Below are 56,981 nucleotides of genomic sequence, written 5' to 3' on the forward strand. Positions count from 1 at the left end.
CCGCCAGGCGGATATGCGCTACCTGCGCCAGCGCCACGTGGGCGCCGTTGGCGGCGTTCAGCACCAGATCGCCGATGGCTTGCGGATCATTGCGCGTCGGGCCGCTGAAGCGCGCCGCCACGTCGTAGCTGCGGTCGTCCACGTAGACCTGCGCGACCGGGCTGCCGCCGATGCCGGTCTGGATCAGCGCCATCACGTCGGACACATTGATGCCGAGACGGGCCGCCGCGGCGCGGTCAACGTCGATACGTACCTGCGGCAGCGGCGGTTCCTGATCGATGATCACGTCCTCCGCGCCAGGCACGCTGCGCAGCAGTTTTTCGACCGAACTGGCCAGCTTGCGGGTGGCGTGGAAATCGTCGCCATACACCTTGACCACCAGATCGCTGTGCGCGCCGGCCAGCTTGTCCAGTACGCCGTCGATCATCGGCTGCGAGAAGCCCACGTCAGTGCGCGGCAGCTGCTTGTAGCGCGCCGCCAGCTTGTCGATCAAGTCCTGTTTGCTCATGCCGGACGGCCATTTGTCATACGGCTGCAAAGTCACCGCGCATTCGATGTGCGATGGCGTGAAAGGATCGGTGCCTTCGTCATTGCGGCCCAGCTGCGTGACCACGTGCGCGACTTGCGGTTCCTGCAAGGTCGCCTCGCGCAGCGCGTCCGCCATCTGCGTCGCCTTGGTCAGCGAAATGCCCGGCGGTAGCGTGACTTGCAGCCAGATCGAGCCTTCGTCCAGCGTCGGCAAAAAGTCGCGGCCGATGGCGCCGCCGACCACGATCACCGCCACCAGCGTGGCGGCAGCCACGGCCAGCACCAGCTTCGACTTGCCGACCAGCCTTTGCAGCAGCGCTTCGTAGCGCGGCATCAGCCATTCCAGCACCGGATTGTGGAAGATCTTGCGCGGCTTGCGAAAAGCCCAGTAGGCCAGGCCGGGTATCAGCATCATGGTCATCAGCAGCGCGCCGAGCAGCGCGAAGCCGACCGCAAACGCCATCGGCGAGAACAGCTTGTATTCGATGCGCTGGAAGGCAAACAGCGGCAGGTAGGCGATCATGATGACCAGCATGCCGAAGCAGGTCGGACGCATCACTTGCAGCGTGGCCTTCATGGCGTCTTTGGCCGACAGCAGACCGTCCGGCTGCTTCTCGCGCTGGAGCAGGATGGCTTCCAGCACGAAGATGGCGCCGTCGACGATGATGCCGAAGTCGATCGCACCGAGCGACAGCAGGTTGGCTGGAATCTTAAAGTGGTGCATCAGGATGAAGGCCGCCATCAGCGACACGGGAATCGCCGATGCCGCAATCAGCGCCGCGCGCGGGCTGCCGAGGAACAGCACCATCACCAGCGTCACCAGCACCACGCCTTCGATCAGCGTCTTGCCAACCGTGTGCACGGTGGCGTCCACCAGCGTGCTGCGGTCCATGTAGGGGACGACCTTGACGTCTTTCGGCAGCAGGTGGTCGTTCAGGTCCTGCACTGCCTCGTGCACGCCGGCGATCACGCGCGACGGATTCTCGTTCTTCAGCAGCAGCACGATGCCGGAAACGGTGTCCGACACCTTGTCCTTGCCCAGCACGCCGTGACGCTCCTGGTTACCGAGCGTGACGTTGCCGAGGTCTTTGACCAGCACCGGCACGCCGTTCTTCTGCGTGACCACCACGTTGCCCAGATCGTCCAGGCTGTGAATCAGGCCGACGCCGCGCACCACCAGCCCTTGCTGGCCGCGCGTCAGGATGCTGCCGCCGGCGTTGGCGTTATTGGCCGCAATCGCCTGCGTGATCTGCGCCAGCGACAGGTTGTACTTGGACAGCTTGGCGGGATCGAACTCCAGCAGGAACTGCGTGGTCAGGCCGCCGAAATTGCCGACATCGACCACGCCGCTGGCCTGCTTCAGGCGCGGGATCACCACCCAGCGCTGCAATTCGGACAGCGCGCGCAGGTCCTGGCTCTTCGATTCCAGCGTGTAGCGGTAGATTTCGCCGATGGGCGAGGTCAGGGCGTCGAGCGACGGCTGCGCACCATACGGCAGCGACACGCCGGCAATGCGCTCCTGCAGGCGCTGGCGCGACCAGTAGTCTTCCGCGCCGTCCTGGAACACGACGGTGATCAGCGACAGGCCGAAGGTGGACTTCGAGCGCATCACATGCATGCCGGGCGTGCCCATGATTTCCCGTTCCAGCGGAATGGTGATCTGCTGTTCGACCTCCTCGGCGGCCAGGCCGTTGACCTGCGTGACCACCTGCGAGGTGACATCGGCGATATCGGGATAGGCTTCCAGCGGCAGCTGGCTCCAGCAGTAGCCACCGTACAGCGCCACCAGCAGGAAAATCAGCGAGACGATGCCGCGCCGGTTGAAGCACAGAGTGACGAGACGTTCAATCATTGAGCAGCACTCCATCCTTGGTGACGATGCGCTCGCCGGACTTCAGGCCGGACAGCACTTCCACTTGCTCACCGATCTGCGCGCCCAGTTTCAGTTCGCGCGGCTCGAACTGCCATGGCTTGACTTCGACAAAGGCGCGGCTGGCGAAGCCGCTCTGGATCACCGCCGTCATCGGCACCAGCATGCCGTTGTGCGGACGCGCCAGCAGCGTGGCTTCGGCGAACATGCCGGGTTTGAGGTGGCCGTCATGGTTGTCGAAGGGCAGGCGGACTTTGATGGTGCGCGTGTCGGCATCGAGCATCTCGCCGATGTAGCGTACCTGGCCGGTGACCGGCGCCGGCCAGGCGTCCAGCTTGACGCTGGCCTGCTGGCCGACGTACAGCTGCGCCAGGTCTTTTTCCTGCGCGTTGGCGCTGATGAAAACTTTGGACAGGTCGGCGATGGTCATCAGGGAAGCGGTGGCGTCGTTCCAGTACCCGCCGGCGGCGGCCGACAGTTCGACCACGCGGCCGGCAATCGGCGAGCGCACGGTGATGCGGCCGGCACTGGCATTGCCGCCGCCGTGTGCGCCCAGCTGCGCCAGCCGGGCGGCGGCGCGGGCGGCTTCGGCGGCTGCACTGTCGAAATCACCCTGGGCCTGCTCGACGTCGCGCTTGGCGGCGATATCGCCTTGTGCCAGCTCGTGCTGGCGCGCCAGGTTGCGCTGTGCCAGCGACAGCGCCGATTGCGCCTTGGCGTTGTCGGCGCCAGCCTGCGCCATGTCCGGCGCGTCAATGGTGAACAGCACTTCACCGGCCTTGACCTCGTCGCCCAGCTGTTTGTTGAGGCTGACGATGCGGCCGGCCAGCGGCGGCGTGACTTTCACCAGGCGAGCCGGATCGGCTTCCACCAGTGCCGGCAGCGTGATTGGCGCGGCGATGCTTTGCTCGGTGATGGCGGCGATCACCAGTGAACGTCTCAACGGTGATTTGTCCGGAATGCGCAGCAGGTCGCCCTCATGCACCAGCGATGGTACATCCTCGACGGCCGTCTCCTGCTTGGCGGTCGAGCCGTACAGGCGCAGCGCGGCCAGGCCCAGCAGGCCGAGCAAAATCAGTTTCGTCAGGGTGGCTCGTTTCATGGTGGTTCTCCGGAACGCCGGGCAAAGCGCGGCCTGCCTCCCTCGGTGGGGATGCGGTCATGGTTGGAAAGGCTGGAAAGTGACGCCATGGTACGGAAATTTGCTGCACTGCATCCTGAATTCTTCTTCAGGAAAGGCTGCCCGTGCCGCTGCTATACTCTGGCCGTCTAGGCGAGGGCATACATGCAGATACTGTTGGTGGAAGACGATCACAAGGCAGCGCGGCTGCTGGCGCGCGGTCTGGAGGAAGAAGGCTACACGGTCACGGTCGCCCATGCGGCGCAGGACGTGGAGGCCGCCGACCTGGCGCGCGCCGATCTGGCCATCCTCGACTGGATGTTGCCGGGCAAGGATGGCGTCACGCTGTGCGGCGAGTGGCGGCGTCGCGGCCTGCAAACGCCGGTGCTGATGCTGACCGCGCGCGATGCCGTGGCCGACCGCATCACCGGCCTGAACACCGGCGCCGACGATTATCTGACCAAGCCGTTTGAATTCGACGAACTGCTGGCGCGCGTGCGGGCGCTGCTGCGGCGCTCGGTGCGCACGCAGCCGGTGCTGCTGCAAGTGGCCGATCTGTGTATCGATCCGCAGACGCATGCAGTCCATCGCGGTGGCGCCAGCCTGGATCTGACACCGAAGGAATACGCGATTCTTGATTTCCTCGTGCAGCACGTGGGCGAGGTGGTCAGCCGTTTGCAGCTGGCGGAACACGTCTGGCACGCCGACCTGATCGCCATCGACAACCTGATCGACGTCCACATGAAAAACCTGCGCCGCAAGGTTGATGCGCCGGGCAACGAACCGTTGATCGCCACCGTGCGCGGACGCGGCTTCCGCCTGGCGGCTCCGGGAGAGTCGGATGCTTAGCCTGCGCCGCCGGCTGGTACTGATTCACTTGATGGCCACCGTGGCCACCGTCGGCGCGATAGCGGCGGCAGGCTGGTGGCAGTTGTCGCGCTCGGTACGCGGGCAGCTCGATTCGGCGCTGCTGGCGCTGGCCGATACGGAAGTCGGCATGCTGACCGACACGCGCGGTACGGCCATCCGCGTGCACGAAGCGCCGGCCGGCAGCGCGCCGCTGTCGCTGACGCGGCTGGACCGGCTGGTGCAGATCATCGACGGCCAGGGCAGGGTGCTGGCGCGCAGCGCCAATCTCGGCAACGATGTGCTGCCGTTCCCGCCGCGTCTGCTGGAACAACTGGCGGCCGGCGAAACCGCCTTCGCCACCTTGCCCGACGCGCGCGAAGAACCGCTGCGCATGGTATCGGTGCCGGCGCTGGTCGACGGCCAGCGCTACGCCGTGCAGGTGGCCGGTTCGCTGGACGATGCGGACCAGATCCTGCAATCGGCGGCGATCCTGTTCACGGTGATGGCGACCGCCTTGCTGGCGCTGGTCGGCTGGGCCGGCGACCGCTTGTCGCGCAAAACCTTTGTGGCGATGGAGAACATCGTCGACCAGGCGCGCAAGATCGGCGACAGCAGCCTGGACCAGCGTTTGCCGCATCCCGGTGGCGACGACGAAATCGGCCATCTGGCTGACACGCTGAACGCCATGCTGGATCGGATCGAACAGGCATTCGAGGCGCAGCGGCGCTTTACGGCGGACGCCTCGCACGAACTGCGCTCGCCGTTGTCGCGGCTGCGCACGGAAATTGAAATCACGCTGCGCCGGCCGCGCTCGAACGAAGAATATGTCGTCGCGCTGCGCTCCTGCCTGGCGGAAGTCGGCGGGCTGACCATGCTGGTGGAAGAGCTGCTGATGCTGGCGCGCCTGGACGCCGGCCAGCAGCTGGCGCAGGTGGAACTGGCGTCGCTGTCCGCGCTGGCGCAGGAAACCATCCAGCGACTGACCGCACCGGCCGCCGAACGCCGCATCGACATCCTCCTGCACGACGGGCTGGCGGAAGCGGTGCAGGTGGACCGTGCGCCGGTCAGCCTGGTACTGCGCAACCTGCTCGAAAACGCGCTGAAATTCTCGCCGGCCGACGGCCACGTCACCGTCCGCATCCAGCGCGGCGCGCACGGCGTGACCTTGTCGGTGGAAGATCAGGGCTTGGGGATTGCGGAAAGCGAGCTGCCGTTCCTGTTCGAACGCTTCTTCCGCGGCAGCGGCGCCCGCGCCGGCGAAGTAGACGGCGTCGGCCTCGGCCTGGCCCTGTCGCAAGCGATCATGCAAGCCTATGGCGGCCGCATCGAAGCTGAAAACGTCACAACAGGTGGAGCGCGTTTCACCCTTTTTGTGCCGGGGACTGCTTGATAAGGCGGGAATCGACGCATATCACTATCAAAAGCGGATTGCAAAAAACTCTGATTAGCGAGCTGACAGCTAGCATCTGGATTGAATGCTGGTTGAGTGAATTGTGAGTGCAAAGGTCCGCACCCCATAGCTGCCCTTGGGCTTCAATTTAGAAATTGGGGTAATGTCGACGGATCTTTCGGAATGTAAGAACGGCTGAATATTAAATTGTTATTTATATTACGGGTAAGTTGACCGCTAAGTGTTCTCGTCCTTACCCGTACCTCCAGTCTATGCTGATCGGTCCAACGCATCTCCGGAATACTTTCTGGATATTCATCATTCTCAATCTCGAAACCAGGAATAAACCACCCGCCTTCAACGGAGGAACCGGCAGAGTCGAAACGAATAGAGTAGGTAATGGATTCGCCTATATTACAATCTCTTTTTAAAAGAGTTGCCTTATACATTTTGTCAACCGAAAATTCTTGCTTTATTATGCTTGATGTACAGCCGCCTTCTCTATTCAATGCAAACCAAAACACTGCAACGAATACGACTGGAATCGCAATCGCAGAAATAACTATAAATTTTCCGATTGGCGTATTTATCATTAGGTCAGTAGTAAAAATAAGAAAATAGCAGGTTTAATAGCCGCATCTAACTCCCTAAAAAAAATTCAATCTGCTTTTTGCCGAGGCCGGTGGATTGAAAAGTTCAGTTTTTATTTTACCTCTTGGACTTGGACTGGCCCTACGTCCATTCCGTTATAAGAAATACCGTTGCGTCCAGCTAGCGTATAAAATTCTTGATTGCGAGCATCGAGCGAAGCAGGTGTATGCGTCTCAACTTTTTCTACTTGCAGTCTAGGTTTCCCCTGCGGCATCGTAATCCCAACAACTCGATACCCCTTGCTTTCGAGCTCGGAGGCAATTTGGTCGAGTTTTTCGCTAGTTGGGGCCGAAAAATAGTAGCCCCAAAGTAAAGGACCGTCCACATTCCAAGGTGCATTTGCACGCATGGCTGAAAACATCGAATCGATCTGCGCACGGGCGATATGCGGACGCTCTTGCGCATGCACAGGCTTCCAGGCAAAACTAGTCACAATGGAAAAAGCCGTAGCTACAACAGCCAAGAAAAATTTTGAAGAACTTAGTCTCATAGTTTGGTTTATCTCTAGAGTTTGCTATTGGCCGGTTACTGCTCTGACAGAGCAGAAAATTGACAGCTTGCGTTACCTCATCCGCAAGTGTCAGCATTTGAAAAATTGTTGGACGTCGTCCAACCTCGTTTACCTGCTTTATTCTCCACTTGCTTCCACCAAGTCATTATCGCGTCTTTTCCATCGACACCTGGCATCGCAGCAAGCTCGATGCTGCTTGTGTACACTTTGCCCCGATACCAAAAAAGGTAGGAGCCTTCCCCCAATGGCGAAAGCATGTAAACGATATCCCCCGCTTTAAACGTAAGCTGAGGCTTCTCGCTGCCTTTGACATAGCCGTCTTGAACTGCCTTATTGATTCGAACGATACCCGCTTTTTCTGTGACAACGACACCCGTGAGGGCGCGAAGCTTCTCTTGTCCGTGCAGGTTGAATACAACAGGTGACTTATCGCTGCGACTCTCATGCACGGGAATATCAGCGCTGGCGGTCCAGTCTCTGTACTCGCAGCACTCGAAAGGACAGACTCCCCAGTTCTCATAATTCGCCGGCGGCTGTTCCTGTGCTTTTGCAGTAGGACACCCACATATGAGAAAGCCAAAGCAGATTGCGAGGAATTTGTTCATACAGATTCCTTATTTTTCCAATCGTCCGTTTTTGGCCGATTTCGGCCGGTTATGAATTTCATTCTGGCTTAGAGAAGCCTATCGATGTGCCCAGGATTAAGGCACCAAAACCATTAGTGTTATTACCGTTGACGTAGCCTGATGTGGAAGCACTTGTGAACTCCGCAGCATTGCGCGTTCGGATCGACGAAATGTACATGACAGGGTCATGAAATCCTCCGTCGATACTCTCTACCAAAATTTCGACGTCGTCATCGTATTTAGATAGCAGTTTGAGAAGGTCCGTTTTTCTCATGATTTAAATCCAAAGATCACCTCATGGCAGCACTTAGCCGAAGCTAGCCGGCACTCAGCATATCATTTTGCATGTGAGGAAAATGCACTGATTATCACAATAGTCCACCTAGGCGAATTCGTCGCTTGTACAATTAGTCCATCTCAACACATGTAAAGGGCTGTGCAATGTCTTCGTACCAAGACTATCAAAAGCAAATCGCAGAACTTCAGGCGAAAGCTGAAGCCGCTCGTCATGCGGAGGTCGCCGAGGCGAAAGCTAAGATCAAGGCAATCATGAGCGAATATGGATTGACCGTAGCTGACCTTGGCACTGCGTCCAAGCAAGCGCCTAAGACTCCTCGCAAACTCGTAGAGATCAAGTACAAGGATGAGGCAACTGGCGACACTTGGACTGGCCGCGGTCGCGCACCAAAGTGGCTCGAAGGTAAAGATAGGAATCAATACCTGATTCGATGAACCGTCGATGGTGCGCTTTCTGCATCAGTTTGCTCAGCCATTTCGAGCGCATCATCAACTTCTATTCCAAGGTATCGGACCGTACTTTCTAGGCGCGTATATCCAAGTAAGAGCTGAACTGCGCGCAGGTTCTTCGTCCGACGATAAATAAGCGTAGGCTTAGTACGACGCAGAGTATGCGTGCTATATGCTGTAGGATCGAGGCCGATTTCTTCGAACCACTGATGTACGATGCGGGCGTACTGCCTGTTTGAAATATGTGGTGAATCTCCGATCCGGCTTGGGAACAGATAGTCGTTTTGTCTCAGGCCTGCAGAGCTGATCCATTCAACCAGACTTTTCCGCGTGCCTGCAGTGAGCCCAAACTGCACCGGGTGCTTTGTCTTTTGTTGCATCACAGTGGCGCGACTAGCCACATGGTTGCCGTGGCAAACGTCTTGCACCCGCAGTTGCACCAGATCGCAACCACGCAATTTGCTGTCGATGGCCAGGTTAAAGAGCGCTAGGTCTCGCCGGCGCTCGTAGATTTCAAGTCTGACCCTAATAGCCCATATCTCACTAATACGCAGCGGAGCCTTTTGGCCAATTAGCTTCCCCTTGTTCCATGGAGCGCGGTGCTCCGGGGTAGAAGTATGTGTGTTCATGATAGACCTCCCTTGTTTGGACCTCTACTATGCGCGGCTTCAAGGCGAAGTGCTTTGTAATGTGGGAATGTGTGATATTTTCATTTCGGCAAGCTGGTATTCTATAGCTGACGCGCAACATGCAGGGCCGCAACCGGCCAGTAGCAGCCGGTCAAAGACTGAGAAAGTGAAAATGATTTTATCGAACACAGTGGTTGTCACTGCCACAGATGATGTCAGCTCCGAGGCTGTTCAAAAGGACAGCCACCATCATTTGACGTCTGAAGTGGATGTCAAAAACGGTGACATCTATTTGAGATTTTCTAGTCGCCTGGCGATGTATGATTTTGCGAAATCCTTGTTGCAAGAGGCTGTATTCGGTCAAAGTGGGCAGCAAGAATTTCTGCCACTGATTTCCGACGGAGATGCGCTGGTCTCAAACGGAGTCAGGATGACCGAAGGTAGCTCAAGAGTTTTCGTCTTCTATCGGGGCGAATAGCTTTTCGATGGCTGACTACGGCCAAAAGCTGACGTTCCGCAACCAGTGATTATTCGATGAAAACGGATGGAGCTATCTAGAGTGCACCTAGAATTGATTCGCGACCTTTCTCGCGCTTTCCCTATAGTTGCTGAACCTGAATCTGTACTCAGTGCGAGGGTATGGCATTGCAAATATAAGAGCCTCTTTCCTCTGGCCGAATTGAGCAACTTGGAAGAGTTGGTAATCGCTGGCTTTCCTGATGATTCGTTCGAATTTTTCTCTAAGCTTGAAAAACTGCGCGTCCTGCACGTACTTCATATGCCGCAGATTTTCGATATCCGTCCACTAGCCAAACTAGTGCATCTTAAGTCGTTATCGTTGGCGACGCTGCCCAGTTGGGACGCGTCAAGGAAGACAACCACCATTCAGTCGCTTGAACCACTGACGGCGATCCCAGAGCTAGCCTATCTGGAACTTTTGGGCATCTGTTCGCTAGACCAATCACTCGCACCGCTCGAGCGATGCAAGAATCTCCGAACGGCTCGTATTTCAAATTACCCTAAGGCAGAAATCGAGCGGTTCTTTTCTGGAGCGAAAGTCATCAATAAGTTCAACCCCGAACCTTCGTTTTGCTAATCGGCACAGTACTATGGAGGGTGTCATCTCGATGTGGGAATTCGTAAGTTTTACAGATAAGCAAGCTGCTATCCTGAACGCAGTCGGCCGGGTTCGGCCAGCAGCAGACATAGGCATCACACAACTGACTTAGGTAGACATGCCAACTGGACACCATGATATTTGCCAGCGCTTCGACGTAGAGTGCTTGCCACCGGAGCTTGACCAGAAAGTAGGAATTGCGCTTAACTCGCTTGGCAATGTGCCGCTGCATGCGGTCCGCCTACGCCCTGAAAATGGTACATGTGGCTGGTATATTTACGGTGGCGAGTATTCAGACGATGCAGACTTTTACCAACCGCTTCATGTAGCCCACTTGGGAGAGTATTGTCCGAGCATTCTCCCGTACTTGGCATTGCCTCCTGGATGGCGCGTCTTGCTCGCACCAGGCTATGGGGATGTATGGTTTGACGGCGAATTGCTGAAACACGGATGACGACTCATCGCGGCCAGGAACGGACATAAGCTTTGAAGAAAAGGAACCTCAGTGAAATCAATTGCGGCATGTTTAATTTTTATACTCTTGGGCCTTGCAATGACAATGGACGCCTTTGCGGATATGCCTCCGATGGTGCGGACCAAGAATGAGAGGAAGTTTAAATTTGGTGACATCACTATCGTGCAGTCGTTCAACTCGATGAGAGACCCCATGTCGCCAGAGTTCAAGGTACAGGTCTACGATAAAAAACGACTTCTACTTCAATTAAGCGATGCTGCCTTTGACTCGTTTTATCCTTCGCCAAATGGCGAGGCATTTGTGGGGCTGTCCAATGCAGGGTGGCCGGGTACTGCTGCGATAATTTTTGATAGACGTGGCCGAGTTTTACTTCTGGTGGAGCATGGTCTTGCAGAGTTTGATTACTGTAGCCAAACGTCTACTTTTATCAAGGAATGGTACGACGGTAAAGACCCACAAGTGAAATTTCCCATTTTCGACACTAGAAAAACTCCAATACCTGGAATTACTCTAAAGGACTGCCACGGGCAGACCGTTGATTTATTGGACACTATCTCTAAAGCAAGTGCCAATGCTCGTATAACGCTTCGCCATGAGATTAATATTCGATATGGGGATCGTGAAAAGTGAGAGCAATCGATAGTGAATGCGAATGTCTGCAACGGGGCGAAGGGGGGCCATTGCGCTCGCGCATTTCACTAACCAACACCCAAGTTAAGGGCGAGCTGTCAGTCCGCCAGCATGCGCTGTTGAGGTCGTGGTGGCGAATTATGAGGTTGGCGCTGAGCAAAAAAATGCCCGCGCGAGGCGGGCACTGCGTGGGCGCGGCGGGCTGCTTAGCCTGCTTTTTCGTCCGGGAAGGCGTTGGTGGTTTTCGAGCCCCAGACGGCGTAGAACAGTACGTACAGTTCGCATGCGGCGGTCAGCAGGAACGACAGTTGCAGGCCGACAGTGTCGGCCAGCCAGCCTTGCACCACCACCAGCGCGCCGCCGGCGATCGCCATGATCAGCAGACCGGCGCCTTCTTCGGTCATCGGGCCCAGGCCCTTGATGCCCAGCGTGAAGATGGTCGGGAACATCACCGAGTGGAACAGGCCGACCGAAATCAGCGCCCACATGGCGAGGCTGCCGGTGCCCAGCGCGGCGATCATCATGACGATGAAGGCGCCAATCGAGCAGAAGGCCAGCACACGCTCGGCGGTGGTTTTGTTCATCGCCCAGGCGCCGATGAAGCGGCCGACCAGCATGCCGCCCCACAGCAGGAACAGGTAGTGCGCGCCTTGCTCGTGGCTCAGGCCGCCAATTTCCGGCTGGCCGGTGAAGTTGATGAACAGGTTGGCCACGCCGATTTCTGCGATCAGGTAGATGAAGATGGCCGGGATGCCGAACACCAGGTTGCGGTGCTTCCACAGCGACAGTTTTTCGCGCTCGGCGTCCGACACGCGGCTGGTGGCGCCGTGGTGCATCTTCGGCATCGGGAAGCGGGAGATGATCAGCGCCAGAATCACCAGCACGCCAGCCACGATCAGGTAAGGCAACTGCACGGCCTGCGCGTCGGCCAGTTTTTCAGCCTGGGTCAGCACGTGGCCGGCTTCGGCGGTGCCGGAAGCGGAACGGCCCAGAATCAGGTAGGCGCCGAACAGCGGCGCCAGCGTCGCACCCAGCGAATTGAACGCCTGCACCAGATTCAGACGCGAGGAGGCGGTTTCCGGCGAGCCGAGCACGGCAACGTAGGGATTGGCCGACACTTGCAGCAAGGTGATGCCGCAGGCAATCACGAACAGCGCGCACAGGGTGACGCCGTAGGACGGCAGGCGTGCAGCCGGGATCATCAGCAGGGCGCCGACCGACATCATGCCCAGGCCGATCACCATCGATTTCTGGTAGCCCACCCGCTCGATCAGCCGCGCCGACGGAATCGAGGCGAAGAAATAGGCGATGAACCAGACCGATTCGATCAGCGTGGTCTGGGTGTAGTTCAGGTCGAACACGCTGCGCAGGTGCGGCAGCAGCGTGTTGTTGATCACGGTGATGAAGCCCCAGGTGAAGAACAGGCTGGTCAGCAGTGACAAAACGGCGCGGGAACTGGTCGCGTTCGGCTGCGTCGCAACGGAACTGGTGGCGGTGGAAAGTGGAGCGGGCATGAGTGTCTCTAGAAGTTTTCTTAACCTTCTATGCTATAGCAGCGCACGTATGATCTCCAATGCCAAAAAAACCAAGATCAATAACTTTTGCATATAGCTGGCAACACGATAGTAAATCTATGCAAATTTCCCCACAATGAAGTCGACAAAGGTCCGTACCCGCAGCGACAGGTGGCGCGCGTGCGGATACAGCAGGATAAATGGCCGTGAGGTGCCGCCATGCTGGGGCAGCAGCTCGACCAGCGCGCCGCTGGCCAGATCCTGTTCGACGATGAAGCGGTAGGTCTGAACCACGCCGGCGCCGCTGCGGGCCAGAGTGACGATGCCCAGCACGTCTTCCGAGCAACATAATCCGCCTTCAGTGACCACATCGATGGCGACGCCGTCCTGCATGAATGGCCAGGGAATGCGCTTGCCGGTGCTCGGCAGGTCGAACTGGATGCATTCGTGCCGGCTCAGGTCGTCCAGCGAGGCCGGCGTGCCGGCGCGTTTCAGGTAGGCGGGGGAGGCCACCAGCACCAGTTCGGCATCCTCCAGCTTGCGGGCGATCAGGTTGGAATCGGCCGGCGCGCGGCCACGGATCGCCAGGTCGTAGCCTTCGTCGGCAAAGTCGATATTGCGATTGCTGACGTGGATGTCGATGGTCACTTCCGGGTAAGTGCGGCGGAATTCGCCCAGCAGCGGCAGCAGGCGGTAATGCGCATAGGGCGTCGGCGCGCTGATGCGCAGCGGGCCGGACGGCTGGACCTGGGCGCCGGTGATCTGCCGTTCGGCTTCGGTCAGCTGCGATAGCGCCTGCCGGCATTGTTCGAAATAGACGCGGCCGCCGTCGGTCAGGCGGATCTGGCGCGTGGTTCGCACGAACAATCGCACACCCAGTCGTTCCTCCAGCCGCGAGACGGAGCGGCTGACGGCGGCCGGCGTGACGCCGGCTGCGGTGGCGGCTGCCGTGAAGCTGGACAGCTCGGCGGCCAGACAGAACAGTTCTATGCTGCCCAACAGCACATCATCGAATTGGCGTTTCATGGCGGTTGATTGATTACATGAGGTATCAATTGTCTTGCTTTTCAAGGTCTTTATCAAGGTTTGGCGCAAGAATATAGTTTGCTCACACCAACCCTGAAAGGAAATCATCATGAGCAAGACAGTCATCGTTACCGGCGCATCGAGCGGCATCGGCTTTGCCGTTGCACAGGCTTATCTGCAACGCGGCTACAACGTGGTGGGCAATGCGCGCACCATCGAACGCCTGAAGGAAGCGGCGGACAAGCTGGGCAATCCGTCCAACTTCGTGCTGGTGCCAGGCGATATCGCCAAGCCGGCCACCGCCAAGGCGCTGTTCGATCGCGCCGTGGAAGCATTCGGCAAGGTCGACATCCTCATCAACAACGCCGGCATTTTCATCGCCAAGCCGGTCACCGACTACACCGAGCAAGACCTGGACGACCAACTGAACACCAACCTGAAAGGCGTGTTCTATCCGACGCAGCAGGCGGCCGCGCACATGAGCGCCAACAAGTCCGGCCACATCGTCAACATCACCGCCAGCATTGCGATGCAGCCGAACGTGAAGGTGTCGGCGCTGCTGCCGGTGCTGATCAAGGGTGGCCTGAACAACGCCACGCGGGCGCTGGCGATCGAGCTGGCGGCATCCAACGTCAAGGTCAATGCGGTGGCGCCGGGCATCATCGCCACGCCGATGCACAGCACCGATGAAGCCACGCAATCGTTCTTCCGCACGCTGGCGCCAACCGGCACCACCGGCGTGACGCAGGATGTGGTCGACGCCGTGCTGTACCTGACCGAATCCAACTTCACCACTGGCACTATTCTGCCGGTCGATGGCGGCGGCAGCGCCGGCACCTGGTAAATCAAGCGAGGATCACCATGCCATACGTAAATATCCGCGTCACCAATGAGGGCGTGACGGCCGCGCAGAAGCAGGAGCTGATCGAAGGCGCGACCGATCTGCTGCAACGCGTGCTGAACAAAAATCCAGCCACCACCTTCGTCATCATCGATGAAGTGGAGACGGATAACTGGGGCGTCAACCGCCAGAACATCACGTCGGTGCGCAAGCAGGAGCGCAAATGAAGTTGCTGTATGTGGGCGATCCCATGTGCTCGTGGTGCTATGGCTTCGGCAAGGAAATGACCGAGCTGATGGCCATGCACCCGGAGCTGGATCTGGAGATCATCGTCGGCGGTGTACGCGCTGGCGCCACCGATGTGCTCGACCAGACGGGCAAGGAATTCCGACTGGGGCATTGGGCGCGTGTGGAGGCGCAGAGCGGCCTGCCGTTTAACCGGGCTGCGCTGATGGCGCGCGAGAACTTCGTCTACGACACCGAGCCTGTGTGCCGCGCGGTGGTGGCGGCGCGCAAGCTGGCGCCGCAGGCTGATCTGCTGAGCGTGTTCCGCGCCTTGCAGCACGCTTTCTATGTCGATGGGCTGGATACCACCGATGGCCGGGTACTGGCTGGCGTGCTGGCCGTGCACTTGCAGATGGATACGGAAACGGTACTGCGCATGTGGCAGGACGCCGACACCATCGTGCAGACCAAGGCGGATTTTGTCCGCGCCCGCGCGTTGGGCGTGCGCAGCTTCCCGGCCTTGCTGCTCGAAACTGGTGACGGCGTTGTCGAAGTCAGCGGCGGCTACGCACAGGTGGAGCAGTTACATCAGCGGCTGCTTCAGGTAAAGGCGGCCTGACTTATGCGGTGAGCGGCTGTGCGCTGTCAAGCGTGCGGCCGCGTCCCTGCGCCTTGGCCTGGTACAAGGCGACGTCGGCGCGTTGCAGCATCATTTCGATGGTGTCGGCATCGTGGCTGCGCATGGCGATGCCGCCGCTGTACGACAGTCCGAAGCCCAGCTCCTGGACCGAGTGCTGAATCAGCCATTGGCGCAGGCGTTCGTCGTAAGCCGTCACCGCGTCGAGGTCGGCACAGTTGAGCAACACACAAAATTCCTCGCCGCCGTAACGGCAGAACAGGTCGCCGACGCGGCTGACTGCGCGCAAGCCACTGACGAACATTTGCAGCGCGTGGTCGCCAACGCCGTGGCCGTGGGTATCGTTAATTTGCTTGAAATGGTCCAGGTCAAGCAGCAACACACCTAACGGCTGTCGGTAGCGCACGCTGTTGGCCAAGTCGATGCCGGACTGAAGCAGCCAGGCGCGGCGGTTCAAGGCGCCGGTGAGACCGTCCAGCGTGGCCAGCCGTTCCAGTTCGCGGGCTGCCTCGTCGCGGTGTGCCAGCAGGATGGTCACTACGGATAACACCATCATCGCGTTGGACGACAAGGCAAACACCTGATTGATCACGTGCGGCGCATAGAAATTCGGAAACTCGGCGGTGTAGAACGCGCCGAGCACGGCGCGACAGACCATCACCACCATCTGGATCGACAGGCAGATCACCAGCAGCCAACGCCAGCGCCCAACGGTGACTTGTGGCGCGCGGCACAGGCTCACGATCACTGTGGCGATCTGCAAGGCCAGCAGGCCGTTGGCCCAGCCGGTGCGGAACGCGTAGTCGGAAAAACCGATGCAGTAGCCGATGGTCATCACCACGGCGATGGCGGCCGGCGCGCGCGCGTTCGGTTTGCGGCCGTACCACAGTTCGAAGGCAATGGCATTACCTACCATGCCGCTGGAAACGCTGGCCATGGCGAGCGTCGACAGCAGGTGGTCGGCCCAGTCGCCGCGTGGAAAGGTGCTCGACGACAGCAGGAAAATCCAGCCCGCCGTTTGCAGCACGATCCCGGCTTGCGCATAGCGCGCGGCGCGGTTGACCCGGCCCATAAAATACGGCAGCGCCACCGCCATGATCGACAGATTGATCGTCATGGCGATGAACAGGGAAGAGATGTCGATTCTAAACACTTACTACGCTTTCAAAATAATTCCTGAGTTGCGTATTATCTCAACTATTTGGAATCATCTGAATTTTGTGCCGGTAGTTATCAACGCGGATAGACGATGAACTGATCCAGCTTGCCGTCCGGCGTGAAGTAAGTTGATACCCGGATTGTCCTGCCTGCGGTCTTTACGCGAAACAGGCGGGCGGTGAGACCGCCGCGACTGTTTGCGCGCAGCTCGACGATGCTTTGCACCTCGCCCAAGGGCTTGAGCGAGGTGGCGAAGTCTTCAATGACCTGTGCGCTGAAATAGGCGTTCAGGCCTTCGCTCATCATGCTGCGGTCGGGTGTACCGGCTTGCAGTTGGACAAACAAGGTGCGTGTTTTGTTCAGCGCGACTGGCGCGGCCGGGTCGGCGGCTGGCGCGAATAGCAGCGCTTCGATCTCGCCGGTGACTTGATCGCTGGTACTGCCGCCGCCGTTGGTGAGCACGACAATGGCTGTGTCGTCATTCGGGAACAAGGTGTTTTGCGAACGGAAGCCGGTGACTTCGCCGCCGTGATCCCAGCGCAAGCGTCCTTCCGGCGTCGTGCGCACAAACAGTCCGAGGCCGTAATTGGTGCCGGTGCCGCTGCTCAGCAGATTTTCCGTCGCCATCGTTTTGCGCGATTTGGCCTTGAGGATGGTGTCGTGCATCAGCGCGATGTCCCAGCGGGCCAGATCGCTGGCGGTCATCGCCAGGTTGCCGGCGGCCCAGACCCAATACTGGCCTTCCGCGCCGGCTGGGCGCAATGGACCAAGCGCCGCTGCTTCATAGCCTTGCGGGTCGTCGGCGCTCCACGCAGTGGCGCTGGTATCGACCACGGAGCGCATGTCCAGTCTGTCGGTGATCCGGCTGCGGATGAAGGCGTCCAGCGATTTACCGCTGACCTTTTCGACAATGCGGCCGGCGATGGCGTAGCCGGTATTGCTGTATTCCCATTTAGAACCGGGTTCGAAGCTGAGCGGCTGTTTGCCCCAGTTGGCGAGGATGGCGTCAACCGTGGTCGGCTTTGCCATGAACGGCGCCAGGTAATCAAGCGGGTAATAGTCCTGATAGCCGGCGGTGTGTGCCAGCACTTGGCGCACCGTGATGTCGTTCGCCCGCGTCAGGTCGGGCAGGAAGCGCGCTATCTTGTCGTCGAGCGACAGTTTGCCGTCTTCCACCAGCAGCAGCATTGCCGCCGCCACGAATTGCTTGGTGTTCGAGCCGATCTTGTAGCGCATCTGCGGCGTGGCCTTGCGCGCGGGATCGATGCTTGCCAGGCCGTACGCCTGTGCGTAGGCTAGCTTGCCGTCCTTGACAATGGCGATCGATGCGCTCGGCGCCGCGTTGTCCTGCAGCGCCTTCGTGACGATGGCGTCGATCGCGCGTAGGGTGTCCGGCGCAAGTTGGGCTGATGCAGCTAGCGGCAGGGTGGCGACAAGCGCGAGAGTGTAGCGGATTGCGTTAACACTGATTTTCATTGATTACCCGTGAGGTTGTGTGCCATGAAGGTGCCCACGCGCTGTTCGTATTCGGTAGTTGCATAGGCGTGCAGGTCGACGTGCGCGGCGCCGGGGACGATCCATAATTCCTTCGGCTCAGCGCTGGCCGCGAACAGGCGCTGCGTTTCCGCCAGCGTGGTGTGCTGGTCGGCGCTGCCGGAGATGATCATTACTGGCGCATTCAGGGAGTGCAGATGATCGATAGGGCATAGCTGGTCTTTGCTGATGCCCAGGCGTAGCGGCAACTGCACAAGCAGCAGCTCGGACATCGGCGCGCCGAGCATGCCGATGCGCATTCTCAGGCGATTCGCCACCGCTTCTGTGATGGTGGGATACATCGATTCCAACACCACGGCATCCACGTGGCCGCAATCGCGGCACAGCACCATGGAGGCGGCGCCGAGCGATACGCCAATCACGCCGATGCGCTGTCCGGGCGCGCGGCGGCGCAGTTCGGCCAAGGCTTCGCGCACGCCGTCACCCTCGCGCAGGCCGAAGGTGACGGCGCTGGCGGTGCTGGCGCCCTGGCCCGGCAGATCGATCAGCAGCACGGAATAACCCTGCTGATGGAAGAAGCGGGCGCGCTGCGCCATCTGCCGCCGGTCGGCGCGTATGCCATGCAGCAGCAGGATCGCGCCGCGTCCCTGGCCGGCCAGATAACTGCCGGCGACCAGTTGGTCTGGCGCGGAGCGTAGCGTGATGGCCTCCGCATTCAAGTCGTCCATCGGCACTGGTCGCGGTTGGACCCCAATCAGCGATGAACCGATCAGCCAAAGCGCTGCAACGCCCACGACGAAGATCAGCGCCGCGTAGCTGATCATGCGGGAAGATTTGGTCATTCAGCAGCCTTTGGGATAAAACAGTCCGACGTGCGCGCCGTCCTTGCCGCGCGTTGGGACGTAGCCGGTTTTGGGCAGTTGTGGCTGCGGCTTTCTAGGTCGGCGGCCGTTGCGCAATTCCAGATTCCAGCTTGCCGGCGGGGCGCATTCCTCGGGCAGCTTCAGCGGTGCGCAGCCGTTCAGGGTGGCGGTGATTTGCCCGATGAGCTTGCTGTCGGGGCGGTTGGCCATGGGCAGGATGGAGCTCAGCAACGCAACACGGCGTAACCCGATCATGTTAAATCCATAAGAACGGAAAGCGCCAGTGTAGCACCGGCTGACGGATGTGCCAGCCGGTGCGGGAGGTCAGGCGAGGGCGCGGGCCAGCAGCGTGTGGATCTCGGCGGCGATTTCGTCGACGTGGGTTTCGACGGCGAAGTGGCCGGTGTCGAGCATTTTCACGACGGCGTTTGGATTGTCGCGTTTGAACGCTTCAGCGCCGGCCGGGATGAAGAACACGTCGTTCTTGCCCCAGATGACCAGGGTTGGCAGCTTGGTGTCGCGGAAAAATTTCTGGAACGACGGATATTGCGTCAGGTTGTTGGCGTAGTCCAGGATCAGGTCCAGCTGGATATCCTTGTTGCCCGGACGTTCCAGCAGCGCTGCGTCCAGATGATATGACTCGGGCGCCACGCTATCCGGATTGGCCACGCCGTTCACGTATTGCCATTTGGTTGCGTCCAGCGTCAGGAAATCGCGCATGGCGTTGCGGTTTTCCTGTGTCGGCTCGGCCCAGTATTTGCGGGTTTGCGCCCAGGCGTCGCCCAAGCCTTCCAGATAGGCATTGCCGTTTTGCGAGATCAGCGCCGTCACGCGTTCAGGATGAGCGGCGGCCAGGCGCAGGCCGGTTGGCGCGCCGTAGTCGAAGATGTACAGCGCATATTTGCTCAGTTTGAGCTTCTGCACAAAGGCTTCCAGGGTCGCGGTCAGGTTGTCGAAGGTGTAGACATAGTTGCGTTCGGCCGGCACGGTGGTGAAGCCGAAGCCTGGCAGGTCCGGCGCGATCACGCGGTATTTGGTGGCCAACAGCGGAATCAGGTTGCGGTACATATGCGAGGAAGAGGGAAAGCCGTGCAGCAGCAGAAGCACCGGCGCGTCGGCAGGGCCGGCTTCGCGATAGAACACGTTGACGCCGTCGGCTTCAACGGTGTGGAAAGAGGCACGGGTGAGGTTGGTTGGCTGCGACATGGTTTTCTCCTGGAAGTTGTTGTAACCGTTAAAAACGTAATTAAGTGGTTTCATCGTAAGTGTGGCAATGTAACTTGTCAAGTGTATTTTTAGTGGTTACAATGAAATCCATGAACACTCCAACTTTCTACGGCGATCATCCCGCCCTTGATCTGATGAACACGGTGATGGTGCAGGACGGCGCCGCCATCGACACCTGGCAGTCCGATGCAGACGTGCTGCGCTGGCTGCAAGCCCAGCAACTGGCGCCGGCCAAGGCCCACGCGCCATCCGGGCTGCTGGAAGCCGGCCGCGCGCTGCGCGAGGTGGTGCGCACGCTGGTGCTGGACAAAAAGGCGGGGAAGCCGCTACAGGTGAAAGCGCTGAACGCGGCAATGGCGCACGCGCAGCGCCATATGGTGCTGGCGGAGGAGGATGGTTTGCAGCTGCGTCCGCACTATGCGACCGCAACGCCGCAGGCGCTGCTGGCGCCGTTGGCCGAAGCCGCCGCCAGCCTGCTGGTGACGGTCGACTTCACGCTGGTGCGCAAGTGCGAAGACAGCGAATGCGTGCTGTGGTTCCATGACCAGACCAAGTCGCATCGCCGCCGCTGGTGCAGCATGGCGCAGTGCGGGAACCGCAACAAGGTTGCGTCGTTCCGGCAGCGCCAACAGAAAGAAGCTTAGGAAGAGGACTTGGCCGCAGCCGCTTCCGCCGCGCGCTTGCGCAGCGTGGTGACGGCGGTGCCGCCGACGCCCCAGTTGTCGGTTTCCACTTCGTCGATGATGACGAAGGTGGTGGCCGGATTCTTGTTCAGCACCTTTTGCAGCAGGTCGGTCACGCCCTGAATCAGTTCCTGCTTTTGCTCGGCGGTCGCGCCTTCATTGGTGATGCGGATGTTGACGAATGGCATAGCTATACTCCCTGGTTAAAAATCAGTTGACCGGCTTGGCGGCGGCCGGCGCGGCATGCGCCGCAATCCCGTACACAGCCAGCAGCGCGCCGCCCAGCAGCAGGGCTGTCGAGACGGCCATCGCGGCCTGGATACCCGCTAGGATAGCAGCCGCGGCCGGCGCCGCCACCAGCGCGCCATACACCGCCACGCCCATGGCGCCGCCGACCTGGCGCGCCGTGTTCAATACCGCCGACGCAGTGCCGGCCTGATGGCGCTCGACCGAGGCCAGAATCGCGGTGGTCATGGCCGGCACCGCCAGCCCCATGCCGGCCGGAATCAGCGTCAGGCCCGGCAGCATGGCCCAGAAACTGGCCGTTTCCGAAATGCCGAACAGGCCCAGCAGCGCATAACCGGTGCCGCCGATCAGGCCGCCGATAATCATCGGCAGGCGCGAGCCGACCCGCGCCTGCAGCCAGCCGCTGGTGATATTCGCAAACAGGAAGGTTCCGGTCAGCGGCAGGAAGATCAGCCCGGCATGCAGCACCGAAAAGCCGCGCACCTGTTGCAGGTAGAAACTCAGCACGAAGATCACGCCGTAGTAGGCGAAGTTGACGAACACGCCAAACAGCACGGCCGGCGTAAAGCCCGTCAGTTTGAACAATTGCAGCGGCAGCATGGGCGCGGCGCTGCGGCGTTCAACGCGCAGGAACAGCGCGGCGGCAATCACCGCCACGGCGAAAGCGGCCAGCACGGCGGCATGGGTCCAGCCCAGCGCATGGACTTCGATCACGGCGCCGATAAAGGCCGTCAAGGCAGCCACCGCAAGCAGCTGGCCGGGAATGTCGAAGTGGCGCGCCGGACCGTTATGGCGCAGCACCGGCACCACGCGCAGAGTCAGCCAGAAGCCGATCACGCAGATGGGAATATTCACCCAGAAGATGCTGCGCCAGCCGAAGGCCGACATCAGCACGCCGCCCAGCACCGGCCCGGCCGCGATCGATACGCCGCCGGCCGCCGTCCACCAGGCGATGGCCTTGGCCAGCATCTTGCGGTCATGCGCGTAGACGGCGTTGAGGATGGCGAGCGAACTCGGCACCAGCAGCGCGGCGCCGATGCCTTGCACGGCGCGGGCGACGTTGAGCGTCAAGGCATCCTGCGCCATGGCGCAGGCCAGCGAGGCGATAGTGAACAATGCAAAGCCGGCCAGGAACACGCTGCGCGAACCGAAACGGTCGCCCATGGCGCCCGCCGACAGCAGGAACACGGCAAAGCCGAGCGTGTAGGCATCGACCACCCATTGCAGCTGGCTGACTCCGGCCTGCAATTCGCGGCCGATTTCCGGCAGGGCGACATTGACGATGGTGACGTCCAGCTGGACGATGATGAAGGCGAAGCTGCAAGCCAGCAGGATCGCCAGTGACGGCGCGGATTCGGTTTTCATGGCAGTGCTCCAAATGTCGATGCTGCCAATATAGTCCTGATTGTGCATCATGAAAAATGAATTATACTGAATGAATAATTCTTTAATTGAGAACGACATGGAACTTTCATCCCTGCGCATCTTTAAAACCGTCGCCGAGGAGGGCGGCGTGACGCAAGCCGCCGCGCGGCTCAACCGCGTGCAATCCAACGTGTCCGCGCGGCTGACCCAGCTGGAGGAGTCGCTGGGCGTCAGCCTGTTCCACCGCTCCGGCCGGCGCATGCTGATTACCGAGGAGGGCGCGCGTCTGCTGGCCTACACCGAACGCCTGCTGCAACTGGCGGACGAAGCGCAGGAAGCCATGCGCGGCGACCGCCAGCCATCCGGCCAGTTGCGTATCGGCTCGATGGAAACCACGGCGGCCGCGCGCCTGCCGCTGGTGCTGGGACAGTTTCACAGCCAGTATCCGCAGGTCGACCTGGTGCTCGATACCGGCCCCACCGATTACCTGGTGCAGGCGGTTCTGAACCATCGCGTGGACGTGGCGCTGGTGGCCGCGCCCATCGAGCGGCCCGAGCTGATGCAGCTGCCGGTGTTTGACGAGGAACTGGTGTTGCTGACCGACAGCCTGCACGGCCCGGTCAAGTCGCCGGCCGACGTGGCGCGGCGCACGCTGCTGGGTTTCAGAAGCGGCTGTTCGTACCGGCGCCGGCTGGAACGCTGGTTTGCGGAAGGCGGCGTGTCGCCGGCGCGGATTGCGGAATTCGGGACGTTCGAGGCGATTATCGGCTGCGTGGCGGCCGGTATGGGTGTGGCGATGATGCCAAGGGAAGTGTTGAAGCAGCGCGAACTGGCCAAATCCGTGCGCGTGCACGCACTGCCGGACGATGTCGCACGCGTCCAGACCATGCTGATCTGGCGGCGCGACATCGTCCAGCACGCCGCTCGCGATGCGTTCGCGGCGGCGTTTGGTCCAAAAACCGTTTAGCGGTTGGCTGGCGGTGCTGGTGGTGGTTCGGTGGTGGCTGGCGGCGTGGTGGCTGCCGGTGGCGCGTTTGGATCTGGCTGGGCGGCTGGCGTACCTTCAGTTGCTGGTGGAGTAGCTGGCGCTGGAGTTACTGCCGGCGCCGGCGTTGCTTCCGGCACTGGTGGCGGCACGTCCGCGTCTTTTTTCTTGCAACCGCTGATGAAGGCGGCGGTAATGATCAATGCACAAGCAAGCTTGCCGGTCAGATGAAGCTGTTTCATGGTAGTTCCTCCTGTTGGATGGCTTGATTTGTCATCTTAGCCACTCCTGAGACCGTGCCCTATAAGCGTGCTTGCATCAGCTTTGTAGGACAACTGCCCGTCTATGGCAAATGGCGGATTTTCAGCCGCTGAGCCAGCCGCTCCGGTAAAATTCCGCCACAGATCAAACCGGGGAGATTCCATGCGTCGTTATATCGCAGTCGCACTGCTGGCCTTTTTCGCGCTGGAAGCCAGCGCCAGTGAATCGGCCAGCGGCAGCTTTGCCGCCACTAAGAGCTGCGAGGCTTTTTCCTCCTTCGCCAAGCGCACCAATCCCGGCGACGTCAAGGTCAGCGCCGGTACATCCTACACCGTCCGCGAAATCAACAAGGTCGATTACGACTGGTTGCGCGTCGAGGTGCCCGGCGCGCAACCGTCGCTGCGCTGGGTGCAGCGTGAATGCGGCAAGCCGGAGCTGCAGGACCAGCAGGCCAACCGCCTGCCGGAAGGCGCCAGCGGCGCAGTGTGCTCGGCGCCGAACCAGCAGGACAGCTATGTGCTGGCCATCACCTGGCAGCCCGGCTTCTGCGAACACACCAAGTACAACGGCAAGAAGCCTGAATGCGACGCCATGAACAGCGGCGCGCTGGAAGCCAAGACTTTGAGCCTGCACGGCCTGTGGCCGAACAAGAAGGAATGCGGCACGCAGTATGGCAGTTGCAGCGGCCAGCCGTTCGCGTTGAGCAAGGACACCATCGAGAAAATTTCGCCGTGGATGCCCAACTTCTTCTATGAGCGCACCTTCGGCGCTTACGAGTGGAACAAGCATGGCAAATGCCAGTCGCTGCCTCCGGATGAATACTTCATCAAGGCCGTGTCGGCGGTGCGGGTGGTGAATGAGTCGGAAGTGGGCAAGATCGTGCTGGGAAATACCGGTAAGAGCATCCGCGTGAGCGACTTCTTCGACAAGATCAAGGCGCGCTACGGCGACAAGGTGGCCAACACCATCACCCTGGTCTGCACGCAGCATAAATACCTGCAGGAGATCCGGGTGTCGCTGGCGCTGGACTTCGCCACCGACCGCGAACTGCCGCAGCTGGTGGCGAACGCCAAGCCGGCGGGCAGTCGCGCTGTCGGCTGCGCCGACGAAATCTACGTCGAAGCAGCCGGCAAGGACTAGGCTTAGACCGCAGAATTACGCTGCGAAGCCGCCGTCGATCAGCAGGTCGGCGCCGGTGACGAAACCAGCTTCCGGACCGGCCAGGTAGGACACCATGGCCGCCACTTCTTCCGCTTTGCCGTGGCGTTTCAGGGCCATCAGACCATGCAGGCCGGTGGCGAAATCGCTTTCGGCCGGATTCATGTCGGTGTCGATCGGGCCAGGCGCGACGTTGTTGACCGTGATGTTACGGCTGCCGAAGTCGCGCGCCATGCCTTTGACCAGGCCGACCAGCGCCGATTTGCTCATCGCGTAAGCTGCGCCGCCTTCGAACGGCATGCGCTGCGCATTGGTGCTGCCGATGTTGATGATGCGGCCACCGTCGGTCATGTGTTTGGCGGCGGCTTGCGAGGCCACGAACACGGCGCGCACGTTGACGGCGATGGTGCGGTCGAAGTCTTCCAGCGAGAACTGGTCGGTTGGGCCCAGCAGCAGCACGCCGGCGCTGTTGACCAGGATGTCCAGGCGGCCGAAGCGTTCCGCCACGCTGTCGATGGCTTTGGTCAGGGCGACAGCATCGGATGCGTCGGCCTTGATGGCGACAGCTTCGCCGCCGGCGGCCTTGATTTCTTCCACCAGTGCTTCGGCGGCGATGGCCGACGCAGCGTAACCGACGGCGACTTTAGCGCCTTCGCTGGCCAGGCGGCGTGCCGTGGCGGCACCGATGCCGCGCGAACCGCCGTTGATGAAAGCGACTTTACCTGCAAGTTTGGTAGTGGTATTCGTGTTCATGATTTGTTTCCTTTCGGTTGGTTGATGAACACAGTATGGTCTTCGTCACTTGATCGCGGTAGTCATGAAATTATCTTTACAGTTTCAACCATTGGTATAAGATGAACGCATGTTTACTGAACTTAGCAGCTATCTCGACGCCTTTATCGCCTCCGCCGACGAGGGCAGTTTCTCCGCCGCCGCACGCCGCCTGGGGCTGACGCCGGCCGCCGTCAGCAAGAGCGTCAACCGGCTGGAACTGCGGCTGGGCGTGCGCCTGTTCCAGCGCAGCACCCGCAGCCTGGCCCTGACCACCGACGGCGAGCGCCTGTACGCGCAGGTGCGGCTGCCGTGGAGCGAGATCGGCGACGCGCTCACCGATTTGAGCCAGGGCGCCGGCAAACCGGCCGGCACACTGAAGGTGTCGCTGGCGCATACCGTGGGCCGCAATTACTTCGTGCCGCTGCTGGGCGAGTTTTCGCGCCGCTATCCGGACGTGGTGCCCGACCTGCACTTCGATAACCGGCAGGTGGATCTGATCGCCGAGGGCTTCGACGTTGCCATCGGCGGCGGCATCGAGCTGACCGACGCGCTGATCGCGCGCGAGCTGGCGCAGGTGCACATCGTTCTGGCGGCGTCGCCGGCCTATCTGAAAGCGCATCCGGCGCCGACGCAGCCGCAGGAACTGGCGCGTCATCGCGGCCTGCTGCGCCGTTCGCTGGCCACCGGCCGTCTGGTGGCGTGGACCCTGAAGACCGCCGCCGGACAGGAAGTGGTGGCCAGCGTGCGGCCGGTGGCGGTGATGGACGATCCGGAAGCCATCGCCCGTGCGGCGGCCGGCGGCATGGGCATCGCCATGCTGCCGCTGCCGCACGCCTTGCCGCTGCTGGCCAGCGGAGAACTGGTGCGGGTGCTGCCCGAGTGGTATGCCGAGACGCGGCCGCTGTCGATATACTATTCAAGCCGCAAGCTGGTGCCGGCCAAGGTGCGGGTGTTTGTCGATTTCATGATCGAGGAATTCCGCGCCGCCGGCCATGCGCAGCGGTTCAGCCAAAAATAGAGGAGACGTAGCGATGAAGTTGAAGTCAGCATTCCTGGCGCTGCTGCTGGCGGCCGGGCAGGCGTTGGCCGGCGTGGCGATCCAGCCGGACAACGCGCAATTGCAGTACACCGGCCGTATCGACTTTGCCAACCGCCTGCGGCCCATGCTGTCCTGGCCCGGCACCAGCATCGAAGGAAACTTCACCGGCGCCAGCCTGGCCGTCAAGCTGGACGACCAGCAAGGCAAGAACTTCTTCAACGTGTTCATCGACGGCGACCTGGCCAAGCCGGTGGTGATCGAGGCGGCGCAGGGCAGCAAGAGCTATCCCGTCGCCAGCGGCCTGGCGCCGGGCGCGCACCGCTTCCTCATCACCAAGCGCACCGAAGGCGAGGAGGGCGGCACCTTCTTTCAGGGCCTGGAACTGGCGGACGGCGGCGCATTGCTTGCGCCTCCGGCGCGCAAGCAGCGGCATATTGAATTCTTCGGCGACTCCATCACCAGCGGCATGGGCAACGAGTCGCCGGACGACGGACCCGATCATCTGCTGAAGGACAAGAACAACTTCATGTCCTACGCCTCGATCACGGCGCGCGCGCTGGATGCGGAAGCGCATATCACATCGCAGAGCGGCATCGGCGTGATGATCAGCTGGTTCCCGTTCACCATGCCGGACTTTTACGACCAGCTCAGTGCCGTCGGCAACAACGATACGCAATGGGACTTCAGCGCGTGGACGCCGGAGGTGGTGGTCATCAACCTGTTCCAGAACGACCGCTGGCTGATCGACCGCGAAAAGCGCCTGACGCCGATGCCGGATGACGCCCAGCGCATCCAGGCTTATCGCATCTTTGTGCAGAAGATCCGCGCGCTGTATCCGAATGCTTACATTGTTTGCGCGCTGGGCAGCATGGATGCGGTGCAGGAGGGTTCGAAATGGCCGGGCTATGTGCGCACGGCCGTGGATCAGATGCGCGATCTGGGCGACCGGCGCATCGACACCATCGTCTTCCCGTGGACCGGCTTTGGCGGCCATCCGCGCGTCAAGCAGCATCAGGCCAATGCGGCGCTGCTGACGGCGTTTATCCGCCAGAAGGCGGGCTGGTAAGGCGCGTCAGCGGTTCTGGCTGACGCCTGCCAGTTGCCGGCGCAGCGTGGCGGCCTGCGGTGCGCCGATGCCGGCCTCGAATTCGGCCTGCGCCGCGCTCCAGTAGACATGCGCTTCCTGATATTTGGCCTGGCCGGTGGCGGTCAGCGACAGCACCAGCTTGCGCGGCGAAGCGGGATCGGGCTGCTGTTGCAGATAGCCGTCGCGTGTCAGCGGCTGGATCGCGCGTACCAGGCTGGTACGGTCCATCACCATTTGCTCGGCCAGCGTCACCATGTCGACGCCCGGCTGGTGGTGGACGGCGGTGAGAATGCTGAACTGCGAGTTGGTCAGGCCGCTCGGCGCCAGGTGGCGGTCGTACATGGACGACACCGCGCGCGCCGCCTGGCGTAGCGCCAGGCTATTACAGAATGGTACGTTGAGATGGTCGCTCATGGTGTCCTCAGGCGGCGATGGCGTTGCCGTCGTGGCGGCGGATGTCGCCGATCAGGTCGGCCAGCGTGCGGTCGGCCAGGCGCGCTTCAAAGCCGGATTGGGCGTCGTCCAGCACCGCATGCATCGTGTGTTTGATCTGGCGGCTGATGACGCAGGCCGGCTGCACCGGATAACCGTGGATGGCGAAGGTGGCCGGTGCTTCGCTGGCGCGGTAGATGTCGAGCAGGGTGATCTCGGCCGGCGGACGCGCCAGCGTGCAGGCGCCGTGCTTGCCGCGCGTGGCGATGACAATGCCGGCCCTGGTCAGTTTGGCGATCGAGCGGCGTACGAAGGTCGCTTCCGCATGCACGCTGCCGGCCAGGATGGCCGAAGTGACGTATTCGCCGTAGCGGTCGCCGAGGACGGCGGCCACGTGGGCGGCGACGGTGAATTGTACGTTTTTCAATGACATGGCAAAGCTTCCAACATGATGCGTGCGCAGCCTCCAGTGTACCGCAGGCACACGGGAGGCGTGCGCTGATCCGCCGCAACGCTGTAACGCTGCGGCGGTCCGGTGGCGTCAGCGGCTGGCCAGCGTGGCGGGCTGGCTGGTGGCCGGCGCGTCCCAGCCGCCGCCCAGCGCGCGCACCAGTGCGACGGTGGTGATGGCGCGGTTCCCGCGCAACTGCACGGCGCTGCGTTCCACCGCCGCCAGGTTGCGCTGCGCATCCAGCAGTTCCAGGTAACTGGTGCGGCCGGCGTCGTACAGCTTGCGCGCCAGGTCGGCCGAGCGGCGCGCCGACACCACGGCGTCGTCGATCTGCGCGGTCTGGCCGGCCAGGATGCGCAGGCCGGCCAGATTGTCCTCCACCTCCGAGAACGCCACCAGCACGCTCTGGCGATAAGCCGCCACCGATTCTTCCAGCGCCGCTTCGCTGCGGGTGACGTTGGCGCGGTTGCGGCCGCCGTCGATCAATGGCGCCGACAGCAGGGCGCCGAGCAGCCACGAACGGCCTGTCATCTTGAACACGTCGGGGAAGGCGCCGGCCACGCCGCCGCCGGCCGCGCTCAGGTTCAGCGCCGGGAACATCGCCGCGCGCGCCACGCCGATGCGGGCGTTGGACGCTTCCATGGTGCGCTGGGCGGCGGCGATGTCGGGGCGGCGTTCCAGCAGCGTGGAGGGCAGGCCGGCCGGAATCGCCGGCATCAGCGCGCTGTCGAGCAGGGGACTGGCACCGGCCGTGAAGCTGGCTGCCGGCTTGCCCAGCAGGACCGCCAGCGCATGCTCGGTGGTGGCGCGCTGGCGTTGCAGGCCAATGGCGTCGGCGCGCGTGGTCGACAACTCGGTGCGTGCGCGCGACAGATCGAATTCGCCGATGTCGCCGAGGTCGAAGCGGCGCTGGTTGATCTGGACGTTTTCCTCGCGCGTTTGCACGGTACGCGCCAGCGTTTCCAGTTCAGCGTCGGTGGCGCGCAGGCGGAAATAGGTCTGCGCCACGTCGGCCTGCAAGGCCAGCAGCACCGAGCGGTAGTTGGCTTCCACCGTGGCGGCGTCGCCGCGTGCGGCGGCCACGTTGGACGACACGCGGCCGAACAGATCGACTTCGTAGCTGGCCGTCAGGTGCGCCGCGTAGGTGGTCTGCGGCGCCACCGGCGTGCCGGCCGGCAGCCCCAGTTCCGTCGGCGACGAGCGGCCGCGCTGCGCGCCGACCGCCACGCCGACTTGCGGCACGCGATCGGCTTCGGCGATGCCGGCAATGGCGCGCGCCTGCTTGACGCGGGCCGCCGCCACCGCCAGGTTGGCGTTGTTGCGGGTGGCTTCATCGATCAGCGCATTAAGCGCGCTGTCGTTGAAGGCCAGCCACCAGGCGCCGCGCGGCTGCGCTTCGGCGGCCTGCGCCTGCTTCCACTGGCTGCCGTCGGCGGCGGTCTGCACCGCCGCTTCCTTGTAGGCCACAGGGATGTCGATGACCGGCTGTTTGAATTCCGGCGCGGCGCAGGCGCTCAGCAGCAGTGCCGCCAGCAATGCGCTGACTGTGATGGTGGTCTTCATATCAATGCCCTTCCAGTTGTGGGACGGCGTCAGGGGACGTCGCTTTGTGCTTGTCCAGGTACTGCGCCAGTTTGCGCACCAGCACATAGAACACCGGCGTCAGGAACAGGCCGAAGAAGGTCACGCCCAGCATGCCGCCGAACACCGCCACGCCCATCGCATGGCGCATTTCCGAACCGGCGCCGTGCGAGAACACCAGCGGCAGCACGCCCATGATGAATGCGATCGACGTCATCAGGATAGGACGCAGGCGCAGGTGGCAGGCTTCCAGCGCGGCTTCCACCACGCTGCGGCCGTGGTGTTCCAGTTCGCGGGCAAACTCCACGATCAGGATGGCGTTCTTCGAGGCCAGGCCGACCAGCACGAACAGCGCGATCTGGGTGAAGATGTTGTTGTCGCCGGCGGTCAGCTTGACGCCCAGCAGCGCGCTCATGATCGACATCGGCACGATCAGAATCACGGCCAGCGGCAGCGTCCAGCTTTCGTACTGCGCTGCCAGCACCAGGAACACCAGCAGCACGCACAGCGGGAACACATAGATCATGGTGTTGCCGGCGATGGTGTCCTGGTAGGTCAGCTCGGTCCATTCGTAGCTCACGCCTTTCGGCAGCACTTCCCTGGCGAGCTTTTCCAGCGCGGCCTGGGCCTGGCCGGATGAGTAGCCCGGCGCCGGGCCGGCATTCAGGTCGGCCGCCACGTAGGCGTTGTAGCGCTGTACGCGGTCCGGGCCATAGCTGTCGGTGATACCCATCAGCGACGACAGCGGGATCATTTCACCCTTGTCGCTGCGGACCTTCATCTGGCCGACGTCTTCCACGCGCGAGCGGAACTGCGCGTCCGCCTGCACCCGCACCTGGTAGGTGCGGCCGAACTGGTTGAAGTCATTCACGTACAGCGAACCGAGATTGATCTGCAAGGTCTGGTAGATGGTTTCCAGCGGCACGCCCAGCTGCTTGGCGCGGTCACGGTCGATGTCGGCATACAGCTGCGGCACGTTGATCTGGTAGCCGGAGAACACGCCGGCCAGTTCCGGCGCGGCGCGGGCTTTTTCGACCAGCGCCTGCGTGGCCTTGTACAGCTCATCGTAACCGAGGTTGCCGCGATCCTCGACCATCATCTTGAAGCCGCCGATGGTGCCAAGACCGTTGACCGGCGGTGGCGGGAACACCATCACGAAGGCGTCCTGGATGGCGCCGGCGCGCTTGTTGATCTCTGCGGCGATGCCGGGCGCACTGACTTCCTTGGTGTTGCGCGTTTCCGGCGCCAGTTCGCCGACAAACACGATGCCGGAGTTCGGCGCGTTGGTCAGGTCATTGACGGACAGGCCCGGGAAGGCCACGGTGTTGCGCGCGCCCGGCACGCCGAGGGCGATGTCGGCGGTGCGGCGGATCACGGACTCGGTGCGGTTCAGCGAAGCGGCATCCGGCAGCTGGGCGAAGCCGACCAGGTAGCCCTTGTCCTGCGACGGGATGAAGCCGCCCGGCACGAGGCGGAACAGCAGGGCGGCAAGCGCCACCAGCACCAGGTAGAAACCGACCGACAGCGATTTGCGGCTTAATACAGCCTTGACGCCGCCTTCGTAGTTCTTCGAGCTGCGGCCGAAGAAGTTGTTAAACCAGTGGAAGAAGCGGCCGAACAGTTTGTCCATCACGCGGGTCAGGGCATCCTTTGGCGCATCGTGTGGACGCAGCAGGGCGGCGGCCAGCGCCGGCGCCAGCGTCAGCGAGCTGAATGCCGAAATCACGGTGGAGATGGCGATGGTCAGCGCGAACTGGCGGTAGAACTGGCCGGTCAGGCCGGAGACGAAGGCGATCGGCACGAACACGGCGCACAGCACCAGCGCGATGGCGATGATCGGACCGCTGACTTCCTTCATTGCCTGCACCGTGGCGGCGCGCGGCGACAGGCCGGCGGCGATATTGCGCTCGACGTTTTCCACCACCACGATGGCGTCATCGACCACGATGCCGATCGCCAGCACCAGGCCGAACAAAGTCAATGTGTTGATCGAGAAGCCGAAGCCCAGCATCACCGCGAACGTGCCCACCACCGACACCGGCACCGCCAGCAGCGGGATGATGGAAGCGCGCCAGGTTTGCAGGAACACGATCACCACCAGCACCACCAGCGCAATGGCTTCCAGCAGCGTGTGGATCACGGCCTTGATCGAATCGCGCACGAACATGGTCGGGTCATAGGCGACGCTGTATTCCACGCCTTTCGGGAAGTCCTTGCTCAGTTCCGCCATGCGGGCACGGACGTCGGCCGACAGTTGCAGGTCGTTGGAGCCGGGCGAGGCGAAGATGGCCAGCGCGGCGGCCGGCTTGTTGTCCAGCAGGGCGCGCAGCGCATACGAGCCGGAACCCATCTCGATGCGGGCGACGTCGCGCAGGCGGGTCAGGGCGCCGTCGGCGTTGGTGCGGACGATGATGTTGCCGAAGTCTTCCTCGGTTTTCAAACGGCCCTTGGTGTTGAGCGTCAGCTGGAAATCGGCGTTCTTGGTCGGAGAGCCACCAACCACACCGGCGGCGACCTGCACGTTCTGCTCGCGGATGGCGCTGGCGACGTCGCCGGCCGTCATATTGCGGGCGGCCAGCTTCTGCGGATCGATCCAGATGCGCATGGCGTAATCGCCCGAGCCGAGAATCTGCACATCGCCCATGCCGGGAATGCGCGCCAGCTGGTCCTTGACGTTGAGTACCGCGTAGTTGCGCAGGTAGAGTTCATCGTATGAGGAATCCGGCGACACCAGGTGCACCACCATGGTCAGGTTGGGCGAGGTCTTGACGGTGGTGACGCCGATCTGGCGTACTTCCTCCGGCAGGCGTGGCAGCGCGCGCTGCACGCGGTTCTGCACTTCGGTCTCGGCCTGCTGCACATTGGTGCCGATGGCGAAGGTGACGGTCAGCTTGAGCGCGCCGTCCGAGGTGCTTTGCGAGGACATGTAGATCATGTGCTCGACGCCGTTGATCTGTTCCTCCAGCGGCGCGGCCACGGTTTCGGCGATGACCTTGGGATTGGCGCCAGGGTACTGCGCGCTGACCACCACCGAAGGCGGCACCACGTTCGGATACTCGGAAATCGGCAGGCGGAAGATGGCGATCAAGCCGCCGACGAAGATGATGATGGACAGTACCGCCGCGAAGATCGGCTTGTCCACGAAGAAGCGCGAGAAGTTCATGATCAATGTCCTTTGCTGTCGGCTGCGGCGACCTTGGCGTCGGCTTGTTTGCCGTCCATGTCCACCAGTTGCGACGCCAGCGGCGCGCCCGGGTGCACGCGTTGCAGGCCGTTGACGACGATTTTTTCGCCGGCTTTCAGACCAGAGCGGACGATGCGCAGGCCGTCGGCGGTCTGGCCCAGCGCGACCTGGCGGTACTCGGCCTTGTTGTCCTTGTCGACCACGTAGACGAATTTGCGGCTCTGGTCCGTGCTCACCGCCTGGTCGTTGATCAGCACCGCGCTGTGCTGGCCGGCGCCGCCGGTTTCCACCTGCACGCGGGCGAACAGGCCGGGCGCCAGCAGGTTGTCGCCATTGGCGAAGACGGCGCGCATGCGCACCGCGCCGCTGCGCGAGTCCAGCTGGTTGTCGACGAATTCCAGCTGGCCTTCATGCGGGAAGCCGGTTTCGTTGGCCAGGCCGATGCGCACCTTGACCGGATGGCCGCTGTGGGCGTGGGCGCCGACGTTCAGGTAGGTCGATTCGTCGCCGTCGAAGCTGGCGTAGATCTTGTCGTCGGAGACCATGGAAGTCAGCACGGCGGTCTGGTCGACCAGGTTGCCGATGGTGATTTCCGCCTTGCCGACGCGGCCGTCGATCGGCGCCGTGACCTGGGTGTAGGACAGGTTCAGTTTCGCGGTTTCGTACTGGGCGGCGGCGGCGCGGGCGTTGGCGTCCAGCTCTTTCAGGCCGGAGGCGCGTTCGTCGTATTCGCGCTGGGCGATGGCTTTATCGGCCAGCAGTTTTTCGGCGCGGGCCAGTTCCAGGTGCGCCAGTTCTGCCTTGGCGCGGGCGGAGAGGGCGGCCGCTTCGGCGCGGTTGGCCTCCGCCTGGAACGGACGCGGGTCGATCACGAACAGCACCTGGCCCTTTTTGACCTTGCCGCCGGGCTGGATGTTGACTGCCGTGATGAAACCGCCGACGCGGGCGCGAATGTCGACCCGTTCGATGGATTCCAGGCGGCCGGAGAATTCCTGGGTCGGCGTCACGCTGCGCTCGACCACCACGGCGGCGGTGATCGGTGCGCCTTCGGCGGCGGGCGCCGCCTTGCTGTTGGCGTCACCGCAGCCGCTGAGAAGGGCGGCGGTCAGGCCGCCTGCCGCCAATGCCGCCGCCAAGGCGCGCAGCTTGTAGTCTGTGAAGGGCATAAGAGATCCTTTTATTTTAATGTGCATATGCACACTTTGAGGTAAAATTAAACCCCCTCAATAAAGAAGGGGCTGGCAAGTTAATTGTGATTGTAATCGTCTCAATTAAAAAGTCAACCAGAATTTTCCGGAGGGTATCGAACCAATCGAACGGGAGAGCCGGTTCTTGTGTCAACGCGGTAGACTGCATGTTTTGAACAACAGGAGGCGCGATGAGCCAGCAATGCCAGCACTTCAACCAGATCCGCACCCACCACGCCAACACCAATGGCTGCGAAGAGTGCCTGAAAACCGGCGACACCTGGGTCCATCTGCGCAAATGCCTGAGTTGCGGCCACGTCGGTTGCTGCGACCAGTCGAAGAACCGCCACGCCACCAAGCACTTCGAGCAAACCGGCCACGCCATGATGCAGTCGGCCCAGCCGGACGAGGAGTGGGGCTGGTGCTATATCGACCGCAAGATGTTCGACACCATCTGAGTCAGGCGTCGATCCAGCGCCAGGCGCAGGCCGCGCTGGCCAGGGCGGTGACGGCGCAGGCCAGCGCCGCCACGTGAAAGGCGTCCAGCAGCGCCGCGCCTTGCGCGCTCAGTACCGACGCCAGTAGCGCCGTGGTGAACAGACCGCCGGCGCGCGCCACTGCGCTATTAAAGCCGGAGGCGACGCCGCTATGGCCGGCATCCACCGACGACAGCACGGCCGTGGTCAACGGCGCCACCGCGACCGCCATGCCGATGGCGATCACCAGCATGGCCGGCAGCGTGGTGGTCCAGTAGCTGCCGCCGCCGATCCGCATCGACAGCATGAAACCGGCGGCGACGATAATCGGCCCGGCCGTCAACGGCAGTCGTGGTCCCAGCTTGCCGGCCAGCCGGCCCATGGTGGACGAGGCGAGCGCGATCACCACCGGCAGCGGCAGCAGGGCGGCGCCGGCCGCACTGGCCGAGTAGTGGTCGTATTCGATCAGCACGAAGGGCAGCACCAGCAGCAGCGCGCCCAGCGCGCCATACAGCAGGAAGGTCATCAGATTCAGGCCGCTGAAGCTGTGCGAGCGGAATAGCGACAGCGGCAGCATGGCGCTGTCGCCGGCGCGCTGTTCGACGCGCAGGAACAGCAGCATCAGCACAATGCCGGCGGCGATTGCCAGGCCGGATTGCCAGTGCAGGCCGGCGCCGCTGGTGGCCACCGTCAGGCCCCAGGTGAGTGCGCCCAGTCCGACGCTGGCCGTGGCGGCGCCTGAAATGTCCAGCGTGGCGCCGGCCGCCTGCTGCTCGTCGCGCAGGTAGCGCAGGGCGAGGAAGATCGCCGCTGCCGCCAGCGGCAGGTTGATGAAGAAAATCGCGCGCCAGCCGGTGACGTCGACCAGCCAGCCGCCCAGCAGGGGGCCGATGGCGCCGGCCGCCGCGCCCACCGCGGCCCAGATGCCGATGGCGCGGCCGCGCGCTTCACCTTCAAAGTGCGTGCCGAGGATGGCCAGGCTGTTGGGCATCAGCAGCGCGGCGCCCACGCCCTGCGCGATGCGTCCGGCGACCAGCAGACCGGCCGATGGCGCCAGCGCGCACAAGGCGGAGGCCAGCGCGAACAGACTCACGCCCAGCACCAGTATGCGTCGTCGGCCGAAGCGGTCTCCGGCCGCGCCGCCCAGCAGCAACAGGGCGCTCAGCGGCAGCAGGTAGCCGTTGATGATCCACGACAGCACGCCGCCGTCGGCATTCAGGCTGCGGCCGATGGCCGGCAGGCCGACGTTCACTACCGATCCGTCGATGAATGCCAGGCTGGAGGCCAGTATGGTGGTGGCCAGCACGATGCGCGGATGATCGGTTGCCGACGTGCTTGCAGTCGCGCCGGCCGGCAGGGTGGCGGCTGCGGCGGCTGCGATGGCGCGGTCGCAGCCCTGGTGCGGCGCGGCGCTCATGGTGCTCCGTGAACGGTGGCCGGGACGCTGCGGCCTTGTGCAGAATTCGTCATTTTTCGTGCTCCTGTCATGCAAGACGTGGGCGATTGGACGGGGTACATTATTGGGATACTAATCCAATTCAGGAAATCCATGCGCGCCTTGTCCTCGTTCCATCATCGCCGACTGGTGCTGCGCGGCGCCGCCGGCCTGGGATTGATCTCCGGCTGGAACGCCGCCACGGCTACCGCCAGCGCCGCCGCATCGTCCGGCAGCAGCGTTCCCGCCGCCGCCAAGGCCGTACCGCTGTCGGCGGTGCGGTTGCTGCCTTCCGTGTACCTGGATGCGGTGCAGGCCAACCAGGCCTATTTGTTGCGCCTGAGCGCCAACCGCTTCCTGCACAACTACCACCTCTTCGCCGGCCTGCCGGTCAAGGGGGCGATCTACGGCGGCTGGGAATCCGACACCATCGCCGGCGAAGGTCTGGGCCATTATCTGTCCGCGCTGTCGCTGATGTACGCGCAAACCGGCACGCCGGCGCTGAAGCCGCGCATCGACTACATCGTGGCGGAACTGGCGCGCGTGCAGCAGGCGCAGGGTGACGGCTACGCGGCCGGCTTCATGCGCAAGCGCAAGGACGGAACGGTGGTGGATGGCAAGGAGATCTTCCCCGAGATCATGCGCGGCGAGATCCGCTCGGCGGGTTTCGACCTGAATGGCTGCTGGGTGCCGCTGTATAACTGGCACAAGGTGTTCGCCGGCCTGTTCGACGCGCAGACCTATGCCGGCAACGACCAGGCGCTGCAAGTGGCGCTGGGCCTGGCCGGCTACATCGACAAGGTGTTCGCCGCGCTGAACGACGAGCAGGTGCAGCAGGTGCTGGCCTGCGAACATGGCGGCATCAACGAAAGCTTCGCCGAACTGTATGCGCGCACGCAGGACAAGCGCTGGCTGGCATTGGCGCAGCGCCTGTATCACACCAAGGTGCTGCTGCCGCTGACGCAGGGCCGTGACGAACTGGCCAACCTGCACTCCAACACGCAGATCCCCAAGCTGATCGGCCTGGCGCGCCTGCACGAACTGACCGGCCGCCAGAGCGACGCCAAAGCGGTGGACTTTTTCTGGAAGCGCGTCACGCAACACCACAGCTACGTCATCGGCGGCAACGGCGACCGCGAATACTTCTCGGCGCCGGACAGTATCGCCGCCCACATCACCGAGCAGACCTGCGAAGCCTGCTGCAGCTACAACATGCTGAAGATGACGCGCCACCTTTACAGCTGGGCGCCGGATGCTGCCTACTTCGACTACTACGAGCGCACCCACCTGAACCACATCCTGGCGCACCAGAATCCGCGTACAGGCATGTTCACGTACATGACGCCATTGATGTCCGGCGTGGCGCGCGAGTACTCCAGCGAAGAGAATGACTTCTGGTGCTGCGTATTGTCCGGCATGGAGAGTCACGCCAAGCATGGCGATTCGATCTACTGGGAGAATGGCGACACGCTGTTCGTCAACCTGTACATCCCGTCGACCGTGGACTGGAAAGCCGCAGCCGCCAGACTGGAACTGAATACACGCTATCCGTTTGAAGGCGACATCGATCTCAAGGTGCGCCGGCTGGCGGGACAGCGGTACTTCACCGTGGCGCTGCGCATCCCGGCCTGGGCGTCGCGGCACACGGTACTGGTCAACGGCAAGCCGCACGTGGCGACAAAGGACAAGGGCTATGTGCTGATACGCCGCCGCTGGAAGGCCGGCGACAGCGTGCGCCTGTCGCTGCCGCTGGATCTGCGGCTGGAAGCGGCAGCCGGCAACGACCACGTGGTGGCGCTGCTGCGCGGTCCGATGGTGCTGGCCGCCGACCTGGGCGCGGCCGACAAGCCGTTCGGCGGACTGGCGCCGGCGCTGGTGGGCGCCAACATCCTTGGCGCTTTTGCGGAAGCGGACAAGCGCCAGGCCGTGTATCGCAGCGTGGGCAGCGGCCGGCCGGGCGACATGAAGTTCACGCCATTCTTCTCGCAGTACGAACGGCGCGCGGCGGTCTACTTCAACGCTTACACGGAAGAGGAATGGGCGGCGTCGGAGGTGGCGTTCCGCAAGGAGGAGGCGCGGCTCAAGGATTTGTCGGACCGCTCGTTGGACGTGATGCACCTCGGGGAAATGCAGCCGGAACGCGACCACGACCTGCAATCGGATATTTCATACCCGGTGTCCTACCGTGGCCGCAACGGCCGCGATGCGCGCACCGGCGGCTACTTCAGCTTCCGCATGAAGTGCGCCAACGGGCCTCTGGTATTGCAGGCGAGCTATTGGGGCGAGGAGCGCAACCGCGATTTCTATATCAGCATCGATGGCGAACGCATCGCCCACGTCAAGCTGGATGGCAGCAACCCTGGCGTGTTCATAGACCAGGAATATGCAGTGCCGGAGCGCCTCACCACCGGCAAGGCCAGCGTGGTGGTGCGCTTCGATCCGGAACCGGGCCACACGGCCGGCCCCGTGTTCGGCGTGCGGCTGTTCACGCAACAGCGCGCCGTTACTTCTTCTTGATCGGCTGCGTTTTGGCGTCGTTGCGGGTCTTGTTGGCTTGCGCCAGCAGGGCGCCGCAATCGACCGAGTCGACCTTGCCGGGATTGATCAGCGGGATCACGGCCGCCAGCGGATTGACAATGCTGGCCAGCGCCACGGCGGCGCCGGCCTTCAGCGCCAACGGGCCTTTTTGCGGACCGATGTCCGGATTGGTGAAGGTGCCGCGCGCGTACAGCGGCGTGCGCAACGAGATGATGCGAACGCCCTTGGTTTGCGGGCGCACGTCCAGGTCCAGCGTTTCCTTGGCCAGGTCCACATTGCCGCTGACATTGATGACGGCTTCCTTTGTGTCGACCACGAAGCGGCGTGCATCCGCCTTGCCGTGTTCCACCACAAAGTCGCCGGCCAGGCAGTTCAGCTGCACCTGTTTGTCACCGAAGAGTTTGACGAACACCAGGTTGGCGACGTTCAGGCCGGCTGCTTCCAGAATGAATTTGCTGACCGAGCCTTCGCTGACGGTGGCGCCCAGTTCTCCGCTGGACGTGGCCAGCATGGTGGAGACGGAGTTGCCTTTGCCGGCCAGTGCGGCGTCTGCGCTGACCTCGCCGACGCTGGCCTGCATCGATTCCAGTTTCGGGAACAGCTGGTTGATCTTCAGGTGGCGCGCCGCCATGCGGATATCGGCGTCGATCACCTTCTGGCGGCCATCAAGCTTGATGTTGGAGGTGATGTCGCCGCCGGCCATGCCGAAGTTCAGCGGCGTCAGCGTCAGCACCTTGTTGTTCATCTTGATGTGCGCCTGAATATCGTTCAGCGGGATGTCGTGGGTGCGGATCAGTTTTTTGCCGGTGAAGGTGACGTCGGCGTCCAGCGCATCCCACTTGGCGGTGTTGAACTGGTCGACCGGCAGCGCTTTGTCGGCCGACTGGTTTTGCGGCTTGCCGCGCGTGGCCTTGCTGCTGTTGCTTTCGGCGCCGATGGTCGGGCCGAGGTCTTCCAGCCGCAACTGGCGCGAGGTGAGGGCGCCGGTCAGCAGGGGACGCGGGCTGCGCGGGCTGTAGGCCAGCGTGCCTTCCAGATCGCTGCCGCCGACGGTGCCGGTGAAGTTCTTGTAGGTCCAGTTCCAGATGGCGCCGGACTTCTTGCCGATCAAACGGCCGGTGGTTGCATACGGCGGCGTTTCAGGCAGCAGCACCCCGGTCAGCGGATACAGGTCTGCCATGCTGGCGCCGGCCAGCGACAGTTTCAGGTCCAGGCCCGCCGGCGCTCGCGGATCGGTCAGCATGCCTTCGACGGCGATTTTGTTCTTGCCCAGGTTGGCGTTGGCCTGCACCGGGAAGTTGGCGTGGACGTCGGTCAGCGCGAGCACCTTGCCGACTTTGCCGCCGCCGGTGACCGGGGCGTCGCGGTAGCTGCCGCTGAGATCAAACTTGATGCCGTACTTTTGCGCGTCGGCGCCTTCGTTGATGCCGCTGGCTTTGGCGCGCAGGTCCAGCTTGATGCCATCATCCAGGTAGCGCAGGTCGCCGTCACCCAGCGTCAGGCGCTGGATGTCGACTTCCCAGGTGGACGGGCCGTTGTCCTTGAAGGTCCAGGTGTTGCTGCCATCGGCGCGGCGCTGCGCGGCCACGGTGATCTTGTCGACTTCCAGGTCGGTGATGACCACTTCCTTGTGCAGCAGCGGCAGCGGGTGGATGGCGACCACGATGCTGCCGGCGCTGGCCAGTTGCGGGCCGGTGCTGGTCCACGCTGGATTGGCGATGTGGACGTCGTTGGCGCTGATGCGCGGGCGCGGCACGTAGCGGCGCCACCCCGGTTCGGCTTCATCACCTTGCTCCCATTTGACGCGCAGGTCGCCGTTGATGGCGAACTCGCGGCCGATGCTGTCGGAGACGCGGTGGTTGATCCAGGGGCGTGCGCGGTTCCAGTCGAAGGTCAGGATGAAGATGACGATTGCCACCAGCACCAGCAACAACGTGGCGAGCAGGCCTGCGAATATTTTTAGTGGGCGCGATTTTTTCATGGGAACCATGCTACGCCCGGTGCGGCCGGTGTTATGTGCGGTATGCCACGTTGAGGTTACACCGGCGGCCTGCCGACCAGGTAACCGTGCAGTATTTCGCGGTCTTCTTCCTCGCCCAGGGCGTAGTGGAATTTGCCGGCGACCTGGGTGGCGACCGGGGCGCCGTCGCGGAACAGCAGGCGGTTGCCGGCCAGGGCGGGCACTTTGTCGCCGGGGAGCAGGGTGCCGCACAGGTTGAGCGGATCGACGGCGGAAATGCAGACGTAGCTGCCGTCGTGTGGCCGGCGGCGCATATCGCGCAGCAGGGGGATGGCTTCCGGCAGCGCGAACTGTTCGCCCGAGAGGCCGGCCACGAAGCGGCCGCCGCGGATTTCGCCGCGCGCTTCGAGGCGGTGGTAGACGGGCAGCAGTTCGCGCCAGCTCGGCATCCAGCTGGCTTCGCGCTCCAGCAGCCGCCAGAACATCACGCCGTAGCGGCGCAGCAGCGTCATCGCGATATGCTCCAGCGTTTCCGGATCGGTGCGCGGCTTGCGGGCCGGCGGCGCGGAACGGATGGCAGGCAGCGCGGCGGCGGTGTCGGGGCGCGCCGCAGAGCGGATGAGGGCGGCCGGGCCGGCAGAAGCGGTGGCAGCTATAGCGACGGCATCGGCGTCAGTCCTTGCGGCGGGCGGCACGGCGGTTTCGACCGGGCGGACGGTGATGGTGACGCCGTCGCCGCGCCGGACCAATGCCCAGCGGCCGGCTTCTTCCATCGTCGGGCCGGCGCCACGGCGGCGGCGCTTGTCGTTGCTGGCGCGCTTGTTGGCCGGCACCAGCATGGCGCGCAGGCCGGCGTAGCTGTCGGCATTGACCAGGCCCGTGGCCACCAGCTCGCCCAGCGTATTCTCCAGCTCCACCGGCAGCAGACGCGCATCGTGCGACAGTTCATCGAAGAACATCGCCCCATCGCGCCGCAGTGCCTCCAGCACGCGCGCCGCGCGCGGCGACACTTCCACTTCGCCGGCCACCGCAGGCAGCGCATGCCACAGCGCCAGCTGGCGGCGCGGCAGCAGCACCAGCGGCGTGCTGCGCACCGGCCCACCGGCGGCGCTGGCCGGCGCACCCACGCGTGTCCAGACGATCTTGCCGGCCCTGCACAAGTCGTCCAGCCACAGCGACGAATAATCCTGCACGCGCACGGCCAGCAGCTCGCTTTCCCACGCGCCGGCGCCGGCTTCGTAGCCTTCCAGCTGCGCCAGCACTTCCGGCAGCGTATCCATGCCTTGCAGCTGCGCGTCCGGCGCCAGATGCTGCCATTCGAACAGGAAGCGCATGAAGTCCTGCCGCTCCACCGGCTCGATCTCGCGTCGCAGGCGTTTGATGGTGTAGCGGTGGATGCGTGCCAGCAGATGGCGTTCACACCATTCCTCGGCCATGACGCCAGGCGTGAAGCGGCCGCGCATGACGTAGCCTTCGCTTTCCAGTTGCGTCAACGCGATGGTGACCGTGGAGGCGGGCAGCGCCAGAGGGCCGGCAATCGCCGCCACCGTCTGCGGCCCGAAGCCGCTCATCCGCGCGCGCAGGATCTCCACCAGCGCCGCGTCGCGTGTCCATTCCTCCGCCGACGTGGCGGCGTCCACCGTGTCCAGCGCACGTGCATGCGGTATGGCCAGCGCCGGCGTGGCGACGGCTGCCGGGTAGGCCGCCTGCAAGCAGGCCAGCCGCTCCAGCGCCACCCACAGGTCGGCGCCACTGGCCGCGTCCTGCAAGCGCGTGGCGCGGCCGCCGGCGGCCAGGCCGTCCAGCCATGCCTGCCAGCCTTCCTTGCGCGCCGCCTCGTCTGGTGTGATGCAGGCCACCGACATCAGTGCCTCATGCATCTCATCGCTGTTGCGCACCGACGGCCATGCTTCCTCGGCGACAGCGGCAATCGCACCGACATCCAGCGCGCCCAGATCATCGGTGGAAGCCGGATCGGTCCAGCGGCGATTGATGACCGCCTGCGCGCGCCGCTCCTCCAGCGGCGCATCGTCGAGAAATGCATACGGCCGCGCATTCAGAATCTCCATCGCCAGCGGCGACGGCGCCGGCAGATCGCGCGACAGCAAGCGCACCTCGCCGGCCTCCATGCGCCGCAACAGCGCCAGCCAGCCCTCGCTGTCCATCGCATCGTGCAGGCAATCGTCCAGCGTCTGGTCCACCAGTGGATGGCTCGGCAGTTCACGTTCGCCGACGATATTCTCCAGGCACGCCGCCTGATCCGGGAATACCGCCGCCAGCAGATCATCGCTCTTCATCCGCTGCAACTGCGGCGCCACCTTGCGCCCGCCGCTAAAGCGCGGCAAGGCCAGCGACGTGGTCGCGTTCCAGCGCCACCGCACATTGAACAGCGGTGCATCCAGCAACGCCTGAATCAGAATATGTTCGGCCGTGTTGGAACGCAGATAGCGCCACACCTCATCCAGCGGAAAACTGTGGCTGTCCGACAGCGACAGCACAATCGCATCCTCAGTGGCCGCCGCCTGCAACTCAAAATTGAACGTCCGGCAGAAGCGCTTGCGTAGCGCCAGTCCCCATGCGCGGTTGATGCGGCTGCCGAAGGGCGTATGCACCACCAGCTGCATGCCGCCGGATTCGTCGAAGAAGCGCTCCATCACCAGCGTGTCGCGGGTCGGCAAGGCGCCCAGCGTCGCGCGTGAGCGCGCCATGTACTCGGCGATCTGGCGCGCGGCGTCGTCGCGCAGGCCCAGATGTTCGGCCAGCCAGTCCACCACGGCCTCAATCGCCGCCTCGCCGTTGGCCGCCGTCGCCAGCAGATGATCGATCTCGCTGCGCAGGCGGGCCACGCCGATCGACAGTTCGTCGGTGCGGCCCGGCGCCTCACCCAGCCAGAACGGAATATTCGGCGCCGCGCCATGCGCATCCTCCACCCGCACCTTGCCGGCCTCGATGCGCTGGATACGATACGAGGTATTCCCAAGCTGGAAAACGTCGCCGGCCAGGCTCTCGACCGCGAAATCCTCGTGCACGGTGCCGATGTTCTGGCCCTGCGGCTCCAGCAGCACCGTGTAATCGGCGTTGTCAGGAATCGTCCCGCCGGACATCACCGCCGTCATCTTGCCGCCGCGCCGTCCGCGCAGCGTGCCGCTGACGGTGTCGCGGTGCAGATACGAGCCGCGCACGCCCTGGCGGCTGGTGTAGCCGTCGGTGAGCATGTGCAGCACCTCGTCGTAACGCTGGTGCTCCAGGTGCGCATACGGCGACGCGCGCCGGATCAGCGCAAACAGCTCGTCCTCGCGCCACTCGCGGCAGGCCACTTCCGCCACGATCTGCTGCGCCAGCACGTCCAGCGGCGCCGGTGGAATGCGCAACGCATCGAGTTCGTTGCGGCGCACGCAGTCGAGCAGCGCCGCGCATTCGATCAGGTCATCGCGGGATGTTGGGAACAGCCGGCCCTTGGGCAGCCCGCCCACGTGGTGACCGGAGCGGCCGACGCGTTGCAGGAAAGCGGCAATGCTGCGCGGCGAGCCGATCTGGCACACCAGATCCACGTCGCCGATGTCGATGCCCAGCTCCAGCGAGGCGGTGGCGATCAGCACGCGCAGCTCGCCGCGCTTGAGGCGCTGCTCGGCGTCCAGCCGGTATTCCTTGGCCAGGCTGCCGTGGTGCGCCGCCACGTGTTCGGCGCCAAGGCGGTCCGCCAGATGGCGCGCCATGCGCTCGGCCATGCGCCGCGTGTTCACGAATACCAGCGTGGTGCGGTGCATGACGGTCAATTCGGCCAGACGGTCGTAGACGCGCTCCCACACGTCGTTGGGCATCACCGCTTCCAGCGGCACCGGCGGCAGTTCCAGATTCAGGTCGCGCGCCCGCACGTGGCCGACATCCACCACCGCGCAGGGACGGCCGGCGCCAGCGAGGAATTGCGCCACCACCGATATCGGCTTCTGCGTGGCCGACAGGCCGATACGCACCGGCGGCCGGCCGCACAGCGCGTCGAGCCGCTCCAGGCTCAGGGACAGGTGGCTGCCACGCTTGCTGCCCGCCACCGCATGGATCTCGTCGACGATCACCGTGCGCACGCCGGCCAGCATGGCGCGGCCGCTGTCCGATCCCAGCAGCACGTACAGCGATTCCGGCGTCGAGACCAGAATGTGCGGCGCGCGGCGGCGCATGGCGTTGCGTTCGGCCTGGGTGGTGTCGCCGGTGCGCACGGCGGTGCGGATGCCGTGCGGCGGCAGGCCCATGGCCTCCAGTTCGCCGGCGATGCCTTCCAGCGGCGCCAGGAGATTGACGCGGATGTCGTTGGACAGCGCCTTCAGCGGCGACACGTACAGCACCCGCGTCTCGTCCGGCAGCGGCGCATGGCGGCTCTCGCGCACCAGCGCGTCGATGGCGGCGAGGAAGGCGGTCAGGGTCTTGCCGGAACCGGTCGGCGCGGCGATCAGCGTGGCGCGGCCGGACTGGATCAGCGGCCAGGCCTGGCGCTGCGCCTCGGTCGCGCCGGGGAAGGCCGCACCGAACCACGCCGCGACGGCGGGATGAAACTGGTACAAGGCAGCGGCTTGCAGGGCTTCGGTCATGGGACTTATGTCAGGGCGGACGGGCCAAAATCAACCAGATAAATCATGCATGATAGTCTGCCATGCCGACGCGGAAGCTGTCGCGGTATTGGTTGGGCGTGATGCCGAAGCGCTGGGCAAACACCAGCCGCATGCGCGCGGCGCTGCCGAAGCCGCAGCGGTAGGCGATGGTTTTCAGGGCCAGTTCGCCGCCTTCCAGCAGGTTGCGCGCGGCGTCGACGCGGGCGCGCTGCACGAATTCGGCCGGCGTCACGCCCATCTCCTTGACGAACTGGCGCGCGAAGCTGCGCATGCTCATGCCGGCCACTTCGGCCAGCTGTTCCACCGATAGCGTTTGTGCAAGGTTGTCCATCACATGCTGCTGGATGATGGTCGACAGCGCATCCGGCGTGCTGGCCTCCGACAGGTAGGGACTGAACTGCGACTGGCCGCCCTGGCGCTGCGCCAGCACCAGCAGGCGCTTGGCGGCGGCCAGCGCCACCGCCTGGCCGTGGTCTTCCGCCACCAGCGCCAGAGCCAGATCGATGCCGGCCGTGACGCCGGCCGACGTCACCAGCCGGCCGTCACGCACATGGATGCGGTCATGCTCGACCCGCGCCAGCGGGAATTCGGCCGCCAGCTGGGCGGCGTCGCTCCAGTGGGTGGTGGCGCGCTTGCCGTCCAGCAGACCGGCGCGCCCCAGCAGGTAGGCGCCGGTGCAGATGGAGCCGTAGCGCGGCACGGCGTGCGCCACCTCGCGCAGCCAGGCCGACAGCTGCGGGTTGTCCTGCTCGTGCGCCAGCTGCGGACCGCCCGCCACCAGCACGATGTCGTAGTCCGTGCCTGCCTGGTCCAGCGTCAGGTCGGCGCCGAGCTGCTGGCCATTGGACGCGCGGATGGGCGAGGCCGTGGTGCCGATGGTGATCAGGCGATACTGCCGCGCCGGCGGCAGGAAGGCGTTGGCCTCGGCGAAAACGTCCATCGGCCCGGAGACGTCCAGCGACTGCACGCCGGGGAAGAGGACGAGCGCCAGGGTTTTCACGATGGGCGTCCCATGGCTGGTGCAGGCGCGGCGGGGAAGTAGCTGCCTTTGGCCAGCAGGCGCAGCGAACCCCAGGCCACGTACAGCACCAGCATCAACGTGGCGGCGAAGACCGCGCCGGCGATGGCTTCCAGCATCGGGCTATGCTGGCGGCCGGCCATCAGCATCAGGCCCTGGCCCAGCGTGGCGAGACCGAAGGTGTAGGCCCAGTAGCCGGGAGCGAAGGCCTGCTGTGCGAGCCATGGCATGGCCAGCGCCAGTCCGGCGAAGACGAACAGCGCGTAGCCGGCCAGTGCGTAAGTGATGGCGGCGTTGACGTCGGCGCCGGCCAGGATCTGGTAGGCCACCAGCGCCACCACCGGCGGCGCGCTGTAGATGCCCATGAAGTTGCGGGTCTTGTCGGCCAGGCCGCCGGTCATCAGCTGGTGGGTGATGGTGGAGTCGAGGATCAGCCATGAGATGCCGCCGGCGCCGAACAGCATCCAGCCGTAGTCGGTGTAGCCGAAGATGCCGGCGGCGAGGGCGTTCACCAGCACGCTGGCGGTATAGGGCAGGTACAGCGGCGGCACGATCTGCGCCGCCTCGCGCTGGCTGCTCCAGTGCGCGGCGAGACGCCATGCGCCGTAGGCCACGTTGGCGGCGGAGCCGATCCAGAACAGCGGCGTGGCGGCCGACAGGGTGTAGGGCTGCAAGGCCAGCGCCACCAGGATCAGCGATTCCGGTATCAGCGCCAGGAAGGCCGACTGCACCGGGTCGCGCGTTTCGGCGACGGCGGCGGCGCGGTGCGCCAGCCATTTGTGGATGAACAGCGCGCCGAACGCCAGGAACGACAGTACGGCGAGCGCCTGCAGCACTTCGCCGGCCAGCGGCGGCAGCGCCCACAGGTGATGGGCAAAGCGCCAGGCGTTGCCGGTTTCGGCCAGTCCCAAGGTCAAGGCGAAGAATGAAGCGGGAAGCAGTTTGGTTTTCATGATATTTGGCAGTAAGTGATCGATGAGTCGATTTTAGGCGCTTGTTCTTGCGGCATAAATCGAACAAATGGATCGAATCCTGCCAATGTAGCACCGATTTCCGCCCCGGCGAGTTTTGCGTATGGCGCAAAGGTGTTGCAGGGTGGCGCTGTCTTATCGCCGCGCCGCGGCGGCGGTAAAGTGACTCATCTTTTACTCACCCGGAGTCATTATCATGAACCAGCTGCTGCAAACCATCCAGATCGGCGACCTGACCTTCAACAACCGCATCGCCATGGCGCCCATCACCCGCGCCCGCGCCGGCGCGGATGGCGTGCCGGTCGCGCTCAACGCCGAATACTATGCGCAGCGCGCCACGGCGGGCCTGATCATCACCGAGGCCACCAATGTATCGCCGAATTCCGCCGCCTTCGAACTGGCGCCGGCCATCTACAACGATGCGCAGGTGGCGGGCTGGAAGCGCGTGACGGAGCAGGTGCACGCGGCCGGCGGCAAGATGTTCATGCAGCTGTGGCACAGTGGCCGCGTCAGCTCCTACTCGCTGCTGAACGGCCGCGAGCCGCTGTCGCCATCGGGCTACAACGACGACCTGGGCCTGCTGCAGGTCTACGGCGCGCTGCGCAACGGCTACTACACCCGCATCTACGCTTCGCCATCGCGCGCCATGACCAATGAAGAGGTCTACGCCGCCATCGCCGAATTCCGCACCGGCGCGGAGAACGCCAAGCGCGCCGGCCTGGATGGCGTGGAGATCCATGCCGCCAACGGCTATCTGCCGCAGCAGTTCCTGTCGCCGCTGGTCAATCGCCGCACCGACGAATTTGGCGGCAGCGTGGAAAACCGCGCGCGCTTCCTGCGCCTGGTGATCGAGGCGGTGCTGGCGGTGTTCCCGAAAGAGCGCATCGGCGTGCGCATTTCGCCTTACGCGGCCTATAACAACGCCACCGATCCGAACGTGGCCGAGACCTATGGCTATGTGGCGCGCATGCTGAACGAGTACGACATCGGCTACCTCCATGGCGCCGACACCAACGCCTGGGGCGGCGTGCCGGACATGCCGAAGATTCTGGACATCATCCGCTCCAACTACCAGGGCGTACTGATCGCCAACGCCGGCCTGACGCCGGAAGCGGCGCAGTCGCTGGTGGCGGACGGCAAGGCCAACATGGTCGCCTTCGGCCGCCAGTACGTGTCGAATCCGGACCTGGTGGCGCGGATTGCCGCCGGCGGCCCGTACACCGATCCCGATCCGTTCTCGTTCTACGGCGGCACGGAGCGCGGCTACACCGACTACCCGACGCTGGGCTAAGGCGATGGACCGCTGGCAGGCGATGGAAACGCTGGTCCATGTGGTCGAGGCGGGATCGTTTTCCGGGGCGGCCCGCCGCCTGAACGTGGGCCAGCCCAGCGTGTCCAAGGTGGTGGCGCAGCTGGAGTCCGACCTGGGCGTCCAGCTGCTGCTGCGTTCCAACCGCGGGCTGGCGCCGACCGAATCCGGCCTGGCCTACTACCAGGGCGCCCGCCGGGCGCTGGACGCCGCCGCCGAGGCGGACAGCAGCGCGCGCGGTGCCAGCGCCGGCATGGGCGGGCGGCTGGTGGTGTCGGCACCGGTGACCTTCGCGCGGCTGCATGTGATGCCGCACCTGCAGTGCTTTCTCGACCAGCATCCGCAACTGAAGCTGGATGTGGTGCTCGACGACCGCAATATCGATCTGCTGGAAGGCGGCGTGGATGTCGCGTTGCGTCTCGGCGCCTTGAGCGATTCGGCCATGACGGCGCGCCGCATCGGCCGCAGTCCGCGCGCCGTGATGGCGACGCCGGCTTATCTGGCGCGCCACGGCGAACCGCGCCATCCCGCGGACCTGTCGCAACATCAATCCATCATCTACAACCGCGCCGGCAGCGGCGCCGCCTGCATGTTCCAGTGCGGCGAAATGCAGGAGCCGGTGTCGCTCGACGGCCGGCTGCGCGTGTCGGCGGCGGAAGGCGTGCGCACCGCCGTGCTGGCGGACATGGGCATCGCCCTGGCGTCGGAATGGATGTTCGCGCCGGAACTGGCCAGCGGCCAGGTGCGGCGCATGCTGCGCGACTGGACGCTGCCGGCGGTGGATCTGTGGGCGGTGTTCCCCTCGGGCCGCAAGGCCAGCGCCAAGGCGCGGGCGTTTGCGGCCTTCATCGAAGACCTCCTGCTTCCCCGTTCAACTCATTAGGTGAGGGCCCGCCAGCGGCAGGTCGCACCAGCGCTTGCCGGTGGCGTCGGCCAGGGCGTTGCCCAATGCGCCGGCCATCGGTCCCTGCGCCGCCTCGGCCACGCCAAGCAGCGGCGCGCCGGGACGGTCGATCAGGATCACATCCACTTTGTCGGGCACATTCGAGTAGCGCATGATCGGGTAGCTGGCCCAGTCCACGCTGGAGATGCCTTCCGGCGTGAACTTGAGCTGCTCGTACAGCGTCCAGCTGGACGATTGCAGGATGCCGCCTTCCAGCTGGTTGCGGATGCCGTCCGGATTGACGCCCTGGCCGCAGTCCGCCACCGCCGTCACGCGCACGATGTGCACCGCGCCGGTGCTGCGCTCCACGCGCACCTCGACCGCCAGCGCCACGTAAGCCATGATGTTCTTGTACTGGCCGAAAGCAAAGCCGAAGCCATGGTCGCGGCGGCGCTTGCGCTGGTTCCAGCCGAATTCTTTCGCTGCGCGCTCGACCACCTCGCGTCCGCGCGGATCGTCCAGGTGGCGCAGGCGGAATTCCACCGGATCGGCGTGCGCGGCGATCGCCAGTTCATCCATCATGCCTTCGATGGCGAACAGGTTGATGTGCGCGCCCAGCGAGCGCATGGCCGAGGTGCGCAGCGGCGTCACCGGCAGGAAGTGATTCACCACCTTGGATTGCGGCAGCGTGTACAGCGGAATGGCGTTGCGGTCGCCGCCGCCCTCGGGCATCGGCATCGGCTGCGAAGGGCTGGGCACAAAGGCCTTGGCCAGCAGTTGCGCCGGTATCAGCTTGCCGGCGTTGCCCGGACGTTCGTTGTGCGAGCCGCTCCACAATTCATATTGCCAGTCGCAGATCTTGCCGCTGGCGTCGAGCGAGGCCGCCAGTTGCGTGCTCATGGCCGGCGCGTAGGGTTCCCACTGGTTTTCCTGGTCGCGCATCAGCTGCACGCGCACCGGGCGGCCGGGCATGGCGCGCGCCAGCAGCGCGGCGTCGGCCGCCACGTCGTCGGCGCCGTTCTGGCCATAGCAGCCGGCGCTTTCGGTGTGGATGCAGCGCACTTCGTCCATTTTCATCGACAGCATTTCGGCCAGCGCCGCGCGCAGCGGATAGACGCCCTGGGTGTGCGTCCACACGGTCATGCCGCCTTGCTCCAGCAGCGCCACCGAGCAGGAAGGGCCGATCGAGCCATGCAGCACATACTGCTTGGTGTAGCGCCGCTTGAGCGAGAACACCGCCTTGCCGGCCGGCTCGTGCTTGTCCTGGATGACGATGTCCTGCGACGGCAGCGCGCGCAGCGTGGCGTGGATGTTGGCGGGCGAGGGCAGCGCGGCGCCGCGCTGCCACCTGGCGCTGGCCGACAGCGTGCGCATGGCCTGCACCGCCTGCCATTCGTCGCCGGCGATGACGGCCAGGTAGTTGCCGTCCACGTGGACTTTCAGCACGCCGGGCATGCGCGCCACGCCGGCGGTGTCGGCCGACAGCAGGCGCGCGCCGTAGGCCGGCGGACGCACCACGCGCGCATGCACCATGCCGGGCAGGCGCATGTCCTGCACGTAGGCTGCGCCGCCGGTCAGCTTGGCGGGAATGTCCACGCGCGGCAGCGAATGGCCGATCAGGGTGTAGTCGTGCACATTCTTGAGCGGCGACTTGACCTGTGCGGCGCGGTGCAGGTCGATGCCGCGTATCGCTTCGCCGTAATGCATCTTGCGGCCGTCCGGCGCGCTCACCGTGCCGTTGCTGGTTTTGAGGGTGTTGGCATCGAGCTTGAACTGTGCCGCCGCGCCTTGCACCACCAGCGCGCGCACCTGCGCCGCCGCGTTCAGCAGGGCGGTGCCGCTGTCGGCCATGGTGTGGCTGCCGGCGGTAAAGCCTTCGTTCGGCGTCAGCGCGGTGTCGCCGGTGATGAAGTGGATGGCGGCAGGCGCCACATCCAGCTGTTCGGCGGCGACCTGCAGCAGCGCGGTGCGCACGCCGGTGCCCAGCTCCACCTTGCCGGTGAAGACGGTGACCTTGCCGTCCGGCGCGATCTTGATCCACGCGTCGAGCATCGGCGTGCGTTGCAGGCTGCCCGGCAGATCCTTGTTGGCGATGGGCGGCACGCCCATGCCGTTGAATTCAGCCAGGGCGCGGCGCGGCAGCAGCGTAAAGCCCAGCACCAGGGCGCCGGCACTCAGCATGGCGCGGCGGCGCAGGTCGATGGTATCGGCGCTCATGCCAGGCTCCCTTCGGCGACTTCCTTGATGGCGGCGATGATGCGCATGTGGGTGCCGCAACGGCAAAGGTTGGGTTCCATGTGGCTGCGGATCTGCGCTTCGCTTGGATGCGGATGCTGTTCCAGCAGCGCCTGCGCGCGCATCACCATGCCGGCGATGCAATAGCCGCACTGCGCCGCCTGGTGCTTGATGAAGGAGGCTTGCAGCTTGCCCGGCTTCTCGACGCTGCCCAGGCCTTCGATGGTGCGCACCTTGCGGCCCTCGCATGCGGCCACCGGCGTCAGGCAGCTGAATACCGGCTGGCCGTCCAGCATCACGGTGCAGGCGCCGCACTGGCCCATGCCGCAGCCGAATTTGGCGCCGTTCAGTTCCAGCTGGTTGCGCAGCGCGTACAGCAGCGGCGTGGAGGGATCGATGTCCAGTGTATGGCGGACGCCGTTGACGGTCAGGGTGCTCATTGTTGGTTCTCCTTGCGGATCTTGGCGGTGCGTTGTTCGACGTCGTTCCAGGCCGCGCGCTTGCCGATGTCGGCGCGCACGTAGGCGGCGATGCTGGCGATCTGCGCGTCGGTCAGCGACGCGGCAAACGGCGGCATGAAGGTGTGCTGGTCCGGATGGCTCCACGGCACGCCGTTCAGCACGATCTGGATCAGGTTATCCGGGCGCTCGCTGTTGACGGCGGTGCTCAGGGCCAGCGACGGCCGGCCACCGTTGGCCATCATCGGCGCGGCGGCGCCGTGGCAGCTGGCGCAGGCGCCGGCGAACAGCGTGGCGCCTTGCACCACGGCCGTTTTATCGGTGGCGGCAGCGGTCGCGGCGGGTGCCGGCCTGGCCGGTGTTTGCAGCGACATGATGTAGGTGGCGATGGCGTTGCTGTCCGCTTCCGGCACCAGCGACAGGCTGTGCGCCACGGGCCCCATCGGGCCGGCGGCCGCGCCGTGCTCCGGCGACCAGCCATGGCGCAGGTACAGCGCCAGTTGTTCGCGGGTCCACGGCTTGGGCGCCTGCAGCAGCGCGGTCAGCGCCGGCGCGTCCCAGCCGTCGATATTGCCGCCGCTGAAGGCCGGGCTGCGCTCGCCGCCGATCGGGCCCAGCGTGCTGTGACAGGAGGCGCAGTGGCCGGCGCCGTCCACCAGGTAGCGGCCGCGGTTCCATTCCGCCGTCTGGGCCGGATTGTCGGCCACCGGGCCGGGGCGCAGGTAGAGCAGGTTCCAGCCGGCCAGCATGGGGCGGAAGCGCAGCGGCAGCAGCAGGTCGTTGTCCGGCGCCGTGGCCACCACCGGGGTCCGCGTCATCAGGTAGGCGTAGGCATCCTCGATGTCGACGGTCGACATGCGGGTGTAGTGGATGTAAGGGAAGGCCGGGTACAGCAGGTGGCCGTCGCGCGACACGCCGTGCCGCAGCGCGCGCGTAAAGGCGCTCAGCGACCAGTTGCCGATGCCGGTGGCCGGATCGGGCGTGATGTTGGTGGTGTAGATGGTGCCGAACGGCGTACGCAGCGGCAGTCCGCCGGCGTAGGGCGCGCCGGCGGCGGCGGTGTGGCATACCATGCAGTCGCCCTGGGCGACGACGCGGGCGCCGCGCGCGATGGCGGCGCTGTCGAAGTCATTCGCGGCCGGCGGCTGAATGGGGGCGATAGCTGGCTGTATGACCCAGGCGGCTGCCGCTGCGGCGCCGGCCGCCAGCACAGCACCGATCCAGATCCAGTATTTCGTCTTCATGCGGGCTCCCGATAAGTTAAGTATGCACTTTGCCATCGTCGCCGGTTTTTTGTAACCGGCCGGAAGGCATGGCTACTATTCCTGCACGGCATGGCTAATCGCATTATAATTAATCGAACGATAAATTAAAAGTCGGATGCAGTATTTGCCAAATCGGAGAACTTTCATGTCCAAGCTGACGTTCAAACAGAAATTGTGGCTGCCGCTGATCTGCAGCCTGTTGTGCCTGACCGCGGTGGCGGTGGTGGACGCCTTGCAGCTGCGCGCCACCCGTTTCGAGGAACGCCAGCAGGCGCTGACCGACATGAATGACGCCGCGATGACCGTGGTGCGGCGCTACGCGGCCGAAGTCAATAACGGCAAGTCCGACCCGGCCGGCGCCCAGCGCCGCGCCATGACGACGCTCGACAGCATGCGCTATGGCCAGGACAGCTATGTGTCGCTGATCAGCACCGACGGCCGGATCCTGCAGAATCCGGGCAATCCGGCGACCAATGGCAAGAGCATGATGGATTTCCGCGACGCCGAAGGGGTCTACATTTTCCGTGAATTCGCCCGCATCGCCGCCACGCCGGCGGGCAGCGGCTTTGTGCGCTTCCTGTGGCTGCGGCCCGGCCAGCGGCAGGCCAGCCCCAAGCTGGCGCGCATCAGCACCTACAAGCCGTGGGGCTGGGTATTTCTGACGGGCGTGTATACCGATGACATCGAGGCCGACTTCCACCGCTCGCTGCTGACCTCCGCCTTCGGCCTGCTGGCGGCGGGCGCGGTGCTGCTGCTGGTGTCGGGCGCCGTCAACCGCAGCTTGAGCCGGGTGCTGGGCGGCGCGCCGGAATACGCGGTGGCGGTGGCCAACCGCATCGCCGCCAACGACCTCAGTGCGCCGGTGACGCTGCAGCCGGGCGACGACAGCAGCCTGCTGCACGCCATGCACACCATGCAGCACAACCTGGTCGACACCATCGGCGAGATACGCGGCAGCGCCGAGACCATCGCCACCGCGTCGAGCCAGATCGCGACCGGCAACCTCGATCTGTCGGCGCGCACCGAGACGCAGGCCAGCTCGCTGGAAGAGACGGCGGCATCGATGGAGCAGTTGACCGCCGCCGTGCGCCAGAATGCCGACAACGCGCAGCAGGCCAATGCGCTGGTGCAGAGCACGGCGCAGGTGGCGCAGCAGGGCGGCGTGGTGATCGGCCGCGTCATCGAGACCATGGGCGACATCAACAGCGCGTCGAGCCGGGTGGTGGACATCATCGGCGTGATCGACGGCATCGCGTTCCAGACCAATATCCTGGCGCTCAACGCGGCGGTGGAGGCGGCGCGGGCCGGCGACCAGGGACGCGGCTTCGCCGTGGTGGCCAGCGAGGTGCGCAACCTGGCGCAGCGTAGCGCCGCGGCCGCGCGCGAGGTCAAGCAGCTGATCGACAATTCGGTGGCCAGCATCGCCGCCGGCCAGACCCTGGTCGAGCAGGCCGGCAGCACCATGGAGCAGGTGGTGAGCAGCGTCTCGCGCGTGACCCAGATCATGGCGGCGATCAGCGACGCCTCGCGCGAGCAGAGCACCGGCATCGGCCATGTCAATCAGGCGATCACCGAGATGGACACGGTGACGCAGCAGAACGCTGCGCTGGTGGAGCAGGCGGCGGCCGCGGCGGGCAGCATGCAGGACCAGGCCAGCCACCTGACCGGGTGCGTCGGCGTGTTCCGCCTGGCGCAGGGCGGCGCCGCACCGCGCCGTGCCAGGCTGTCGCCGGGCTAAGTTTCCTTCCGGCAATTTAAACCTTGGTATAGGTTTGCATACGAAGGTGCAATTTCAGTAATTCCTTCCTGATTTTATAGTGAGTTCATGCTCAATCAGGGAGGCGTTATGTTTGTCCGACAGTATAAGAAGCTGCCCGCTTTTCGCACGGTGGCCGTCGAGTGGCTGATGCTGGGGTTTGTGCTGGTGCTCAGCGGCTTGTTGATCGCCTATTTCGTCTGGAATGAGCGCGGCCTGCTGATGGCGTCCAACGTCGAGCGCATGCGCCTGCAGACGCTGATCATCGACGAAAACCTCAGCCACCAGCTGGAAGGGGTGCGCAGCGCCCTCGACAGCGTGCGCGACACGCTGCGCGCCGGCGGCAACTGCGCGGTGGAATGCCGCCGCACCCTGCTGCAATCGCTCAAGCGCGCCATGCCCGGCGTGCGCGCCTTGCTGGTGGTGGACCGCAAGGGCGACATCGTCATGTCCGACGACGACCTGCGCGACAGCCGGCTGGACGACCATGACTACACCAGCCGCGTGGAGCGCATGCGCGATCCGGACACCATGTATCTGTCCCAGCCCTATGAAAACACGCCCGGCATCTTCAATATCAAGCTGTCGCTGGGCCTGACCGGCGCGGACGGCCGCAACGCCGGCGCCGTCAGCGCCATCCTCAATCCCGAATACTTCGACGCCGTCATGCGCTCCGCCCTGTACGCGCCGGACATGAACAGCGCCATCACCGAGGACAGCGGCCGCCGCATCCTGTTCGTGCCGGCCGATCCCGCCGCCATGCGCAACACCAGCGCCGCGCCGGACCCGTTCTTCGTGCGGCACCAGGCCAGCCGCCGCGCCGAGACGGTGCTGGACGGCGCCACCGCCAGCGGCGAACAACGGCTGGTGGTCCAGCGCACCATGCTGCTGCGCGGCCTGGGCCTGGACAAGACGCTGGTGGTCAGCCTGGGGCGCAACCAGGCCCTGATCGCCTCCGGCTGGCACAGCATGGCCTGGACCAGCGGCGTGGCGTGGCTGGTGTTCGGCATCACCTCCAGCGGCGCGCTGCTGCTGGTGCAGCGCCGCCGCCAGGTGCTGGACGACCTGGCCGCCGCGCGCGAGGACGAGCAGGCCGCCGCCGCGGAAAAGGTGGAGCTGGCGCTCAACGGCGCCAACCTCGGCCTGTGGGAATGGAATATGGGCGCCGACCGCACCACCGTGGACGGCCGCGCCGCCGCCATGCTGGGCTACACGCTGGAGGAGCTCAACGCCGGCGCGCTGAACTGGCGCGACATGGTCAAGCCGGACGACATGCAGGGCATCGAGGCGGCGCTGGCCGCGCACCTGGCGGACAGCTCGCGCTCCTTCGAGGCGGAGTACCGCCTGCGGCATCGCTCGGGCCACTGGATCTGGGTGCAGAGCCGGGGCAGGGTGGTGGAACGCGACGCCGACGGCAAGCCGCTGCGCATGCTGGGCACGCGCATGGACATCAGCGCGCGCAAGCTGGCGGAGGCGGAAATCGCCCACCTGGCCTTCTATGACGGCCTGACC

51 protein-coding genes (2 of these 51 cut by a window edge) are annotated in these 56,981 nt (G+C 64.0%); 21 read left to right on the forward strand and 30 right to left on the reverse strand.

Annotated features, from left to right (window positions below; genetic code table 11):
• Nucleotides 1–2,380 carry the 5' portion of an efflux RND transporter permease subunit gene (locus GJ695_RS18570; protein WP_154367297.1) on the reverse strand. Its footprint begins 719 nt before the window's first position, so 2,380 of the gene's 3,099 nt are visible here — the first part of the coding sequence; it begins with the start codon at nt 2,378–2,380; its stop codon lies beyond the left edge, outside the window.
• Nucleotides 2,373–3,500 (reverse strand): efflux RND transporter periplasmic adaptor subunit, encoded by a 1,128-nt coding sequence (locus GJ695_RS18575; protein WP_154367299.1) that lies wholly within the window; start codon nt 3,498–3,500, stop codon nt 2,373–2,375. Before GJ695_RS18575 ends, GJ695_RS18570 begins: the two co-directional genes overlap by 8 nt.
• A gap of 183 nt (nt 3,501–3,683) precedes the next feature.
• Here GJ695_RS18575 and GJ695_RS18580 point away from each other — a divergent pair, with 183 nt between their 5' ends.
• Complete coding sequence (locus GJ695_RS18580) at nt 3,684–4,367, forward strand: response regulator transcription factor (RefSeq protein ID WP_154367301.1); 684 nt, start codon at nt 3,684–3,686, stop codon at nt 4,365–4,367.
• Entirely contained in the window at nt 4,360–5,757 is a 1,398-nt protein-coding gene (locus GJ695_RS18585; RefSeq protein WP_154367303.1) for a sensor histidine kinase, read from the forward strand. The genes GJ695_RS18580 and GJ695_RS18585 overlap by 8 nt, the downstream gene beginning before the upstream one ends.
• 143 nt (nt 5,758–5,900) lie before the next feature.
• Here the strand turns inward: GJ695_RS18585 and GJ695_RS18590 are convergent, their stop codons facing one another.
• From GJ695_RS18590 to GJ695_RS18600, 3 genes are all read right to left on the reverse strand, one after another.
• Nucleotides 5,901–6,350, reverse strand: coding sequence for a hypothetical protein (locus GJ695_RS18590; RefSeq protein ID WP_154367305.1), 450 nt, complete (start codon nt 6,348–6,350; stop codon nt 5,901–5,903).
• A 110-nt stretch (nt 6,351–6,460) separates the two neighbouring features.
• Nucleotides 6,461–6,871, reverse strand: a complete 411-nt coding sequence (locus GJ695_RS18595; RefSeq protein ID WP_229260442.1) for a ribonuclease E inhibitor RraB — start codon at nt 6,869–6,871, stop codon at nt 6,461–6,463.
• Nucleotides 6,872–6,975: 104 nt separating this feature from the next.
• Nucleotides 6,976–7,524, reverse strand: a complete 549-nt coding sequence (locus GJ695_RS18600) for a hypothetical protein (RefSeq protein ID WP_154367307.1) — start codon at nt 7,522–7,524, stop codon at nt 6,976–6,978.
• Nucleotides 7,525–7,986: 462 nt separating this feature from the next.
• Between GJ695_RS18600 and GJ695_RS18605 the strand changes: the two genes are divergently transcribed.
• On the forward strand, nt 7,987–8,277 hold the full coding sequence (locus tag GJ695_RS18605) for an H-NS histone family protein (protein WP_154367309.1): 291 nt from the start codon (nt 7,987–7,989) through the stop codon (nt 8,275–8,277).
• Here GJ695_RS18605 and GJ695_RS18610 read toward each other — a convergent pair.
• Nucleotides 8,259–8,921, reverse strand: a complete 663-nt coding sequence (locus GJ695_RS18610) for a tyrosine-type recombinase/integrase (protein WP_154367311.1) — start codon at nt 8,919–8,921, stop codon at nt 8,259–8,261. The two genes, GJ695_RS18605 and GJ695_RS18610, sit on opposite strands and share 19 nt — an antisense overlap.
• Here GJ695_RS18610 and GJ695_RS18615 point away from each other — a divergent pair.
• From GJ695_RS18615 to GJ695_RS18625, 4 genes are all read left to right on the forward strand, one after another.
• Nucleotides 8,920–9,399, forward strand: a complete 480-nt coding sequence (locus GJ695_RS18615) for a hypothetical protein (protein WP_154367313.1) — start codon at nt 8,920–8,922, stop codon at nt 9,397–9,399. The two genes, GJ695_RS18610 and GJ695_RS18615, sit on opposite strands and share 2 nt — an antisense overlap.
• Nucleotides 9,400–9,480: 81 nt before the next feature.
• Nucleotides 9,481–10,017: a leucine-rich repeat domain-containing protein gene (locus GJ695_RS18620; protein ID WP_371866569.1), complete on the forward strand. Its 537-nt coding sequence runs from the start codon at nt 9,481–9,483 to the stop codon at nt 10,015–10,017.
• A 139-nt stretch (nt 10,018–10,156) separates the two neighbouring features.
• Nucleotides 10,157–10,492 (forward strand): immunity protein Imm33 domain-containing protein, encoded by a 336-nt coding sequence (locus GJ695_RS30680; RefSeq protein WP_443090091.1) that lies wholly within the window; start codon nt 10,157–10,159, stop codon nt 10,490–10,492.
• Nucleotides 10,493–10,543: 51 nt separating this feature from the next.
• Complete coding sequence (locus tag GJ695_RS18625) at nt 10,544–11,143, forward strand: hypothetical protein (protein WP_154367317.1); 600 nt, start codon at nt 10,544–10,546, stop codon at nt 11,141–11,143.
• Between the two features lie 206 nt (nt 11,144–11,349).
• On the opposite strand, the gene GJ695_RS18630 is transcribed toward GJ695_RS18625, so the two are convergent.
• Entirely contained in the window at nt 11,350–12,657 is a 1,308-nt protein-coding gene (locus GJ695_RS18630; protein WP_154367320.1) for a sugar MFS transporter, read from the reverse strand.
• 117 nt (nt 12,658–12,774) lie between these two features.
• Nucleotides 12,775–13,683, reverse strand: coding sequence for a LysR family transcriptional regulator (locus GJ695_RS18635; protein ID WP_154367322.1), 909 nt, complete (start codon nt 13,681–13,683; stop codon nt 12,775–12,777).
• 109 nt (nt 13,684–13,792) lie between these two features.
• On the opposite strand from GJ695_RS18635, the gene GJ695_RS18640 reads away from it, so the two are divergent.
• The 3 genes from GJ695_RS18640 to GJ695_RS18650 are packed head-to-tail and all read left to right on the forward strand — an operon-like array spanning nt 13,793 to nt 15,368.
• Nucleotides 13,793–14,527, forward strand: a complete 735-nt coding sequence (locus tag GJ695_RS18640) for an SDR family NAD(P)-dependent oxidoreductase (protein ID WP_154367324.1) — start codon at nt 13,793–13,795, stop codon at nt 14,525–14,527.
• Nucleotides 14,528–14,544: 17 nt separating this feature from the next.
• Complete coding sequence (locus tag GJ695_RS18645; protein WP_154367326.1) at nt 14,545–14,751, forward strand: tautomerase family protein; 207 nt, start codon at nt 14,545–14,547, stop codon at nt 14,749–14,751.
• Nucleotides 14,748–15,368, forward strand: coding sequence for a DsbA family protein (locus GJ695_RS18650; RefSeq protein ID WP_154367328.1), 621 nt, complete (start codon nt 14,748–14,750; stop codon nt 15,366–15,368). Before GJ695_RS18645 ends, GJ695_RS18650 begins: the two co-directional genes overlap by 4 nt.
• 1 nt (nt 15,369) lies before the next feature.
• Here the strand turns inward: GJ695_RS18650 and GJ695_RS18655 are convergent, their stop codons facing one another.
• From GJ695_RS18655 to GJ695_RS18675, 5 genes are all read right to left on the reverse strand, one after another.
• Entirely contained in the window at nt 15,370–16,539 is a 1,170-nt protein-coding gene (locus GJ695_RS18655; protein WP_371866570.1) for a GGDEF domain-containing protein, read from the reverse strand.
• 80 nt (nt 16,540–16,619) lie between these two features.
• On the reverse strand, nt 16,620–18,020 hold the full coding sequence (locus tag GJ695_RS18660) for a serine hydrolase domain-containing protein (protein WP_154367330.1): 1,401 nt from the start codon (nt 18,018–18,020) through the stop codon (nt 16,620–16,622).
• On the reverse strand, nt 18,017–18,880 hold the full coding sequence (locus tag GJ695_RS18665) for an alpha/beta hydrolase (RefSeq protein ID WP_154367332.1): 864 nt from the start codon (nt 18,878–18,880) through the stop codon (nt 18,017–18,019). Before GJ695_RS18665 ends, GJ695_RS18660 begins: the two co-directional genes overlap by 4 nt.
• Nucleotides 18,881–19,156, reverse strand: a complete 276-nt coding sequence (locus GJ695_RS18670; RefSeq protein ID WP_154367334.1) for a hypothetical protein — start codon at nt 19,154–19,156, stop codon at nt 18,881–18,883.
• A 69-nt stretch (nt 19,157–19,225) separates the two neighbouring features.
• A complete protein-coding gene (locus GJ695_RS18675; RefSeq protein WP_154367336.1) occupies nt 19,226–20,107 on the reverse strand; it encodes an alpha/beta fold hydrolase in 882 nt (293 codons plus the stop codon).
• A 110-nt stretch (nt 20,108–20,217) separates the two neighbouring features.
• On the opposite strand from GJ695_RS18675, the gene GJ695_RS18680 reads away from it, so the two are divergent.
• Entirely contained in the window at nt 20,218–20,772 is a 555-nt protein-coding gene (locus tag GJ695_RS18680; protein WP_229260443.1) for a CGNR zinc finger domain-containing protein, read from the forward strand.
• Here the strand turns inward: GJ695_RS18680 and GJ695_RS18685 are convergent.
• Together GJ695_RS18685 and GJ695_RS18690 are read right to left on the reverse strand one after the other, a co-directional pair.
• Nucleotides 20,769–20,999, reverse strand: coding sequence for a tautomerase family protein (locus GJ695_RS18685; RefSeq protein ID WP_154357918.1), 231 nt, complete (start codon nt 20,997–20,999; stop codon nt 20,769–20,771). The genes GJ695_RS18680 and GJ695_RS18685 overlap by 4 nt on opposite strands.
• 22 nt (nt 21,000–21,021) lie before the next feature.
• Complete coding sequence (locus GJ695_RS18690) at nt 21,022–22,422, reverse strand: MFS transporter (protein ID WP_154367340.1); 1,401 nt, start codon at nt 22,420–22,422, stop codon at nt 21,022–21,024.
• Nucleotides 22,423–22,519: 97 nt separating this feature from the next.
• Here GJ695_RS18690 and GJ695_RS18695 point away from each other — a divergent pair, with 97 nt between their 5' ends.
• Nucleotides 22,520–23,389, forward strand: coding sequence for a LysR family transcriptional regulator (locus tag GJ695_RS18695; protein WP_154367342.1), 870 nt, complete (start codon nt 22,520–22,522; stop codon nt 23,387–23,389).
• Here the strand turns inward: GJ695_RS18695 and GJ695_RS18700 are convergent.
• Nucleotides 23,386–23,649: a hypothetical protein gene (locus GJ695_RS18700; protein ID WP_154367344.1), complete on the reverse strand. Its 264-nt coding sequence runs from the start codon at nt 23,647–23,649 to the stop codon at nt 23,386–23,388. The two genes, GJ695_RS18695 and GJ695_RS18700, sit on opposite strands and share 4 nt — an antisense overlap.
• Nucleotides 23,650–23,830: 181 nt before the next feature.
• Between GJ695_RS18700 and GJ695_RS18705 the strand changes: the two genes are divergently transcribed.
• Nucleotides 23,831–24,808 carry a ribonuclease T2 family protein gene (locus tag GJ695_RS18705; RefSeq protein WP_154367346.1) on the forward strand — a complete coding sequence of 326 codons (978 nt, stop codon included), beginning with the start codon at nt 23,831–23,833 and terminating at the stop codon, nt 24,806–24,808.
• Between the two features lie 15 nt (nt 24,809–24,823).
• Here GJ695_RS18705 and GJ695_RS18710 read toward each other — a convergent pair whose 3' ends face one another.
• Nucleotides 24,824–25,579: an SDR family oxidoreductase gene (locus GJ695_RS18710; RefSeq protein WP_154367348.1), complete on the reverse strand. Its 756-nt coding sequence runs from the start codon at nt 25,577–25,579 to the stop codon at nt 24,824–24,826.
• 109 nt (nt 25,580–25,688) lie between these two features.
• On the opposite strand from GJ695_RS18710, the gene GJ695_RS18715 reads away from it, so the two are divergent.
• Nucleotides 25,689–26,618: a LysR family transcriptional regulator gene (locus GJ695_RS18715; RefSeq protein ID WP_154367350.1), complete on the forward strand. Its 930-nt coding sequence runs from the start codon at nt 25,689–25,691 to the stop codon at nt 26,616–26,618.
• 13 nt (nt 26,619–26,631) lie between these two features.
• Nucleotides 26,632–27,705, forward strand: a complete 1,074-nt coding sequence (locus GJ695_RS18720; protein WP_154367351.1) for an SGNH/GDSL hydrolase family protein — start codon at nt 26,632–26,634, stop codon at nt 27,703–27,705.
• Between the two features lie 6 nt (nt 27,706–27,711).
• Here GJ695_RS18720 and GJ695_RS18725 read toward each other — a convergent pair whose 3' ends face one another.
• The 5 genes from GJ695_RS18725 to GJ695_RS18745 all read right to left on the reverse strand — a co-directional run bounded on the left by GJ695_RS18725 (nt 27,712) and on the right by GJ695_RS18745 (nt 34,540).
• Nucleotides 27,712–28,140, reverse strand: coding sequence for a MarR family winged helix-turn-helix transcriptional regulator (locus GJ695_RS18725; RefSeq protein ID WP_154367353.1), 429 nt, complete (start codon nt 28,138–28,140; stop codon nt 27,712–27,714).
• Between the two features lie 7 nt (nt 28,141–28,147).
• Nucleotides 28,148–28,591 carry an Rrf2 family transcriptional regulator gene (locus tag GJ695_RS18730; protein WP_154367355.1) on the reverse strand — a complete coding sequence of 148 codons (444 nt, stop codon included), beginning with the start codon at nt 28,589–28,591 and terminating at the stop codon, nt 28,148–28,150.
• 108 nt (nt 28,592–28,699) lie between these two features.
• Nucleotides 28,700–30,172: an efflux transporter outer membrane subunit gene (locus tag GJ695_RS18735; protein ID WP_154367357.1), complete on the reverse strand. Its 1,473-nt coding sequence runs from the start codon at nt 30,170–30,172 to the stop codon at nt 28,700–28,702.
• Nucleotide 30,173: 1 nt separating this feature from the next.
• Entirely contained in the window at nt 30,174–33,353 is a 3,180-nt protein-coding gene (locus GJ695_RS18740) for an efflux RND transporter permease subunit (RefSeq protein WP_154367359.1), read from the reverse strand.
• A gap of 2 nt (nt 33,354–33,355) precedes the next feature.
• Complete coding sequence (locus tag GJ695_RS18745) at nt 33,356–34,540, reverse strand: efflux RND transporter periplasmic adaptor subunit (protein WP_154367361.1); 1,185 nt, start codon at nt 34,538–34,540, stop codon at nt 33,356–33,358.
• Between the two features lie 212 nt (nt 34,541–34,752).
• Between GJ695_RS18745 and GJ695_RS18750 the strand changes: the two genes are divergently transcribed.
• Nucleotides 34,753–35,019, forward strand: coding sequence for a UBP-type zinc finger domain-containing protein (locus GJ695_RS18750; RefSeq protein ID WP_154367363.1), 267 nt, complete (start codon nt 34,753–34,755; stop codon nt 35,017–35,019).
• A gap of 1 nt (nt 35,020) precedes the next feature.
• Here GJ695_RS18750 and GJ695_RS18755 read toward each other — a convergent pair whose 3' ends face one another.
• The gene (locus tag GJ695_RS18755) at nt 35,021–36,454 is read right to left on the reverse strand and encodes an MFS transporter (RefSeq protein ID WP_154367365.1); all 1,434 of its coding nucleotides are present in this window, start codon (nt 36,452–36,454) and stop codon (nt 35,021–35,023) included.
• 132 nt (nt 36,455–36,586) lie between these two features.
• Here GJ695_RS18755 and GJ695_RS18760 point away from each other — a divergent pair, with 132 nt between their 5' ends.
• Complete coding sequence (locus tag GJ695_RS18760) at nt 36,587–38,989, forward strand: glycoside hydrolase family 127 protein (RefSeq protein WP_154367366.1); 2,403 nt, start codon at nt 36,587–36,589, stop codon at nt 38,987–38,989.
• Here GJ695_RS18760 and GJ695_RS18765 read toward each other — a convergent pair.
• The 4 genes from GJ695_RS18765 to GJ695_RS18780 are packed head-to-tail and all read right to left on the reverse strand — an operon-like array spanning nt 38,976 to nt 47,545.
• Nucleotides 38,976–40,991 carry an AsmA family protein gene (locus GJ695_RS18765; RefSeq protein WP_154367369.1) on the reverse strand — a complete coding sequence of 672 codons (2,016 nt, stop codon included), beginning with the start codon at nt 40,989–40,991 and terminating at the stop codon, nt 38,976–38,978. The two genes, GJ695_RS18760 and GJ695_RS18765, sit on opposite strands and share 14 nt — an antisense overlap.
• Nucleotides 40,992–41,047: 56 nt before the next feature.
• A complete protein-coding gene (locus GJ695_RS18770; protein ID WP_154367371.1) occupies nt 41,048–45,553 on the reverse strand; it encodes a DEAD/DEAH box helicase in 4,506 nt (1,501 codons plus the stop codon).
• Nucleotides 45,554–45,596: 43 nt separating this feature from the next.
• Nucleotides 45,597–46,574, reverse strand: a complete 978-nt coding sequence (locus GJ695_RS18775) for a GlxA family transcriptional regulator (protein ID WP_166455140.1) — start codon at nt 46,572–46,574, stop codon at nt 45,597–45,599.
• Nucleotides 46,571–47,545, reverse strand: a complete 975-nt coding sequence (locus tag GJ695_RS18780) for an SLAC1 family transporter (RefSeq protein WP_154367373.1) — start codon at nt 47,543–47,545, stop codon at nt 46,571–46,573. Before GJ695_RS18780 ends, GJ695_RS18775 begins: the two co-directional genes overlap by 4 nt.
• Before the next feature lie 214 nt (nt 47,546–47,759).
• On the opposite strand from GJ695_RS18780, the gene GJ695_RS18785 reads away from it, so the two are divergent.
• Nucleotides 47,760–48,854 (forward strand): alkene reductase, encoded by a 1,095-nt coding sequence (locus tag GJ695_RS18785; RefSeq protein WP_154367375.1) that lies wholly within the window; start codon nt 47,760–47,762, stop codon nt 48,852–48,854.
• A 4-nt stretch (nt 48,855–48,858) separates the two neighbouring features.
• On the forward strand, nt 48,859–49,755 hold the full coding sequence (locus GJ695_RS18790) for a LysR family transcriptional regulator (protein WP_154367377.1): 897 nt from the start codon (nt 48,859–48,861) through the stop codon (nt 49,753–49,755).
• Here the strand turns inward: GJ695_RS18790 and GJ695_RS18795 are convergent.
• The 3 genes from GJ695_RS18795 to GJ695_RS18805 are packed head-to-tail and all read right to left on the reverse strand — an operon-like array spanning nt 49,744 to nt 53,692.
• Complete coding sequence (locus tag GJ695_RS18795; protein WP_154367379.1) at nt 49,744–51,972, reverse strand: xanthine dehydrogenase family protein molybdopterin-binding subunit; 2,229 nt, start codon at nt 51,970–51,972, stop codon at nt 49,744–49,746. The genes GJ695_RS18790 and GJ695_RS18795 overlap by 12 nt on opposite strands.
• Nucleotides 51,969–52,430, reverse strand: coding sequence for a (2Fe-2S)-binding protein (locus GJ695_RS18800; RefSeq protein ID WP_154367381.1), 462 nt, complete (start codon nt 52,428–52,430; stop codon nt 51,969–51,971). The genes GJ695_RS18795 and GJ695_RS18800 overlap by 4 nt, the downstream gene beginning before the upstream one ends.
• Complete coding sequence (locus tag GJ695_RS18805) at nt 52,427–53,692, reverse strand: c-type cytochrome (RefSeq protein ID WP_154367383.1); 1,266 nt, start codon at nt 53,690–53,692, stop codon at nt 52,427–52,429. The genes GJ695_RS18800 and GJ695_RS18805 overlap by 4 nt, the downstream gene beginning before the upstream one ends.
• 166 nt (nt 53,693–53,858) lie before the next feature.
• Between GJ695_RS18805 and GJ695_RS30505 the strand changes: the two genes are divergently transcribed.
• Nucleotides 53,859–55,451, forward strand: coding sequence for a methyl-accepting chemotaxis protein (locus GJ695_RS30505; protein ID WP_154367385.1), 1,593 nt, complete (start codon nt 53,859–53,861; stop codon nt 55,449–55,451).
• 108 nt (nt 55,452–55,559) lie between these two features.
• Nucleotides 55,560–56,981 carry the 5' portion of a bifunctional diguanylate cyclase/phosphodiesterase gene (locus tag GJ695_RS18815; protein WP_166455141.1) on the forward strand. It continues 1,329 nt past the right edge of the window, so only the first 1,422 of its 2,751 coding nucleotides appear in the window; it begins with the start codon at nt 55,560–55,562; its stop codon lies beyond the right edge, outside the window.

The organism is Duganella alba (assembly GCF_009674495.1).
Classification (GTDB): domain Bacteria; phylum Pseudomonadota; class Gammaproteobacteria; order Burkholderiales; family Burkholderiaceae_D; genus Rugamonas; species Rugamonas alba.

Coding starts and splice junctions, on each gene's coding strand:
- GJ695_RS18575 (WP_154367299.1), bottom strand. CDS start 3,500: ATGAAACGAGCCACCCTGACGAAACTGATTTTGCTCGGCCTGCTGGGC.
- GJ695_RS18580 (WP_154367301.1), top strand. CDS start 3,684: ATGCAGATACTGTTGGTGGAAGACGATCACAAGGCAGCGCGGCTGCTG.
- GJ695_RS18585 (WP_154367303.1), top strand. CDS start 4,360: ATGCTTAGCCTGCGCCGCCGGCTGGTACTGATTCACTTGATGGCCACC.
- GJ695_RS18590 (WP_154367305.1), bottom strand. CDS start 6,350: ATGATAAATACGCCAATCGGAAAATTTATAGTTATTTCTGCGATTGCG.
- GJ695_RS18600 (WP_154367307.1), bottom strand. CDS start 7,524: ATGAACAAATTCCTCGCAATCTGCTTTGGCTTTCTCATATGTGGGTGT.
- GJ695_RS18605 (WP_154367309.1), top strand. CDS start 7,987: ATGTCTTCGTACCAAGACTATCAAAAGCAAATCGCAGAACTTCAGGCG.
- GJ695_RS18615 (WP_154367313.1), top strand. CDS start 8,920: ATGATAGACCTCCCTTGTTTGGACCTCTACTATGCGCGGCTTCAAGGC.
- GJ695_RS18610 (WP_154367311.1), bottom strand. CDS start 8,921: ATGAACACACATACTTCTACCCCGGAGCACCGCGCTCCATGGAACAAG.
- GJ695_RS30680 (WP_443090091.1), top strand. CDS start 10,157: ATGCCAACTGGACACCATGATATTTGCCAGCGCTTCGACGTAGAGTGC.
- GJ695_RS18630 (WP_154367320.1), bottom strand. CDS start 12,657: ATGCCCGCTCCACTTTCCACCGCCACCAGTTCCGTTGCGACGCAGCCG.
- GJ695_RS18635 (WP_154367322.1), bottom strand. CDS start 13,683: ATGAAACGCCAATTCGATGATGTGCTGTTGGGCAGCATAGAACTGTTC.
- GJ695_RS18640 (WP_154367324.1), top strand. CDS start 13,793: ATGAGCAAGACAGTCATCGTTACCGGCGCATCGAGCGGCATCGGCTTT.
- GJ695_RS18645 (WP_154367326.1), top strand. CDS start 14,545: ATGCCATACGTAAATATCCGCGTCACCAATGAGGGCGTGACGGCCGCG.
- GJ695_RS18650 (WP_154367328.1), top strand. CDS start 14,748: ATGAAGTTGCTGTATGTGGGCGATCCCATGTGCTCGTGGTGCTATGGC.
- GJ695_RS18660 (WP_154367330.1), bottom strand. CDS start 18,020: ATGAAAATCAGTGTTAACGCAATCCGCTACACTCTCGCGCTTGTCGCC.
- GJ695_RS18665 (WP_154367332.1), bottom strand. CDS start 18,880: ATGACCAAATCTTCCCGCATGATCAGCTACGCGGCGCTGATCTTCGTC.
- GJ695_RS18670 (WP_154367334.1), bottom strand. CDS start 19,156: ATGATCGGGTTACGCCGTGTTGCGTTGCTGAGCTCCATCCTGCCCATG.
- GJ695_RS18675 (WP_154367336.1), bottom strand. CDS start 20,107: ATGTCGCAGCCAACCAACCTCACCCGTGCCTCTTTCCACACCGTTGAA.
- GJ695_RS18680 (WP_229260443.1), top strand. CDS start 20,218: ATGAACACTCCAACTTTCTACGGCGATCATCCCGCCCTTGATCTGATG.
- GJ695_RS18685 (WP_154357918.1), bottom strand. CDS start 20,999: ATGCCATTCGTCAACATCCGCATCACCAATGAAGGCGCGACCGCCGAG.
- GJ695_RS18690 (WP_154367340.1), bottom strand. CDS start 22,422: ATGAAAACCGAATCCGCGCCGTCACTGGCGATCCTGCTGGCTTGCAGC.
- GJ695_RS18695 (WP_154367342.1), top strand. CDS start 22,520: ATGGAACTTTCATCCCTGCGCATCTTTAAAACCGTCGCCGAGGAGGGC.
- GJ695_RS18700 (WP_154367344.1), bottom strand. CDS start 23,649: ATGAAACAGCTTCATCTGACCGGCAAGCTTGCTTGTGCATTGATCATT.
- GJ695_RS18705 (WP_154367346.1), top strand. CDS start 23,831: ATGCGTCGTTATATCGCAGTCGCACTGCTGGCCTTTTTCGCGCTGGAA.
- GJ695_RS18710 (WP_154367348.1), bottom strand. CDS start 25,579: ATGAACACGAATACCACTACCAAACTTGCAGGTAAAGTCGCTTTCATC.
- GJ695_RS18715 (WP_154367350.1), top strand. CDS start 25,689: ATGTTTACTGAACTTAGCAGCTATCTCGACGCCTTTATCGCCTCCGCC.
- GJ695_RS18720 (WP_154367351.1), top strand. CDS start 26,632: ATGAAGTTGAAGTCAGCATTCCTGGCGCTGCTGCTGGCGGCCGGGCAG.
- GJ695_RS18725 (WP_154367353.1), bottom strand. CDS start 28,140: ATGAGCGACCATCTCAACGTACCATTCTGTAATAGCCTGGCGCTACGC.
- GJ695_RS18730 (WP_154367355.1), bottom strand. CDS start 28,591: ATGTCATTGAAAAACGTACAATTCACCGTCGCCGCCCACGTGGCCGCC.
- GJ695_RS18735 (WP_154367357.1), bottom strand. CDS start 30,172: ATGAAGACCACCATCACAGTCAGCGCATTGCTGGCGGCACTGCTGCTG.
- GJ695_RS18740 (WP_154367359.1), bottom strand. CDS start 33,353: ATGAACTTCTCGCGCTTCTTCGTGGACAAGCCGATCTTCGCGGCGGTA.
- GJ695_RS18745 (WP_154367361.1), bottom strand. CDS start 34,540: ATGCCCTTCACAGACTACAAGCTGCGCGCCTTGGCGGCGGCATTGGCG.
- GJ695_RS18750 (WP_154367363.1), top strand. CDS start 34,753: ATGAGCCAGCAATGCCAGCACTTCAACCAGATCCGCACCCACCACGCC.
- GJ695_RS18755 (WP_154367365.1), bottom strand. CDS start 36,454: ATGAGCGCCGCGCCGCACCAGGGCTGCGACCGCGCCATCGCAGCCGCC.
- GJ695_RS18760 (WP_154367366.1), top strand. CDS start 36,587: ATGCGCGCCTTGTCCTCGTTCCATCATCGCCGACTGGTGCTGCGCGGC.
- GJ695_RS18765 (WP_154367369.1), bottom strand. CDS start 40,991: ATGAAAAAATCGCGCCCACTAAAAATATTCGCAGGCCTGCTCGCCACG.
- GJ695_RS18770 (WP_154367371.1), bottom strand. CDS start 45,553: ATGACCGAAGCCCTGCAAGCCGCTGCCTTGTACCAGTTTCATCCCGCC.
- GJ695_RS18780 (WP_154367373.1), bottom strand. CDS start 47,545: ATGAAAACCAAACTGCTTCCCGCTTCATTCTTCGCCTTGACCTTGGGA.
- GJ695_RS18785 (WP_154367375.1), top strand. CDS start 47,760: ATGAACCAGCTGCTGCAAACCATCCAGATCGGCGACCTGACCTTCAAC.
- GJ695_RS18790 (WP_154367377.1), top strand. CDS start 48,859: ATGGACCGCTGGCAGGCGATGGAAACGCTGGTCCATGTGGTCGAGGCG.
- GJ695_RS18795 (WP_154367379.1), bottom strand. CDS start 51,972: ATGAGCGCCGATACCATCGACCTGCGCCGCCGCGCCATGCTGAGTGCC.
- GJ695_RS18800 (WP_154367381.1), bottom strand. CDS start 52,430: ATGAGCACCCTGACCGTCAACGGCGTCCGCCATACACTGGACATCGAT.
- GJ695_RS18805 (WP_154367383.1), bottom strand. CDS start 53,692: ATGAAGACGAAATACTGGATCTGGATCGGTGCTGTGCTGGCGGCCGGC.
- GJ695_RS30505 (WP_154367385.1), top strand. CDS start 53,859: ATGTCCAAGCTGACGTTCAAACAGAAATTGTGGCTGCCGCTGATCTGC.